45 protein-coding genes and 4 pseudogenes (1 of these 49 running past the window's edge) are annotated in these 57671 nt (G+C 59.8%); 32 read left to right on the forward strand and 17 right to left on the reverse strand.

The annotated features are described in order from the left end of the window. Positions 1 to 243: 243 nt before the first annotated feature. The 3 genes and pseudogenes from ASD31_RS06765 (at position 244) to ASD31_RS06775 (ending at position 1545) form a co-directional block, all read left to right on the forward strand. Positions 244 to 821, forward strand: a pseudogene (locus tag ASD31_RS06765) (cysteine hydrolase family protein). Positions 822 to 901: 80 nt separating this feature from the next. After that, a pseudogene (locus ASD31_RS06770) lies at positions 902 to 1108 on the forward strand (hypothetical protein); the annotation flags it as partial. 29 nt (positions 1109 to 1137) lie between these two features. After that, positions 1138 to 1545: a VOC family protein gene (locus tag ASD31_RS06775; protein WP_056331211.1), complete on the forward strand. Its 408-nt coding sequence runs from the start codon at positions 1138 to 1140 to the stop codon at positions 1543 to 1545. Positions 1546 to 1775: 230 nt separating this feature from the next. Here the strand turns inward: ASD31_RS06775 and rsgA are convergent, their stop codons facing one another. Beyond that, positions 1776 to 2798 (reverse strand): ribosome small subunit-dependent GTPase A, encoded by a 1023-nt coding sequence (rsgA, locus tag ASD31_RS06780; protein ID WP_082520453.1) that lies wholly within the window; start codon positions 2796 to 2798, stop codon positions 1776 to 1778. 860 nt (positions 2799 to 3658) lie between these two features. On the opposite strand from rsgA, the gene ASD31_RS06785 reads away from it, so the two are divergent. Then, positions 3659 to 4030 (forward strand): response regulator, encoded by a 372-nt coding sequence (locus ASD31_RS06785; RefSeq protein WP_056331218.1) that lies wholly within the window; start codon positions 3659 to 3661, stop codon positions 4028 to 4030. A gap of 12 nt (positions 4031 to 4042) precedes the next feature. Here ASD31_RS06785 and ASD31_RS26685 read toward each other — a convergent pair. Together ASD31_RS26685 and ASD31_RS06790 are read right to left on the reverse strand one after the other, a co-directional pair. Further along, positions 4043 to 4656 (reverse strand): annotated as a pseudogene (locus ASD31_RS26685) (IS5 family transposase); the annotation flags it as partial. Between the two features lie 8 nt (positions 4657 to 4664). Then, positions 4665 to 5513, reverse strand: a complete 849-nt coding sequence (locus ASD31_RS06790; RefSeq protein WP_056331221.1) for a ferritin-like domain-containing protein — start codon at positions 5511 to 5513, stop codon at positions 4665 to 4667. Positions 5514 to 5655: 142 nt separating this feature from the next. On the opposite strand from ASD31_RS06790, the gene ASD31_RS06795 reads away from it, so the two are divergent. The 7 genes from ASD31_RS06795 (at position 5656) to ASD31_RS06825 (ending at position 14557) form a co-directional block, all read left to right on the forward strand. Then, positions 5656 to 7917 (forward strand): NosR/NirI family protein, encoded by a 2262-nt coding sequence (locus ASD31_RS06795; RefSeq protein ID WP_056331224.1) that lies wholly within the window; start codon positions 5656 to 5658, stop codon positions 7915 to 7917. Positions 7918 to 7981: 64 nt separating this feature from the next. Then, positions 7982 to 9898 carry a TAT-dependent nitrous-oxide reductase gene (gene nosZ, locus ASD31_RS06800; protein WP_056331226.1) on the forward strand — a complete coding sequence of 639 codons (1917 nt, stop codon included), beginning with the start codon at positions 7982 to 7984 and terminating at the stop codon, positions 9896 to 9898. Continuing rightward, positions 9898 to 11268: a nitrous oxide reductase family maturation protein NosD gene (locus ASD31_RS06805; RefSeq protein WP_056331227.1), complete on the forward strand. Its 1371-nt coding sequence runs from the start codon at positions 9898 to 9900 to the stop codon at positions 11266 to 11268. Before nosZ ends, ASD31_RS06805 begins: the two co-directional genes overlap by 1 nt. Then, a complete protein-coding gene (locus tag ASD31_RS06810; RefSeq protein WP_056331230.1) occupies positions 11265 to 12185 on the forward strand; it encodes an ABC transporter ATP-binding protein in 921 nt (306 codons plus the stop codon). Before ASD31_RS06805 ends, ASD31_RS06810 begins: the two co-directional genes overlap by 4 nt. Beyond that, positions 12182 to 13009 carry an ABC transporter permease gene (locus tag ASD31_RS06815; RefSeq protein ID WP_056331233.1) on the forward strand — a complete coding sequence of 276 codons (828 nt, stop codon included), beginning with the start codon at positions 12182 to 12184 and terminating at the stop codon, positions 13007 to 13009. The genes ASD31_RS06810 and ASD31_RS06815 overlap by 4 nt, the downstream gene beginning before the upstream one ends. Continuing rightward, entirely contained in the window at positions 13006 to 13575 is a 570-nt protein-coding gene (locus ASD31_RS06820; RefSeq protein WP_056331236.1) for a nitrous oxide reductase accessory protein NosL, read from the forward strand. Before ASD31_RS06815 ends, ASD31_RS06820 begins: the two co-directional genes overlap by 4 nt. After that, positions 13568 to 14557 (forward strand): FAD:protein FMN transferase, encoded by a 990-nt coding sequence (locus ASD31_RS06825; protein WP_056331238.1) that lies wholly within the window; start codon positions 13568 to 13570, stop codon positions 14555 to 14557. The genes ASD31_RS06820 and ASD31_RS06825 overlap by 8 nt, the downstream gene beginning before the upstream one ends. Positions 14558 to 14597: 40 nt before the next feature. Here ASD31_RS06825 and ASD31_RS06830 read toward each other — a convergent pair whose 3' ends face one another. Continuing rightward, positions 14598 to 15074, reverse strand: coding sequence for an SPASM domain-containing protein (locus ASD31_RS06830; RefSeq protein WP_056331240.1), 477 nt, complete (start codon positions 15072 to 15074; stop codon positions 14598 to 14600). A gap of 1147 nt (positions 15075 to 16221) precedes the next feature. On the opposite strand from ASD31_RS06830, the gene ASD31_RS06835 reads away from it, so the two are divergent. Beyond that, positions 16222 to 16659, forward strand: coding sequence for a pseudoazurin (locus tag ASD31_RS06835; protein ID WP_056331243.1), 438 nt, complete (start codon positions 16222 to 16224; stop codon positions 16657 to 16659). 95 nt (positions 16660 to 16754) lie between these two features. Here the strand turns inward: ASD31_RS06835 and ASD31_RS06840 are convergent, their stop codons facing one another. Together ASD31_RS06840 and ASD31_RS25310 are read right to left on the reverse strand one after the other, a co-directional pair. Further along, entirely contained in the window at positions 16755 to 17006 is a 252-nt protein-coding gene (locus ASD31_RS06840; RefSeq protein ID WP_156392544.1) for a hypothetical protein, read from the reverse strand. A 461-nt stretch (positions 17007 to 17467) separates the two neighbouring features. Next, a pseudogene (locus ASD31_RS25310) lies at positions 17468 to 17566 on the reverse strand (hypothetical protein); the annotation flags it as partial. Between the two features lie 159 nt (positions 17567 to 17725). On the opposite strand from ASD31_RS25310, the gene ASD31_RS06845 reads away from it, so the two are divergent. Continuing rightward, the gene (locus ASD31_RS06845) at positions 17726 to 19594 is read left to right on the forward strand and encodes a heavy metal translocating P-type ATPase (RefSeq protein WP_056331249.1); all 1869 of its coding nucleotides are present in this window, start codon (positions 17726 to 17728) and stop codon (positions 19592 to 19594) included. Positions 19595 to 19719: 125 nt separating this feature from the next. Here ASD31_RS06845 and ASD31_RS06850 read toward each other — a convergent pair whose 3' ends face one another. Beyond that, a complete protein-coding gene (locus tag ASD31_RS06850; protein ID WP_056331252.1) occupies positions 19720 to 20235 on the reverse strand; it encodes a GNAT family N-acetyltransferase in 516 nt (171 codons plus the stop codon). A 323-nt stretch (positions 20236 to 20558) separates the two neighbouring features. Between ASD31_RS06850 and ASD31_RS06855 the strand changes: the two genes are divergently transcribed. From ASD31_RS06855 to ASD31_RS06865, 3 genes are all read left to right on the forward strand, one after another. Beyond that, positions 20559 to 21623, forward strand: a complete 1065-nt coding sequence (locus tag ASD31_RS06855) for an NAD(P)-dependent alcohol dehydrogenase (protein WP_082520457.1) — start codon at positions 20559 to 20561, stop codon at positions 21621 to 21623. A gap of 88 nt (positions 21624 to 21711) precedes the next feature. After that, a complete protein-coding gene (locus ASD31_RS06860) occupies positions 21712 to 23508 on the forward strand; it encodes an acetate/propionate family kinase (protein ID WP_056331256.1) in 1797 nt (598 codons plus the stop codon). 175 nt (positions 23509 to 23683) lie between these two features. Beyond that, positions 23684 to 25858: a putative bifunctional diguanylate cyclase/phosphodiesterase gene (locus tag ASD31_RS06865; RefSeq protein ID WP_056331259.1), complete on the forward strand. Its 2175-nt coding sequence runs from the start codon at positions 23684 to 23686 to the stop codon at positions 25856 to 25858. A 171-nt stretch (positions 25859 to 26029) separates the two neighbouring features. Here ASD31_RS06865 and ASD31_RS26690 read toward each other — a convergent pair whose 3' ends face one another. Then, positions 26030 to 26296: a hypothetical protein gene (locus ASD31_RS26690; RefSeq protein WP_056331262.1), complete on the reverse strand. Its 267-nt coding sequence runs from the start codon at positions 26294 to 26296 to the stop codon at positions 26030 to 26032. 229 nt (positions 26297 to 26525) lie between these two features. Further along, a complete protein-coding gene (locus tag ASD31_RS06875) occupies positions 26526 to 26984 on the reverse strand; it encodes a pyridoxamine 5'-phosphate oxidase family protein (protein ID WP_056331265.1) in 459 nt (152 codons plus the stop codon). Positions 26985 to 27121: 137 nt separating this feature from the next. Between ASD31_RS06875 and ASD31_RS06880 the strand changes: the two genes are divergently transcribed. The 3 genes from ASD31_RS06880 to ASD31_RS25320 all read left to right on the forward strand — a co-directional run bounded on the left by ASD31_RS06880 (position 27122) and on the right by ASD31_RS25320 (position 29524). Further along, the gene (locus ASD31_RS06880) at positions 27122 to 27526 is read left to right on the forward strand and encodes a BON domain-containing protein (RefSeq protein ID WP_056331268.1); all 405 of its coding nucleotides are present in this window, start codon (positions 27122 to 27124) and stop codon (positions 27524 to 27526) included. Between the two features lie 701 nt (positions 27527 to 28227). After that, positions 28228 to 29208: a 3'-5' exonuclease gene (locus ASD31_RS06885; protein WP_056331271.1), complete on the forward strand. Its 981-nt coding sequence runs from the start codon at positions 28228 to 28230 to the stop codon at positions 29206 to 29208. Positions 29209 to 29377: 169 nt separating this feature from the next. After that, complete coding sequence (locus tag ASD31_RS25320) at positions 29378 to 29524, forward strand: DUF1127 domain-containing protein (protein ID WP_082520459.1); 147 nt, start codon at positions 29378 to 29380, stop codon at positions 29522 to 29524. A 362-nt stretch (positions 29525 to 29886) separates the two neighbouring features. On the opposite strand, the gene dinB is transcribed toward ASD31_RS25320, so the two are convergent. From dinB to ASD31_RS06900, 3 genes are all read right to left on the reverse strand, one after another. Further along, the gene (gene dinB, locus ASD31_RS06890; RefSeq protein WP_056331273.1) at positions 29887 to 30969 is read right to left on the reverse strand and encodes a DNA polymerase IV; all 1083 of its coding nucleotides are present in this window, start codon (positions 30967 to 30969) and stop codon (positions 29887 to 29889) included. A 77-nt stretch (positions 30970 to 31046) separates the two neighbouring features. Continuing rightward, complete coding sequence (locus tag ASD31_RS06895) at positions 31047 to 31724, reverse strand: SOS response-associated peptidase (RefSeq protein ID WP_056331276.1); 678 nt, start codon at positions 31722 to 31724, stop codon at positions 31047 to 31049. 81 nt (positions 31725 to 31805) lie between these two features. Next, positions 31806 to 32066 (reverse strand): hypothetical protein, encoded by a 261-nt coding sequence (locus ASD31_RS06900; protein WP_056331342.1) that lies wholly within the window; start codon positions 32064 to 32066, stop codon positions 31806 to 31808. 204 nt (positions 32067 to 32270) lie between these two features. Here ASD31_RS06900 and ASD31_RS06905 point away from each other — a divergent pair, with 204 nt between their 5' ends. The 4 genes from ASD31_RS06905 (at position 32271) to ASD31_RS06925 (ending at position 38970) form a co-directional block, all read left to right on the forward strand. Beyond that, the gene (locus ASD31_RS06905; RefSeq protein WP_056331278.1) at positions 32271 to 33026 is read left to right on the forward strand and encodes an ImuA family protein; all 756 of its coding nucleotides are present in this window, start codon (positions 32271 to 32273) and stop codon (positions 33024 to 33026) included. Then, positions 32947 to 34458 (forward strand): Y-family DNA polymerase, encoded by a 1512-nt coding sequence (locus tag ASD31_RS06910; protein ID WP_082520460.1) that lies wholly within the window; start codon positions 32947 to 32949, stop codon positions 34456 to 34458. Before ASD31_RS06905 ends, ASD31_RS06910 begins: the two co-directional genes overlap by 80 nt. Next, positions 34458 to 37721 carry an error-prone DNA polymerase gene (locus ASD31_RS06915; protein WP_056331280.1) on the forward strand — a complete coding sequence of 1088 codons (3264 nt, stop codon included), beginning with the start codon at positions 34458 to 34460 and terminating at the stop codon, positions 37719 to 37721. The genes ASD31_RS06910 and ASD31_RS06915 overlap by 1 nt, the downstream gene beginning before the upstream one ends. 487 nt (positions 37722 to 38208) lie before the next feature. Beyond that, positions 38209 to 38970 carry a metallophosphoesterase gene (locus ASD31_RS06925; protein WP_056331284.1) on the forward strand — a complete coding sequence of 254 codons (762 nt, stop codon included), beginning with the start codon at positions 38209 to 38211 and terminating at the stop codon, positions 38968 to 38970. A 362-nt stretch (positions 38971 to 39332) separates the two neighbouring features. Here ASD31_RS06925 and ASD31_RS06930 read toward each other — a convergent pair whose 3' ends face one another. The 3 genes from ASD31_RS06930 to ASD31_RS06940 form a co-directional block, all read right to left on the reverse strand. Continuing rightward, positions 39333 to 40250 (reverse strand): nucleotidyl transferase AbiEii/AbiGii toxin family protein, encoded by a 918-nt coding sequence (locus ASD31_RS06930; RefSeq protein ID WP_056331286.1) that lies wholly within the window; start codon positions 40248 to 40250, stop codon positions 39333 to 39335. After that, a complete protein-coding gene (locus ASD31_RS06935; RefSeq protein ID WP_056331288.1) occupies positions 40240 to 41085 on the reverse strand; it encodes a type IV toxin-antitoxin system AbiEi family antitoxin domain-containing protein in 846 nt (281 codons plus the stop codon). Before ASD31_RS06935 ends, ASD31_RS06930 begins: the two co-directional genes overlap by 11 nt. Positions 41086 to 41777: 692 nt before the next feature. Further along, complete coding sequence (locus ASD31_RS06940) at positions 41778 to 42821, reverse strand: IS110 family transposase (protein WP_056331289.1); 1044 nt, start codon at positions 42819 to 42821, stop codon at positions 41778 to 41780. Between the two features lie 264 nt (positions 42822 to 43085). Between ASD31_RS06940 and ASD31_RS06945 the strand changes: the two genes are divergently transcribed. The 4 genes from ASD31_RS06945 to ASD31_RS06960 all read left to right on the forward strand — a co-directional run bounded on the left by ASD31_RS06945 (position 43086) and on the right by ASD31_RS06960 (position 50306). After that, positions 43086 to 43265 (forward strand): hypothetical protein, encoded by a 180-nt coding sequence (locus ASD31_RS06945; protein ID WP_056331291.1) that lies wholly within the window; start codon positions 43086 to 43088, stop codon positions 43263 to 43265. 176 nt (positions 43266 to 43441) lie between these two features. After that, on the forward strand, positions 43442 to 44377 hold the full coding sequence (locus tag ASD31_RS06950) for a DUF3991 and toprim domain-containing protein (RefSeq protein WP_056331293.1): 936 nt from the start codon (positions 43442 to 43444) through the stop codon (positions 44375 to 44377). Between the two features lie 131 nt (positions 44378 to 44508). Next, positions 44509 to 45126 carry a DUF1419 domain-containing protein gene (locus ASD31_RS06955; RefSeq protein WP_056331346.1) on the forward strand — a complete coding sequence of 206 codons (618 nt, stop codon included), beginning with the start codon at positions 44509 to 44511 and terminating at the stop codon, positions 45124 to 45126. A 98-nt stretch (positions 45127 to 45224) separates the two neighbouring features. Continuing rightward, complete coding sequence (locus tag ASD31_RS06960) at positions 45225 to 50306, forward strand: helicase-related protein (RefSeq protein ID WP_056331296.1); 5082 nt, start codon at positions 45225 to 45227, stop codon at positions 50304 to 50306. Positions 50307 to 50480: 174 nt separating this feature from the next. On the opposite strand, the gene ligD is transcribed toward ASD31_RS06960, so the two are convergent. Beyond that, a complete protein-coding gene (ligD, locus tag ASD31_RS06965; protein ID WP_056331298.1) occupies positions 50481 to 51527 on the reverse strand; it encodes a non-homologous end-joining DNA ligase in 1047 nt (348 codons plus the stop codon). 318 nt (positions 51528 to 51845) lie between these two features. Here ligD and ASD31_RS06970 point away from each other — a divergent pair, with 318 nt between their 5' ends. The 5 genes from ASD31_RS06970 (at position 51846) to ASD31_RS06990 (ending at position 57579) form a co-directional block, all read left to right on the forward strand. Continuing rightward, a complete protein-coding gene (locus tag ASD31_RS06970) occupies positions 51846 to 53561 on the forward strand; it encodes a ParB/RepB/Spo0J family partition protein (protein ID WP_056331300.1) in 1716 nt (571 codons plus the stop codon). Between the two features lie 82 nt (positions 53562 to 53643). Then, a complete protein-coding gene (locus ASD31_RS06975) occupies positions 53644 to 54348 on the forward strand; it encodes a DUF7007 domain-containing protein (protein ID WP_244483784.1) in 705 nt (234 codons plus the stop codon). A 631-nt stretch (positions 54349 to 54979) separates the two neighbouring features. Beyond that, positions 54980 to 55564, forward strand: a complete 585-nt coding sequence (locus ASD31_RS06980) for a hypothetical protein (protein WP_056331302.1) — start codon at positions 54980 to 54982, stop codon at positions 55562 to 55564. Between the two features lie 292 nt (positions 55565 to 55856). Continuing rightward, entirely contained in the window at positions 55857 to 56792 is a 936-nt protein-coding gene (locus ASD31_RS06985) for an ArdC family protein (RefSeq protein ID WP_056331351.1), read from the forward strand. A 475-nt stretch (positions 56793 to 57267) separates the two neighbouring features. Further along, a complete protein-coding gene (locus ASD31_RS06990) occupies positions 57268 to 57579 on the forward strand; it encodes a DUF736 domain-containing protein (RefSeq protein WP_056331304.1) in 312 nt (103 codons plus the stop codon). A gap of 41 nt (positions 57580 to 57620) precedes the next feature. Here the strand turns inward: ASD31_RS06990 and ASD31_RS06995 are convergent, their stop codons facing one another. Beyond that, on the reverse strand, positions 57621 to 57671 hold the 3' portion of the coding sequence (locus tag ASD31_RS06995) for an HU family DNA-binding protein (protein ID WP_056331306.1). 228 nt of this gene lie beyond the right edge of the window; 51 of the gene's 279 nt are visible here — the last part of the coding sequence; its start codon lies beyond the right edge, outside the window; the stop codon is at positions 57621 to 57623.

The following is a 57671-nucleotide window of genomic DNA, read 5'->3' on the forward strand; positions in this document are numbered from 1 at the left end:
CCCCTTAGCCCTTCCGATCAAAAAAGCCGACCTGGAGGACAATCTCTGGCAGGTCGAGCAGACGGGCGGGGCCGCAGAAAAGTATCAACGTGGCCTCGACATTTTGCACGAAGCAAAACTAGACGCTAAGGATCCTTAGCCACACCCCAAAAGTGAGCCCCCTCGATTCCGGTGCGAAGTTGCACCGAGCTCAACTGGGGGAATCCTGCCTGCGATCAAGGTTCGTGTCTGACGGAGGAGACCATGAACGACAAAAATTGGATACATCTGTGCATCGATATGCAGCGTATGTTCGCAGAAGACACGCCTTGGCATGTGCCATGGATGCGAGAGGTCTCGCCTCAGATCCGGGAAATCACACAGCGCCATCCGCAGCAGACGGTCTTTACGCGCTTCGTTCCGCCAAAGTGCGCGGCGGACATGCAAGGTATGTGGCGAACCTACTATGAGAAATGGGATACGATGACTCTCGAGCGGCTCGGACCGGAGATGGTCGATCTCGTCCCGTCCTTGAAGTCCTTGGTGCCGCCCCAAGGATCTTTGACAAAATGACCTATTCGCCATGGACCTCCGGTGAGCTTCATCGTGTACTGGCGGGGGAGGGGGTTGAGATGCTGGTGATGTCGGGCGGAGAGACGGACGTGTGCGTTCTGGCCGCAGCGCTCGGGGCCATTGACCTTGGCTACCGTGTGATCCTCCTGAAGGATGCGGTCTGTAGCGGCGCCGATGAAACGCACGACGCCTCACTCGAATTGTTAGGTGATCGTTTCTCGGTGCAGCTGGAGATTTCCTTGACGGAGGACTTTCTCCGATACCCTTGATCCACCGGTATCACCTTGCCGCCGGAACCTTCCCGCCTTGGTCGCTTGACCGAATCTTCAAAAGGAATTCTACCATGGAAGATACCCCTTCACTAAGGCTCGCCAAGGAATATCTCAGGCTTGGCGGCACCCGCAAATCGAAGATTGACGACAACATTATCAGTACGCGCAAATGGGAGGATGAGCCTCCGGCAGCCGCTGCCTTCTGGAAAGAGAAGGTAGAAGTCCTGAATGAGGACGAGAGAAAGCAGGTCGAGGACTTCTTGCCGTCAATCAACGACCAGTAGCCACACATTCCTTACACTGGAAAATCTCCATGTTCAGTCACATCATGATCGGCGCACGCGACTTGGAAGAGATGGTGGCGTTTTATGATGGTGTTTTGGCGCCACTCGGCATGCGGCGTGTCGTGGATTTGCAGGAAGTCGGGGAGGCAGGGATCATCTGGCAACAGGGGGACAGGCGTTGGCCGCAATTTGCCCTTCGCCGCCCATTTAACGGCCTGCCCGCGACATGGGGTAATGGCGTGCTGATCAGTTTCGCAACACCGTCGAGAGCAACCGTCGATCTCGTCTGGAGTACAGCGATCGGGAAGGGGGCGCACGATGAAGGTGCTCCCGGTCTACGGCTTCGGTATGCCGAAGATTTTTACGCCGCTTACTGTCGCGACCCCGAAGGAAACAAGCTTTGTTTTGTCCACGCACAGGGGCTTTCAGCGGAGTAGAGGTTAGATGAAAACGTCAAGAAGGTCGCACGGAGAACCGGGTGAGAAGCACGAGGAGGTTGAAGTCACCGCTTGGCTGGATAGCGCAGACTAGGCAGTGTGGACGGATTGCCGCAGGTTTAGTTTCTGCTAGTCCCGAATCAGGTTTTGAATGTGGGTTTTTACCATTTTGACTTTGCCCGGCTGCAGGTTCATTGAGACCCGCTGCAGCACGGCGTCAGACGGGGCCGTCAATATTTGTTCTTGCGGACGATCTTGTTGCCTCGCGGTCCGCTGGCCACCGGCGTTCTTTCGCGGTTTTCCGCAAGCAGGTTACGCCACCGTTCCAGACGATCGGCGGCCAGGGTGCCGCTGGCGACGGCCGACTGTACGGCGCAGCCCGGCTCATGAGCGTGGGTGCAATCGCGAAATCGGCAAAGCGGTGCCAGATCGGTGATCTCGGCAAACAGCATGTCGATTGCGCCGGTAACGTCGCTGACGTAGAGCGTTCTTGTTCCGGGCGTATCGATAACCCAACCGCCGCCTGAAATCGCATGCAGCGACCGGGCCGTGGTGGTATGCCGTCCCTTGGCATCATGTTCGCGGATGCTTCCGGTCTTCTGCATTGTGTCGGAGGCTGGCCCTGCCAGGGTGTTCACCAGCGTCGACTTTCCGACGCCGGAGGAGCCCACCAGTGCCACCGTCTTGCCAACGCCGCACCAGGGCATCAATTGGGAAACGGCATCGGCCGAACGCGCATTCAGGACGATGACGGGCAAGTCGCGTTGTAGTGCCTTGGCTTGCTGCTCAAATATGCCGGCATCCTCGATGGTGTCAGCCTTGGTCAGCACGATCGCCGGGTTGGTCCCGGCCTGGTTGGCCATGATCAGGTATCGTTCCAGCCTTTCAAGCTTGAAATCGGCATTGCACGATGTCACGATAAACAGAGTATCGACGTTTGATGCGGCAAGTTGCTGGCCGTGTCCACCTTCCGCACGCCGCTGAAACACGGTTCTTCGCTCAAGACTGCGGACAAAAATGCCCGTGAGGGGATCGGCAAGAACCCAATCACCCACCGCAAAGTCAGCGGTGCTGGTATTGGCGGGAAGTTCAAGCCTGCCCAGTCCGGCAATGTCGATGACCTCGATGCGTGCCCGGTGAACCGAAACGACGCGCCTGGGTAAGAGATCCGCTTCGCTTGGATCGACCTGGGTCGCGAAGAACTCGGACCAGCCAAGCCGTTCAAGCGACGGGGGCGGGTTGGGACTGGTCAAGTTTTGATCCGAATATTCGCGAATACCGTCATGAATAAGCTTCCCGCTGGTTTAGTTCACGTGCGTCCTCGGAAGAACCGCGTTGCCGCGCCCACTCGACGTGCCGCCGATGGTTGATTGATACTATCCAGGCGCCAACAGCATCGAGAGCTGGTAACGCAATACAGCAAATCCTGGACAGTAGAAATGGCCCCCGACGAAGAAGCATCTTGGGGATCGACAGCGAAACCGTTGATCGGCCTCGGTGATCCGGACGGCACTTATTTAAGGCTTTTGACCGGCCTCAAGGGACAAATGTAAGTCGCTCACGATTAAAAGGGGTGCTCTTATCGACGGCTGGGGAAGATGACAGAACCGTCGTTAGTTCGTATCCTTTCACATCAGGATTTTTGTCAATTGTTCATTCGAGTGGCATCGAATTTCTCCTTTGTAGGCGGATCCACGGTCTGAGCCCATAGCAATTACCGGCCCGGTTCTCGGGGCCTTCTGTGGTTGCCGCCCGTAATGCAAGAAGTTTATGGCCCATATGGGATGTGATCGAGTGCGGTCTTCTGTCAGGCCTTCAAATGCGGCACTTTGGAAGCCGCTGGCCGATATGGTGATCAGCGGATCAGGTCCAAATCCATTCAGCGAGCTGAATGGCTCCAAGCCCCGAACTGGTTTTCCCGATCCAGATCTGTTCGATCATTTTGCCCATTTGGGTCGTCGACGTTCTCACACCTCACCTCTGTCATGCAACAGTTTGTGTTTCAGGCGTTTTTCATGATTACCCTTGGATCGATGTGTATTTCTGCGCAGTCATCTGGTTCGGACATTAAAAAAAACATATCGATAGCGTCAACACCGGAAAGTGTCAGGGAATGGCGCAAGCTGGGATCACGGTCATTGTCGTGGAAGACGAGACGCTCGTCCGGCTGGACATCGTCATTTCGCTTGAGAATGAAGGCTTCCTCGTGCTTGAAGCTGCGAATGCCGACGACGCCATCGACATTCTGAATGCCCATCCAGAGATCCGGTTGATGTTCACCGATATCGACATGCCGGGCAGTATGGACGGCTTGAAGCTGGCCTTTGCTGTTCGCGACAGGTGGCCCCCGGTGAAGATCATCGTGGCTTCGGGTCACCGTCAATTGAGCGACGAGCTTTTACCCGTTGAGGGCAGGTTTTTCAGTAAGCCGTACGATCACGCCCGCGTCATTGCGACTATGAGGGAAATGCTGGCCGCAGCCTAGGCAGGTGGGCTCTTATTTTGAAGCGATCCATATTCTGATGGCTGACAGTTTGAGTGCGGCCAGATAGTTGTCTGCGCGCCTGTCGTACCGGGTTGCCAATCCCCGCATCTGTTTGATGCGATTGAACAACCGCTCGACGAGGTTGCGCTGGCGATAGACCCAGCGGCTGAAACTGAAGGTTCCTTTCGGTTGATCTGGCTGGTATGTTTGCCCAGGACTTGCGTTCTCTGGCGAAGTTTCTGATGGCGTCTGTGTCATATGCCCGGTCGGCGAGAAGCGTCGATCCGGGTTGTTGATCACAAAGCAGTTTCTCAGCCATTGGTGCATCGCCGGCTTGGCCTGCCGTCAACTCCAGGCGAACGGGCCTGCCTTCGGCATCAGCGAGCGCATGGATCTTGGTGGTCAAGCCACCGCGGGAACGTCCCATCCAAGGATCGGCAGCGCCCCTTTTTTAAGTTGGCACCATGCTGGTGAACGCGAACACAGGATGAATCAATCATCACGATGTCACCATCGTAACGTTTTGAAACGGCATCGAGAAGTCGATCCCAGACACGGGCTGCGCGCCAGCGCGAGAAGCGATTGTAAAGTGTCGTGCGTGGGCCATAGCGCTCCGGCACGCGGGCATGGTCTCTCAGCGCGCCAGCCAGATGCGGACGCCCCTGATACAATGGATCATTTCCGCGGCAGAGCGTTGGGCACGGTCTCGCTGCATTTCGTCCGGCGCGGTCTGGCCGAGATCGATATAGCAGTCGGTCAGCAGTTCGCAGAGCGGCAAGACCTGTTCGACGGCCGTATCCGGCACGGCCTCGAGAAGCGGCGTGGACGAGAATGGGGTCTGGACAAGCTTTTCGGCTCTGATCCGGGCCTGCCTCGCCAGCGCCTGCAATCTGCTTGAACCGGCCGTTTCGGCGGCGTCCGCCAGCGCTTGGAGGTGATTGGCAAGCCGTGTCTCGAGCAGTGCCAGGTCAGCTTTAGCGGCGTCCGTAGAAGTGCGCCGTTCGAAATGAAAGGCACGCCTGCGTTCGCTGCGCAGCTTTGCGACGTGGCCCAGTTCCTCATGCGCCATCCGCTCGGCGGCCTTGCCGATTTCCGCAGACTTTGCATGCGCGGCGACATAGGTCCAGAAGACGAAGGCGCGCTCCTCGTTGCGCACCGCCATCGAGAAGGCGCGGTACGCACTGAGCATCTCCGGCGCGATGATGCCTGCCCCCTCATCGTCGAACAGCACTTCCGGCGGATGCACGATTGCGGATTTCGGTTGTCCGGTCGCTGTCTGCCAGTCGTTCACCTTACCCAGATGGCCTTCTTCCTCTGCGATCAGGGTTTCGAAGACACCGGCGAGATCGGGCTGGCCCATCTCCCGCATGCGCTTAGCCAGCGCGATGTAACCATCAATCGCTTCCTGCTCCATCGACCGGGCAAGCGCCAGCAGTTCATTCATCGACGCGACCTCCCAGGGATCGCTCTCGGTCTCTGCCATGTCTTCTCCTCCAGGGGGCGATTTTAGGTGCCCCATCGCAATCTGCAATAGTTTGACCAGGGGTGTTTGATTTTGATCAAAGACTACCTAGACTAATCTCCTAGACTGAGCCCGCGATTTACCACAAGAGAGACGCTTCGCAATGGAATCTAACGGAAATCGCCCAGCCGCCTGGCTGCTGAGCATCTTTTGGCTAGTGGCCATCTGCCTCTCGGTGACAATCGCTTCCCCGGCCATGGCTGACGGTCAGCTGCCGGCTTTTCTCGAAAAGGTCCAGCCGGCCGAACTGTTCGAAGGTGCCGACCGCTTTGGCGAAATCGAGGGCGACCCGCCCATCGCGCCTGTCTACCGGGGAGACGAACTGCTCGGCTATGCCTATCTGAATTCCGATTTCACGAGCTCCATCGGCTATTCGGGCAAGCCTATTCACATCGTCGTTGGCATAGAACGATCGGGCATCATTCGCGGCATCAAGCTCGTCGATCACAAGGAGCCGATCGTGCTGATCGGCATTCCCGAGAAGGAAGTCGTCGCCGGCCTGAACTCGATCATCGGCAAGGATATGGGCCGCGTCGCCGCCGGCCAGGAGCGCCCACCGCAGGTGGACATCGTCAGCGGCGCCACCGTGACCGTTCTGGTGATGAGCGACAGCGTCGTGCGGTCTGCAGTGGCTTTGATCCGCAGCAACCGGTTAAGCGGCGAAGGCCTTGCGAACACACAGGCGGTAACCGAGAAGAGGACGCTCGATCTTTCGAAAACGGCGTCAAGCGACTGGGAGACGCTGCTCGGCGACGGGTCGATCCGCAGTCTGCGCATGACGGTCGGCGAAGTCTCGAAAGCCTTCGCGGATGCCGGCCACGCCGAGGCGGCGAAGAAGCCGGAAACACCGCAGCCCGAGGACCGGTTCATCGATCTCTACATCGCCCCTGTCAGCGTGCCGGTTATCGGCAAGACGCTGCTGGGCGAGGCGGGCTACCAGCGGCTCCAGTCCCGGCTGAAGCCGGACCAGTCGGCTCTCCTCGTCGCGGGTGACGGCGCCTATTCGTTCAAGGGCTCCGGCTATGTCCGGGGTGGCATTTTCGATCGCATCGAATTGCTGCAGGACGGTCAGGGCCTGCGGTTCAGGGACCGCAATCATACCAGGATTTCAGCTTTCGCAGCGGACGGCGCCCCTCGGCTGAAGGAGATCGCTCTTTTCGTCGTGCCCACAGATTTCCAGTTCGATGTCACCGAACCCTTCGAACTGCAATTGCTCGCGCAGCGCAGCACCGTGGCGCGCGACAAGGCCGCCATCGCCTTCAATCTCGGCTATACGCTGCCGTCTTCCTACTACACCGTCACCCGGGTTGAAGCGCCCGCTGCGGCGGCCAGGACGGACGCTTCTGCCGAAGAGCCCGCTGCGGCGACCCGCACCGAACCGCTGCCCGATGCGCCGCCGCTCTGGGTCAGCATCTGGGACATGAACCGCGTGACGATGGCCATCACCGTGGCCGCTCTTCTCGTGCTCACCGGGATATTCTTCTTTCAGGACTGGCTGGTGAAGCGTCCAAAACTGTTTGCTTGGGTCCGCACCAGCTATCTCGTCTTCACGCTGGTGTGGCTCGGCTGGTATGCCAATGCCCAGCTTTCCGTAGTCAATGTCCTGACGTTCATCAATTCGCTCGTCACTTCGTTCCGGTGGGAATTCTTCCTGGCGGCGCCGCTGATCTTCATTCTCTGGGCCGCGGTTGCCGCCGGACTGCTGTTCTGGGGACGTGGCCCCTTCTGCGGCTGGCTCTGCCCGTTCGGCGCGCTCCAGGAACTGCTCAACAAGATTGCCGTAAAGCTGAAGATCCCGCAGGTGAAGGTGCCGTGGGGCCTGCACGAGCGCCTCTGGCCGATCAAGTACATCATTTTCCTCGGCCTTTTCGGACTGTCCTTCTATTCGATGGCCTATGCCGAGATCCTCGCGGAAGTGGAGCCGTTCAAGACGGCAATCATTCTGAAGTTCGCCCGCGAGTGGCCCTTCGTCATCTTTGCTTTGACGCTTCTGGCCGCCGGCCTGTTCATCGAACGTTTCTACTGCCGCTATCTCTGCCCGCTTGGTGCGGCGCTGGCCATTCCCGGCCGGATCCGCATGTTCGAATGGCTGAAGCGCTGGCCCGAATGCGGCACGCCATGCCAGCGTTGTGCCAAGGAATGTCCTGTGCAGTCCATTCATCCGGAAGGCCAGATCAATGTCAATGAGTGCATCTACTGCATGCATTGCCAGGAACTCTATCACGATGATCATCGCTGCCCGCACATGATCCAGGTCCGCCTGAAACGCGAGAAGTTCATGGCTCTGTCGACCCCCGCCTCGCGCGGTGAAAGCCCGCCCAGAACTGTCGTCACCCACAATGGCGAGGCCATAAAGAAAACCTGAATTCGGCGCGAGGCAGCCTGCCCACGCCAGCAACCCAGCAATACAAACAACAAGGGAAGTCACCATGTCCACCGAAGATACGCAACCGCGCCTGAACAGACGCCAGCTTCTGGGATCAACCGCCGCCGTCGCGGCCGCAGGCGCCGCCACCGCCGGTGGCGCGCTGACCTTTGCCGGGGGCGCCACTCCGGCAAAGGCCGCCACTGAGGGAGGATTGTCCTACGAGGTCAAGCCGGGCGAACTGGACGAATATTACACGTTCTTCTCCAGCGGCCAGAGCGGCGAAATCCGCATCGTCGGCCTGCCGTCCATGCGCGAATTCATGCGCATTCCGGTGTTCAACCGGTGCAGCGCCACCGGCTGGGGCCAGACCAATGAAAGCCTGAAAGTGATGACCGAAGGGCTGCGCCCCGAAACGGTCGAGTACCTCAAGGACAAGGGCGGCGTCTACCACAACGGCGACCTGCACCATCCGCATCTGTCCTTCACCGACGGCACCTATGACGGCCGCTATCTCTATGCGAACGACAAGTCCAATACCCGCGTCTGCCGCATCCGCCTCGACGTCATGAAATGCGACAAGATCATCGAACTGCCGAACCAGCACACCGTGCATGGCCTGCGCGTGCAGAAATATCCCAAGACCGGCTATGTGTTCTGCAACGGCGAGGACGGCGTTCCGCTGCCGAACGACGGCAAGATCCTCGACAAACCCAGCGAATATTTCTCGATCTTCTCCGCGGTTGACGGCGAGACCATGACGGTTGCATGGCAGGTGATCGTCGATGGCAACCTCGACAATGTCGATGCCGACTACCAGGGAAAATACTGCTTTGCGACCTGCTACAATTCCGAAAAGGGCGTCACGCTCGAAGAGATGATGTCGAAGGAGCAGGACTGGGTCGTCATCTTCAATATCAAGCGCATCGAGGAAGCCGTCGCCAAGGGCGATTTCAAGGAAATGAACGGCGTGCCGGTGATCGACGGTCGGGCGGGATCCGCCTACACCCGCTATGTCCCGGTTTCCAACGGCCCGCACGGCATGAACACCGCCCCCGACGGTATCCACGTGGTCGCCGCCGGCAAGCTGTCCCCGACCGTCACGGTGTTCGACGTGCGCAAGTTCGATGATCTCTTCCACGACAAGATCAAGCCGCGCGACGTGGTGGTCGCCGAGCCGGAACTCGGCCTCGGTCCGTTGCACACGGCTTATGACGACAAGGGCAACGCCTATACGACGCTGTTCATCGACAGTCAGATCTGCAAGTGGAACATCGAGGATGCCAAGCGCGCCTTTGCCGGCGAGAAGGTCGATCCGATCCGCCAGAAGCTCGACGTCCACTACCAGCCGGGCCACAACCATACCTCCATGGGCCAGACCAAGGAAGCCGATGGCAAGTGGCTGATCTCGCTGAACAAGTTCTCGAAGGACCGGTTCCTCAATGTTGGTCCGCTGAAGCCAGAATGCGACCAGTTGATCGACATTTCCGGCGACCAGATGGTTCTTGTGCACGACAACCCGACCTTCGCGGAGCCGCATGACGCGACGATCGTCCATGCCTCGAAGATCAATCCGGTCAGCATCTGGAGCCGTGACGACGTCTTCTTCGCCGATGCCGTGGAACAGGCCAAGAAGGACAATATCGACCTGCTCATCGACTCGGAGATCATCCGCGACGGGAACAAGGTACGCGTCTACATGACCTCGGCGGCCCCGGCCTTCGGGCTCGAGTCCTTCACGGTCAAGCAGGGCGACGAAGTCACCGTCTATGTGACCAATATCGATGAGGTGGAAGATCTGACGCACGGCTTCTGCATCGTCAACTACGGCATCAACATGGAGATCGGGCCGCAGGCCACCGCCTCGGTGACGTTCAAGGCCGACCGGCCCGGCGTCTACTGGTACTATTGCTCCTGGTTCTGCCATGCCATGCACATGGAGATGAAGGGCCGGATGCTGGTGGAGCCTAAATCGGCCTGATGTGGAACAAACTGGCAAAAACCTGGATGGCGGCCCTTCTGGCCGCCATTCCTTCGGCTGCGTTGGCCGCGGAATGGATCGTCACACCCTCCGGCGGACCGACGCTGTCGGCCGTTCTCGAGGCGGCGGCTCCGGGTGACCGGATACACCTCAAGCCGGGCCGGTACAACGGGCCGCTGGTCATCGACAAGCCGGTGACGCTCGACGGCGAGGACGGAGCCAGCATCGTCGGCAACGGCGAGGGCAGCGTCGTCACCATCGAGGCGGAGAAGGTTGCCGTGCGCGGTATCGAGGTCACCGGCTCGGGCATGAACCTGTCGACGCTGGATTCCGGTATCTTCGCAGCCCGGACGGCGACCGGCGCGATCATCGAGAACAACACCCTTACCGGCAATCTGTTCGGCATCTATCTCCACGGCGCGAAGGACTCGCTGGCCCGGAAGAACGTGGTCGTCGGCCTCAAGGATGGCCGGATGAGCGAGTTCGGCAGCGGCATATCGGTATGGAACGCACCGGGCGGCAAGGTCATCGACAACGATATCAGTTTCGGTCGCGACGGTATCGCCACGATGGCCAGCAAGAAGAATGTCTTCAGTGGCAACCGCTTCCACGACCTGCGCTTCGCCATCCATTACATGTATACCAATGACAGCGTGATCAGCGGCAATGTCTCGACCGGCAATTCCGTCGGCTATGCCATCATGTTCTCCAACCGGCTGAAGATCATCGACAATATCTCCGACGGCGACCGCGACCACGGCCTGCTGTTGAATTCGGCCAACAGTTCGACGATTACCGGCAATATCGTCCGCGGACGGCTGCAGCCGGCGGACCGCTGGACGATGGCCGGGATCCAGGATTCCGGTCATGGCGTGAAGGATGATGCCGAGGCGACGGGCGCCGTCGAGGGCGGCATGCGGCTCGGCCCGGAGAAATGCGTCTTCATCTACAATGCCAACCGGAACAAGCTGCTCGGCAACGAATTCCAGGGCTGCGCCATCGGCATCCATTTCACCGCCGGGTCGGAAGGCAATACGATGACCGGCAATGCCTTCATCGACAATCGCAACCAGGTGAAATATGTCGGCACCCGCTATCTCGACTGGTCGGTGAACGGGCGCGGCAACTACTGGAGCGACAACCCGGCCTTCGATCTTGATGGCGATGGAATCGGCGATATTACCTATCGCCCGAATGACCTGATGGACAAGGTCCTGTGGACCTCGCCGCAGGCCAAGATTCTCACATCGAGCCCGGCCGTGCAGATCATCCGCTGGGCGCAGGTCCAGTTTCCGGCGCTGCTACCGGGCGGCGTGGTGGACAGCCATCCGTTGATGGCACCGACAAGACAGAAGGACGATTTGCAGTGACGGCACCCACGGTTACATTATCAGGCGTGGCGAAACGCTACGGCCGGATCGAGGCGGTCAAGGATGTCTCCTTCGAACTTGAACAGGGACAGACGGTGGCCCTTGTCGGCCATAACGGCGCAGGCAAGACGACGCTGATCAAGCTGATGCTCGGCCTCATCCGGCCGACGCAGGGCACAGTGCAGGTGCTGGGTGAAGACCCGGCCCGAGGCGATTTTGCCGTGCGCCAGCGGCTCGGTTACCTGCCGGAGAGCGTCTCCTTCCACATGGCGTTGACGGGACGGGAGACGCTTGCCTTCTATGCACGGCTGAAACGTGTGGATGTGTCGGACATAGCGGGCCTGTTCGAGCGCGTCGGACTTGCGCCTGCTGCGGCCGACCGCGCGGTCCGGACCTATTCCAAAGGCATGCGGCAGCGGCTCGGGCTGGCCCAGGCGCTACTCGGTTCGCCGCGCGTGCTGCTGCTCGACGAGCCCACCAGCGGGCTCGATCCGGCGTTGAGACGAAATTTTTATGAACTGGTATCCGGCCTGCGCTCGGCAGGTACGACGATCCTGCTGTCCTCGCATGCGCTGACCGAACTCGAAGATCGCACCGACCGGGTGATCATCGTCAACGAGGGCGTGGCGATCGCCGACGGCACGCTGGAGAAGCTGCGGGGCATCGCCCGCCTACCGACCCGGATCAGCGTCACGCTGGCGGACGGCGCGAGGATAGCCACCCCGAACGGTGGGCAGGTCGCCTGGAAGGCTGTCAGGAACCGCACCTTCGAGGCGGAGGTCGCGCCCGAAAACAAAATCTCGATCCTCAGGGACGTCACGGCCGATCCCGCCGCGGTTGCGGCGTTGCATGTGGTGGAGCCAACGCTGGATGAACTCTACGCCCATTTCCTCGGCGGGCGGGGGATGATGCGATGAACAATATAGTGATCGTGGCGCGCAAGGAGATCCAGGAAGGCCTGCGGAACCGCTGGGTGCTGGCCACGACGCTGCTGCTGGGGGCGCTTGCGCTCACTCTGTCCTTCCTCGGTAGTGCGCCGACCGGCAATGTCGGCGTCAATCAGCTCGACGTCGTCATCGTCAGCCTGTCGAGCCTGACCATATTCCTGGTGCCGCTGATTGCACTGTTGCTGGCGCATGATGCCATCGTCGGCGAAATTGAGCGCGGCACGATGCTGCTGCTGATCAGCTACCCGATCGGCCGGCGGCAGATCATCTTCGGCAAGTTTCTCGGCCATCTGGCGATCCTCGCCTTCGCCACCCTGTTCGGCTACGGCACGGCGGCTGCGGCACTGGCGATGACCGGAACCGAAATCGGCCTGGCCAGCTGGTGGGCCTTCCTCGCGATGATCACTTCATCGATCCTGCTGGGCATGGTATTCATCGCCATCGGTTATGTAACGAGCGCGCTTTCCAGCGAGCGGAGCACGGCCGGCGGCATCGCGATCGGCGTGTGGCTGTTCTTCGTGCTGATCTACGATATGGCCCTGCTCGGTGTGCTGGTAGCGGCCGAGGGCCGGCCACTGCCGACGGGGCTTCTCGACGGCCTGCTGGTCCTCAACCCCACCGATGCCTACCGGCTGCTCAATCTGGGCTCGGGGGAGGCGGGCGCGCTTTCGGGGCTCGGCGGCATCGCCGGACATACGGGGCTTAGCGGACCGATGCTCGTAGCCGCCCTCATCGCCTGGATCGTCGCCCCGCTGGCGCTGACGCTCAGGATATTCTCAAGGAGAGAACTATGAAGATCGCTCCCGTCATCGCACTCTTGTTCTGTGGCCTTCTCCTAACCGGCTGTAGTGAGGAGAAGGATGCCGCGCCGCCGGCGCCCTACGCGCTCACAGAGGAGGCGATGGGCCGCTATTGCGGCATGAATCTTCTCGAACATGCCGGTCCCAAGGGCCAGGTCATCATGTCCCAAATCCCCGAGCCCATCTGGTTCAGTTCGGCGCGAGATACGCTTGCCTTCACGATGCTGCCGGAGGAACCCAAGGACATCGCGGCCATCTATGTATCCGATATGGCCAAGGCAACCACATGGGAAGAGCCCGGAGCCGACAACTGGATCGATGCGCGCACGGCCCTCTTCGTGATCGGCAGCGGGCTGCGCGGCGGCATGGGCACGGACGAGGCGGTGCCATTCTCGACGCGCGAGGCCGCCGACAAATTCGCCGGCGAACATGGCGGCCGCGTTGTCGGCTTCAGCGAGGTTCCGCGCGATTATGTGCTAGGGTCATCGACGGACGATCCCGAGATACAGAGCACGCCGGAAAATGTGGAAGAACCCGGGAAAGGACAGGCAAATGGCTAGCATCGTCACCCGCCGCCGCGCCATTGCGATATTCGCCGCGGCCGCCGGCCTACCCCTGATACGGCCCGCGCGAGCGGCAACCCATGCCGTCACCTGGAAGGGGCAGGCGCTGGGTGCGCCCGCGACGCTGATCCTGCATCACGAGGACAGGAACAAGGCCCAACACCTGATTGACCGCGTCGTGACGGAAGTGTCGCGGCTGGAGGAGGTTTTCAGCCTCTACAGGAGCACCTCCGCGATCAGCGAACTGAACCGGGTCGGCGGCCTGGCCGCACCACCCGCCGACCTGGTGGCGCTGCTCGAAACCTGCCGCCATCATTGGCATGAGAGCGGCGGGGCTTTCGACCCGACCATACAGCCGCTCTGGGCGCTTTATCGCGATCATTTCTCGGCGCTAGGCGCCGATCCCGACGGCCCGCCGGCTGAAACAATCGCCCGGGCGGTCGGGCGGGTCGGCTTCGACGCCGTCCGCTTCAACCGCGACCGCATCGTGTTCACGCGGCCGGGCATGGCGCTGACGCTGAACGGCATCGGCCAGGGCTATGTCACTGACCGCGTGGTTTCCATACTGCGGGACGCGGGCATCACCAGCAGCATGGTGGACATGGGCGAAGGCCGGGCGATAGGCGGGCAGGCGGACGGCACCCCGTGGCGCGTCGGTCTTGCCGATCTCCAGGACGCCGAGCGGCCCGACAGCGTCCTCGATCTCGTCGACCGGGCGGTCGCGACATCCAGTCCGGCCGGGTTCCATTTCGATGCCGCCCGCCGGTTCGGTCATATCCTGGACCCGCGCAACGGCGGTGCCAGCGCAGCCTACCGGCGCCTGAGCGTCGTTGCGCCGGATGCCACGACGGCAGACGCGCTCTCGACCGTCTTCAGCCTGGCCGATCCCGAAAGCGTCCGCTCAAGCCTTGCCGGAAAGCCGGATATCATGGTGGACCTCGTCCTGACGTCAGGCGAGCACAGACGATACGGCAGCTGAACGTCCGGCACCGCTTCAACCGGGTGTGGTCGGCGCGCTGTTACGCTTTCTGAGCCATTCGGTCACGGCCGTTGCCGGCCGCCGTTGGCGAGGAGGGAGGCGAGCACACGCATCGACGGCAAGGCGTGCGAGTAGAATGCGTGCGGCTTCTCGCACAAATAGGTTTGGCCGTCCTGACCGTATGCGTCTTGGCGAAACGGTCCTTCGAGCAGCCGCCGTTGCAGAAGGCGCGCACCTCGGATTTGAGACATTGCGCCGTCAGCGTGTCGAACTTGTCGTTGCCGAATGCCGCGAGCCTGGCGCCGGTCAACAGGGTGTGCAGCGGCGTCATGTTGATGTCGCCGAGCCGGTAGCCAGGCTCGACATAATGATCGCAGCAATAGAGATCGCCATTGTGCTCAAGGGCCGGGTTGCGGCCGGGGGCATGGGTGAATGTCAGGTAATGGCCGAAGAACAGCATGGCCTCGAACATCTGGATATGGACGCGAGAGACATCGTTGGCGATCCCATTCGTCATAGTCCGCGATGAGGAATTTTCCATAAGCCTTGCCGTACACCGAACGGATTCCGGCGTGATCCCCGGATAGCATGTAGGGCGGCTTCCACCTTTTGCCCTGAACGTCGCACCAGCCCGCATTGGCAAAATCGAGGTCCTCCGGGCAGCTGCGCTCGACGATCGGGATGAACTGGATCCATTCGGCCTCTATCGTGTCGCGGAAGTACCGGTAGATCGTCCGGCCGTGATCCTGGTTGGCGGCATTGACGGTGCACAGGATGTTGAAATCCACCCCGTGCCTGCGAGGTTAGGCACGGCCTTGGAAACGAGGTCGAACGTCCCGCGGCCTCGCTTGTCCTTCGGGTAAAAAATCATGAAACGCCCGCGGACCGTCGAGGCTGAGGCCGACGAGGATGCCGCTTTTCCCGAGTAAGGCGCACCATTGGTCGTCGAGCAGCAGGCCGTTGTCTGTACGGAGTGGGATATCGCCTGTCCGGGCCGCTTGAACCGTATGATGAGGTCGATCGCCCGGGCGAAGAAGTCCAGGCCGAGAAGCGTCGGCTCCCCACCCTGCCAGGCGATGTTACCGCGCCGTTCGGGTGCGTTTCGAGCAATTGGCGGATATAGGATTCCAGCGTCGCCTCGGACATGCGCGTCCGGCCGTCGGGATAGAGCCTCTTCTTCGACAGAAGGAAGCAATAATCACAGTGTATATGCAGGTCGCGCCGCCCGGCTTTGTCATGAGGTGGAATGCGGCGATCCGCGGCCTTCTTCCGAGGGGACCCGGGCCCTGATTGTTCGGCGGCGTCAGGTCTATCATGAAACGAAAATCCTCCTCCGCTGGTGCGAGGGTCTGCGGCCTATCGCCGCGAAGGTTTCCTGTGACCGGCGCTCGTCTAGGGGATGCACCCCATTTCAAGTTTGTGCCGGCGCAAAAACCTCGATTTCTTGCGTGTTGGACTGTGCCGGGGTGCACAATTGCCGTGATGTTTTTCCTGATCGGGCACGGGGACGGGGCCGATAAAGCCTTTAAGTGGAACTTGTGATTGATTCTTGAGTTCAATCGGTAGACATGATTGTTCAGGCATACACTAGGCCCGACACCCTGGCTTAGCCTGCCGGCCCGCGTCGCCGTCATGGGCGCACTAGGAAGATCAAGGAGACTATGATGAATATCATTGCAACGACTCTTGTCGGCATCGCCGTCTCGGCCATGATAGGCGGCAGCACACTTGCTGCGGACTTCGAAGTTGATATGCTCAACAAAGGCCCCGACGGCGTTATGGTGTTCGAGCCGGTCCTGACAAAAATCGCTGTCGGCGACACCATCACCTTCGTTCCAAAAGACAAGGGCCACAATGCGGAAACCGTAAAGAACATGATTCCGGAAGGTGCCGAGGCGTTCAAGGGCAAGATCAACGAGACGTTGAAGCAGACCTTCACCACCCCCGGCGTCTATCTCGTCAAGTGCACGCCGCATTACAGCATGGGGATGGTCGCGGTGGTCGTGGTGGGGGACAACCCCGCCAATGTCCAGGCGATCAAGGACGGGAAATTGCCGAAGAAGGCACGCGAGCGGGCCGACAAGGCACTGTCGCAGCTGTAAGGGGCAGTGAAAACTGCCACCGAACCATGCCACGGCCGGTCAAGCGATCGGCCGGGCAATCCCGGTCTATGTAAAACCAGTGTTCCCCGACGACCCTAGAGGATATCGATCGCATCTTCGAGCGAGCCGATTACCGCACTGCCGCCGGTTTGGATGACGAAATCACGCGCGGCTTCGATCTTGGGTCCCATGGAGCCGGCCGGGAATTCCTCTGGACGAAGCTCACCTGCGGTTATCTTGTCGATCGGTTCCTGGGACAATCCCGCCCAATCGCGATAGGCGGCATCCACATCGGTGAGCATCAGCAGGATGTCCGCGCCGTGCTCCATTGCAAGCAGGCTCGCCACCCGATCATTGTCGATGACCGCCTCGATGACCGATAAGGCTGCTATCCGTCCGGCGGATGACCTAGATGCCGCCGCCGCCGCAGATGACGGCGACGTCCTGTCGACAAGAAGCCGGATGACCGATATGTCGGGAACGCGCCGGGGCAGGAGAGACGCGACGACGTGACTGTAGCCGGTAGCGTCCGGCGCCGTGGTCCAGCCGCGCCGCTGTTAAGGTTCTGCTTCCGAGGCAGTACAGACCGGGCGGATCGGCCTGGTGGGCGTCTGGAATGCGAGATCGTCCGCATCGACCTCGACCTGAGGGAGCAGCGTCGTGACACGTCGGTGTCCGGCCAGGGCGCTTCGAGTTCCTGCTCGATTATATAGCCGATCATGCCTTCGTTCTGGGCGCCGAGCACGTCGACTGGATGAGCCTCCTCCGGAGCAGTACATTCCCGCCACTGCGATGACGATAAGCATTGCTAGCCTCCGATCGTCGCGACGAGGACCGCCTTGATCGTGTGCATCCGGTTCTCCGCCTGATCGAACACGATGGAAGCCGGCGATTCGAACTCCTCTTCCCTTACCGAAATTGTGGTGCCAAGGAACTTGACAACCACGAACTCCAGCAAGTTTCTCTGTACAGCGTACTTTCGGCATTTATGCGCAGCTGATATCCAACGCGCGATGAGACGTCAGGTGGAATATCGAAAAGCCGCATGCGGCGATGAAAGAAAACAATGGTCTTCGCGAACTCTGATCGCCTGAAGTCCGCTTTACTCCTGGTCGCCGTGCTCGGTCTGGCTAGCGGGCTAGTATTATTCGCAGTCGACAAGCCCCACGCGGCCACTTTTGCGTGGCGAAGCGGCGTGGTGCCGGTCCTTGTTGCGTTAATCGTCGAAATTCTGCGACGTCTGTGGCGAGGCGAAGTCGGACTGGACATCGTGGCGGCACTTTCGATGTCGGCGGCTTTGTTTTTTGGAGAAACACTCGCCGCATCGGTCGTTGCCGTGATGTACTCGGGCGGGGTATTTCTGGAGAGTTTTGCCGAGGGGCGTGCGAGGCGCGAAATGAGCGCACTTCTGTCGCGGGTTCCCAGAACCGCTACAAGGCATGCGAATGGAACGCTCGTAGATGTCGAGCTCGATAATGTTGTACCTGACGACCTTCTCTTGATCCATCAGGGCGCAGTTGTGCCGGCAGACGGCGAGATCGCAAGCGAGCAGGCAATTCTCGATAAATCGGCTCTTACGGGTGAATCGATGCCGGTGCGCCTAGGTCGTGGTGACGAGGCCTTCAGCGGATCGATAAATGCGGGTGAAGCCTTTGACCTACGCGTTCGGCATCGTGCAGCTGAGAGCACCTATGCCGGGATTGTCAGGCTGGTGGAGGCTGCACAGGCGTCCAAGGCGCCAATGGCACGGCTGGCCGAACGCTATTCCATATTGTTCCTGGCTGTGACGCTGGCGCTGGCAACCGCTGCATGGTGGTTCACTGGTGACCCGGTCCGGGCTGTGGCGGTGCTTGTCGTCGCAACACCGTGCCCGTTGATTCTTGCCGTTCCGGTTGCCTTAGTAGCAGGTCTTTCGCGTGCAGCGCACTTTGGTGTTCTCATCAAGGGAGCAAAGCCACTGGAGACCTTAGCAGGGATAAAGACGTTGGTTCTCGACAAAACTGGGACGTTGACGGACGGACGACCGCAGATCATTTCGGTCGAGATATTCAACGGAATGTCGCATGACGAAGTTCTGCACTTCTTGGCGGCTCTTGAACAGGCGTCGAAGCACCCGATGGCGCGGGCAATTGTAGCGGCTGCACGTCAGAGGGGCCTTATGCTTCCGGCGCCGGAACATGTGGTCGAGCATCCTGGTGAAGGAATCTCCGGAACAGTCTCCGGCCGCCAGGTCTCTGTGGGAGGGGTCTCCTTCATCAACAAACGGCTCGCCGCGACGGCCGCGGCAAGCCCGATGATGAATGTCGGCACTGTGGTCGTCGCGCTTGCCATCGACAACAAGATCGCTGCCCACATTACGATGGCGGATGCTCTGCGGACAGGTACTACGGAGCTGCTTGCAGCCCTAAGGAAACTAGGGATAGGCCGAATCGTACTGGCCACTGGAGACAGGCGAGCGGTCGCAGACAATGTCACCAAGGGTCTGGGACTGGATGCGGTCAACTCAGAGCTTACACCCGAGCAGAAAGTTCATCTCGTGCTGGCAGAGCGCAAACATGGGCCGGTGATGATGGTCGGGGATGGTGTCAATGACGCACCGGCTCTTGCAGCCGCCGATATAGGGGTCGCTATGGGAGCTCGCGGAGCTGCTGCCTCGGCTGAGGCAGCAGACATTGTTCTTCTCCTCGATCATCTCGACTGTTTGTTGCCGGGTATAGAGATTGCCAAGCGTTCGCAGCGCGTTGCGATGGAAAGTGTCGTCGCCGGCATCGGGATGTCGGTAGTTGGCATGGTAGCAGCGGCCTTGGGCTATTTAACACCTGTGGAGGGAGCCGTTGTCCAGGAATTAATCGATGTTGCCGTGATCATGAATGCACTGCGCGTCCTAGCGATCAAACCCCGAATTGGGAAAGAAGAATACAGGCCAAAGGCCTAAGGTAGGGGATTACGAGCATCAATTTGTCGATTGCGCGATGACCAAAAAAGGGGGTCTAGTTCCATAGGTAACGACATCGTATTCCAATTTTGGCTGCCGTTGAGTTGGGCTGCGTCGAATGGGGGCTATGGTTTAAATTCTCGGCGTAACACAACGACGGTCGGGTCATCTTTAGCGTCGAAGACCTGGAAATCCATATCACGTTCCAACTCGATCGCGGCGTGGTTTTCACGGCTCTCCAGCGACTCAATGCTCTTGAAGTTGTGTCGCTCCGCATATCTACAGATATGCGCGAGCATTTCCCAGCTTATCCCCTGCCGCTTGAAGTCCTTGCGGATCGAAAGCGCCACTTCTGCGCGCTGCGCATCTTCGCTCGCCGCCAGCATTGCCACCGCCAGAAGAGTTTGATCTCGAGCGAACGCCAAGAAGTTCACTATACCAGGATCATCGACACGCGTCATTGTGAGAAGCCGTTCGTGAGATACGGCCTTCATTCCCGAGAGAAATCGAAATCGGATGTCCTCTGGCGTCACGTGCCTAAAAAACTCCGCAACGATCGCTTCGTCTTTCGGCGTCGCTTGCCGGACATGAAAGCGGAACCCGGTGCGTGTGGTCAGGTCACTCTCGGCGTGGTCGAGCATCTCGTGTCTCCTTCGAGCTGGCGTTCAGTCGCTTGCGCTGCGATCCATTGCATTGCGATTTGATAGCTAGTGTAACACCGTTGTCAACGGAAGCCCGTTCGTCCTCGAAGATCCCGCGTTCCCAATGTCGACTAAGCACGGCAGTTTCTGTACAGTGTGCTACGGAAGACATTCAAGCTCGCCATAAGCTTTCCTGGGAACCGCAACTCTTCTCTTTCAGGCTGAGCCGATCAATGAGGCGGACCACCGGCATTCTCATTTTCCTGTCCCGGAAAATGGGGGCCAGTGCAACAATCAGAGGAGCTCCGATGTCTGGAATTAGAATGAAGGCAGCCATCTTCGTCGAGCCGGGACGGATCGTTTTGGACGAGAAGCCAATACCGGATGTCGGACCGCTCGATGCGCTCATCAGGATTACGACAACCACGATCTGCGGCACGGACGTGCATATCCTGAAGGGCGAGTATCCGGTTCGAAAAGGTTTGACAATCGGTCACGAGCCGGTGGGCGTAATCGAAAAGCTCGGGTCAGCTGTCAAGGGATTTACAGAGGGTCAGCGGGTCATAGCAGGCGCCATTACGCCAAGCGGACACAGCAACGCGTGTCAATGCGGCCGCTCTTCCCAAGATGGGGCGGGCAATCGACATGGTTGGAAGGCAACCGGTGGTTGGAAGTTCGGCAATACGATTGACGGCTGCCAGGCCGAGTTCGTGCTGGTCCCCGACGCCATGGCGAACCTGGCAGAAGTGCCGGATGGCCTTAGCGATGAACAGGTGCTGATGTGTCCCGACATCATGTCGACCGGCTTCAGCGGGGCTGAACAGGGCGACATCAAGATAGGGGATGTCGTGGCGATATTTGCCCAAGGGCCCATTGGTTTGTGTGCCACGGTTGGTGCAAAGCTGCTCGGCGCTTCGAATATCATTGCCGTCGACAAGCTGCCCCAACGGCTCGACATGGCCCGGCGCCTCGGCGCGAACCACGTCGTCGATTTTAGCCGGGTGAATCCTGTTGAAGAAATCATGCGCGTCACCGAAGGGAGGGGCGTCGACGTTGCCATCGAGGCGCTTGGCACGCAAGCGACGTTTGAAGCGTGTCTGCGCGTTCTGAGACCCGGAGGAACGTTGTCCAGCCTTGGCGTTTACTCCTCCGACCTGACCATTCCGCTCGATGCCTTTGCTGCCGGTCTTGGTGACAACCGGATCGTGACAGGCCTATGCCCAGGTGGGAAGGAAAGGATGCGGCGGCTCATGGCCATGATTGAATCAGGACGTGTGGATCTTGGAGCAATGGTCACTCATCGCTTCAAGCTCGACGATATCGAAGCGGCATATGACCTCTTTGCCAACCAAAGGGATGGCGTGTTCAAGGTTGCGATCACACCCTGAGACGATGGCTATTACCGTCGTGTCGTTTCAACTGAGGAAACGGACTAGCCCTCACACTGCATAGGCGAAATAGCCTGAAAGGCGCTCTGTGAAAATACTTGTGTTGAACTGCGGCAGTTCCAGCCTGAAAGTCGGCGTGTTCGAAATTGCAGAAAACGCGACCGAAATATTCAAAGCAACCTATGAGAAATTCGAGGCCGGGTGCTGTTCCTACAAGATCACAAATAACGGTGCGACGGAGACAGGGCAAGAGCCATTTGACAACATTGCCGCTGCCCTGGTCGCCCTCCCGCAGATTCTTGATCGCTACGGAGTTGCCCAACTGCAAGCGGTAGGTCACCGGATCGTCCATGGGGGCGAAAAATTCCGGAGCACTGCGGTCCTTGACGAAGCGACGATTGCGGCAATCGAGGCGCTGACGGCTTTGGCGCCGCTCCACAATCCCGCAAATCTACTGGCCGTACGCATTGCAAAGGAGGTGTGGTCCAGCCTTCCTCAGGTCGGGGTTTTCGACACCGCGTTCCATAGCACCAACCCTGCGCGCGCAACGACTTATGCCGTTCCGAAAGCTTGGCGTGATGCTGGTCTGCGGCGGTTCGGGTTTCATGGCACCTCGCACAAATATGTGGCTGTCCGGGCCGCAGAAGAGATCGGTGCCCCGATTCGTGATCTCCAAATCATCAGCGTGCACCTTGGGAACGGTGCGAGCGTTTGCGCAATCAACCGTGGAGAGAGCATAGATACCTCGATGGGCATGACACCGCTTGAGGGATTGGTGATGGGGACACGCTCAGGTGACGTTGATCCCGGCCTGTTTGGGTTTGTGTCACGGCAACTTGGTCTGTCGATAGCGGAGGTAGAGGCGGCTCTATATTCGCAGAGCGGGCTTTTGGGACTGACAGACTCATCCGACATGCGCGATGTGGAAGCCCGGGCCAGTAAAGGTGACATCGAAGCCCAACTTGCCATTGAATTGTTCGCCTATCGTGCCCGGAAATATATTGGCGCATATGCGGCGGCGATGGGTGGGCTTGATGCGGTCGTTTTTACCGGAGGCATCGGTGAAAACTCCCCATCCATGCGTCGGCGCATATGCGATGGCTTGGAGTTCATGGGTTTGCGGCTCGATCACGACCGCAACCAGTGCGTTGAACTGGCCGACCACGCAGCACCGCAGATCCAGGCCTATGGCGCCAGAGTGCGGGTCATCGTCACCGAGACTGCCGAGCAATTGATGATTGCCCGGGAGACCGCCGCGGAATTGACGCCGAAGGTAACAGTGCCTGGATCGATCCCCGTCGCGGTATCGGCACGTCATGTTCATCTGTCGCGGACAGCGGTTGAGACCTTGTTCGGAGCCGGCTACCAATTAATGCCTGCGGTTCCTCTTCGCCAGCCTGGACAGTGGGCCGCGAGCGAGCGGGTCACATTGCAGGGACCAAAAGGTCGCCTGGAGCGCGTGGCCATCCTCGGCCCCGAGCGGCTGAAAACGCAGGTCGAAATCTCAAGAACAGATGGCTTTGCGCTTGGAATTGATGCGCCCGTTCGTGACAGTGGCAAGCTTGATGGCACCCCATCGGTTCAGCTCATCGGACCTGTCGGTATCCTCAACACCGATGGACTGATCGTGGCCGCCCGGCACATTCATACCAATCCGGACGATGCCAGCCGCCTGGGCCTTTCCGACGGCATGCTCGTCGATGTCCATATCGGCGATGAGGAGCGCGGACTGATATTTGGCAAGACAATAATCCGGGTGAGCGCCAACGCCGTAACCGAAATGCATATCGATACTGATGAGGCGAACGCCGCCGATATCCGGGTCAGTGGTGAGGGTTCTCTTGTTCGGGATCTTCGCGTGGTTGCTGTGACGACCAACGGGTAGTGGGCGTACTGATTCGACCGGTTGCGCATCCTAATTATACGGAAAGGGAGTATGCCGCTCTCCATGGGCCATCACTTATTGAGGTGCCCGCAAAGACAGGTTGTTAACCCTGTCCCTTCGCTCCAGCTTAACTCAGGGGTTCTAGGCTTCTGCTTAATCAACAGGCAGACAAGGCATGATCAGACAGTCGCAGTGGTTCGTGAAATGGGTTCTTCCGGCAAGCTTGTCCGCTTTGGTCGGAGGCATGCTTTTTGCAACCCTTTATTGGGCCGCAAGCGAAACCAACGACGTCGCTGCGGAGCGACAGAAGGACCTTGTCACCCTCATCGTCTCGAAAATTCAGACGTCCGTTGCCCATGACCAGGAGAGCGCTACGGTATGGGACGACGCCGTCATCAAAACGAAGGACCGTGATCTCGACTGGATCGACGTAAACCTTGGCCAATGGATGAACACGTACTTTAGCCATGACGCGGCCGTCGTGCTTTCCGCAGACGGCCAGCCGATCTTCCGGTTTGTCGCAAAGTCGGCCGCGATGCCGTCCTCAGGGGATCTACGTCAGGCATATGCTCCCTTAGTGACCCGGCTCCAAGAACGGCTTCTCGTCGGTGATCAACAGGGCGTGACGGACAAAACACTTTCGATCGGCGAGAGTGATCTGGCCTATGTGGGAAGCCGACCTGCAGTGGTGAGTGTCAAACCTATCATTTCCGATACAGGCGAGATCGGAGAGCGGGCGGGCGAGGAGAACCTGCATGTCGCGGTACGGTTCCTGGACGATGCATTGCCTAAAGAGATCGGTAGCGAATACCGGTTCGCTGAGATGCAGTTCACGACAACAGCACCTGACGACAAACGCCATTCGCAAATCGCTCTTACCTCGAGGTCCGGACAGGTGATCGGGTATTTCAACTGGCATCCGTTCGAGCCCGGAACGAACGTGTTGCGTGCGACCCTCCCGGTTTTAGGTCTTGCGGTCTTTGGCGTATTCGTTGCCGCCAGTCTGGCGGGGCACGCAATCTGGAGACGCTCGGTCAAACTCCACTCCAATCGCCGCGAGCTTCAGCACCTGGCGCTGCATGACACACTGACCGGCCTGGCCAATAGAGCTCACTTTAAAAGGGAGCTTGCCTTGCGTGTGCAGCAAACACAGCCTGACGAAACCTGCAGCGTGCTCTTCATCGATCTCGATCGGTTCAAGGCAGTCAATGACACCTATGGTCACCCGACAGGCGACAGGCTTATTTCTCTTGTTGCAAAGCGAATGAGTGAAATCCTACCCGGTGCTTTGATTGGACGGATCGGAGGGGACGAGTTCACGGTCTTCCTGCAGAGGATCCAAGCCGCGGAAGTCGCCGTCATTGCCGACAGGATTGTTGCGTGTCTCCGCGAGCCATTCGATATAGACGGAGTGCATGTCTCCATCGGTGCGAGTGTTGGCGCGGCGATTGGGCCGGGTGCGAGTGCCGATGCCGCCGAACTGACCAGGCAAGCTGATATCGCACTCTACCATGCAAAAGCCGCGGGACGGAATACATATGCCTTGTTTGGTGAGCATATGGACGACCTTCTTCGCAGCCGCCGAAAACTTGAGCAGGATCTTCGCGAAGCATTGGAAACCGGAACCCAAATCGAAGTTGTCTACCAACCGGTCTATTTAGCCGACAGCTCGGGACCATGCTCAGTGGAGGCTCTGGCACGTTGGAAGCACCCAGAGTTGGGCTCCATCGCTCCAGACGTGTTCATTCCGCTGGCCGAGGAAATCGGCGTCGTTCACACGATTGGCGCTCTCGTACTCGACGACGCATGCAGCCTCATTGCCAGTTTGCCCGAAACGCGAATTGCCGTGAATGCTTCGGCCGTGGAGCTGGGCTCTCCCGGCTATTCCCTTCGCGTCCTTTCCGCTCTGGCTAAGTGGGGGATTGAGCCGGCTCGACTGGAAATTGAAATCACCGAAAGCCTTGTTATCAGCAGGGAAGGTGAAACCGACCAGAACATTATGATGCTCAGGGCCGCGGGCGTGAAATTCGCGATTGACGACTTTGGTACCGGTTATTCGTCATTCTCGAGGGTGCAGAACGTCACTGTGGACCGGATCAAGATCGACAAATCGTTTATTGGAGCGATCGGCGAGGGCAAAAACACCGCGATTGTCGAGGCGATCATCAACATGGCGCGGGCGCAAGGACTGCAAACAACGGCCGAAGGGGTCGAAACGGACCAACAAAGGGAGGTCCTGAAATCGCTTGGATGCAACAACATTCAAGGCTTCCTGATGTCACGACCGATCGCACGCGGCGAAATTATCGCGCTTTTGGGCCCAAGAGAGGCCAGGATCGTGCGGGTTTGAGATGTAGCGAACACCGAACCTGTCTCGGCTCCCATTCGGCAGTGCAATCCTGAGTTGTCATTCACGGATTAAAAGTGGTCCGCGAAAATCGTCGATATCTGCGCGCAAGCGGTCTGGCACGAAGATAAGCGCTGTTGTCGGCCGATGACGGCGATGAAGTCGACTTCTGGGCTACACGTACGCGTTGAACGTTCCGCATCGCCTCGACAACCGAGAAGGCTTAACTTCAGCCGTCGCCTCCATGATCGCGACCGTTCCCAGTCCCCCGTCGCTCATCAAAACGATTTTTGCCCGCCACAAATGCTCTTGCGGCGAGCTGCCTGCGGTGAAGAACCGGGAGCAGACATCGCGCGCTACCTTGTGCGGCACGGCGTCAAAGCTGAGGTTGACCGTATCTCCGTCGGCGGGCGCCCGATCGACGATACGTTGCGGCGACATGCATGATTGTCATGGGTGCCTATAACCATTCGCGTTTGGCCCAACTTTGTTCGGCGGCGTGACCCACTCAATGTTAAAAGATGCCACTGTTCCTCTGTTCCTAGCGCACCAGGCCAGATTTTGACGATGTAAAAACGCATCGCCAGATGTAGCGCGCCGTGCATTCGTTCGACGCATGCCCTGGCCGCCCAGATGAAAATCTGGGTGGCCCATTGATTCTAAGTCGTCTTTAACCCACCAGATTGGCTCTGCGTCCATGGATCTCGCCCACGACAATTCCGTAGAAGATGTGCGGCGAGGATGACGATATGGGCAGTTCATATGGCTTCAGAGCGCCGATTTCCCACCAGTCCGGATATTGCTGCAAAACAGACCAGGCGTGCAGTCTCTGATTATGCCACGCTTCTGTATCCGGATATTCTTCAAATCTCCCTCCGACGATAACGCTGCCCCATCCCTTGCCCTCTCCTTCCACATCGATTTGGAGGCAGACATTGTTGTTAACCCGCATCCACTCAACCTTCTTGCCGGGCATCGAGAAGCTGTAGATTTTGCCTTGCTCGGCAACAAAATAAATCGGGACAATATAGGGAACGCTGTCTTTGCAGCAAGCAAGGTGACCGAACCGAGCTTTTTCGAGCACCGCACGGCATTCTCCCCCGGTCAATTCTTTCAGGATGTACGTCATTAGAGCTTCCTCATTCCAGGACATATCAGTTTAACGCAGGGCGACCGGCCACAACCTTGATCGAGCGCAAAGTATAATACCGCTGATCGTTCCAAACTTAAAACGAGGTACATCCTGCCTCTTGGAAGGAGTGAGACATGGACGATCGAAGAATCCGAAGGGATATCCTTGACGAACTGGAGTTCGATCCGAGCCTCGATGCCGCCAGGATTGGTGTGGCCGTCGAACAGGGAATCGCGACGCTTTCTGGACATGTAGGATCCTACGCGCAAAAACTGATGGCGGAGTCGATTGCCCAACGCATCAGGGTTGTGCGAGCCGTCGCAAGCGAGATCGAAATACGTTGGTCAGAGCACAAGCGCCATGCAGATGACGAAATTGCTGGAAGAGCACTTGACATCATATGCTGGGATACCGCGCATCCCGATGCCGCGATAGATATCAAGGTTCACAAAGGGTGGGTTACACTATCCGGAGAAGTGCCGTGGCATTTCCAGCGGCAAGGCGCTGAAGACGCGGTCAAAAGCTCGGCGGGGTCTTAGGCGTCGTAAACTTTTGAGGGGCAGGCCGCAGACGAGTGCTGGAGATGTCAAACGTTGCACCGAAGACGCATTGCAGCGACTCGCTCTGACTAGGCGGTCATCTTCCACTGATGAGCCAAGGGATGGGGTCGCTGAGGCTATCGCGTAGCTGGCACTCTGACGCACACAACAGCGCATTTATCGTCGCACGCTGATGCTAAGCCAACAGTACATTCTGCGGTTTGTGGATCGCCGCGCCGGACGTTGCAGCACCCGGCATTGACGGCGCCAACCAACGACCCTTTGCGCGATCGATGCGGCAAATCTGGTTCATCGCTGCGTGCATCGGGATCGCTTTGCCTGCAATTCTGATCATGGAGGCAAGGTGGGAGCTCTGGAGTGTGAGAAGCGCACCCGCGCGCCGGGGGCTGTCGGTCCCGGATCCCGGCGTTGCCGTCGCTATGCTGACCCTCCTGCGGCAACCCTTTTAACCGATCTTGCGGGAGGCGAACGGCTTTCGCGGTACCCGCTCCAGCTGGTATGCCCTTTCCTGTGTTGAACGCTACGGCGCAACGACCCAGGAGTTGTCGCTGCTTGAAACTGCGCGGTTGTGGACCTTGCTCGCCAGGTTGGCCAAAATCGCACTTCACCAACACGGTTGATCTGCCGATCGTGCCGTGTTTTGAAGTAAGCAAATTGGCGGCGAGGCTTTGACAACGGGAATGGCAGAACAGTTCGACATGTTTTCGGAGCAGGCTCCGCGCGACCATGTGGTCACGCGTAGAACCTCTAAATCCGCCGAACCGGACAAGCATGCCATCCCGATGAGTGAAGAGGACATGGTCCGTCATCTGTCGGAGACAGGCCGCTATCGGATCCTGCAGAAACTCGTGCCGCGCGCAATCTCACCATTCTCACGCCCGGAGTACCCCCTCAAGGGCATCATTCTCGACACCGAGACCACGGGGCTCAATGCTCGCAAGGATGAGATCATCGAGATTGGCGTGATCGCTTTCACCTTCGATGCGACCGGAAACATCGGTGACGTGACCGGCATCTACGGTGGGCTTCAACAGCCGAGCGTTTCCATTCCCACTGAGATCACCAGGCTCACCGGGATCACAGATAATATGGTGGCCGGTCAGTCAATCGATATTGCTGCGTTGCAGGCGCTGATTGAACCGGCTGATCTGCTGATCGCCCACAATGCCGGCTTCGATAGGCCATTCTGCGAGGCATTTTCTCACCTGTTTTCTGGCAAGGCCTGGGCTTGCTCCAACTCCGAGATCGACTGGTCGTTGCGGGGATATGAAGGCACCAAGCTCGGATACCTGATCGGGCAAGCGGGATATTTTCATGACGGTCACCGGGCTGTCGATGATTGCTTCGCACTCCTGGAGGTCCTCGCCCGGGAAGTCGATGGAACAGCATCCACCGCCTTCGCCGAACTCTATGAAGCAAGCCAGCGGTCGCGTGTCCGTGTTTTCGCGGAGAACAGTCCCTTCGACATGAAGGATCACCTAAAGGCGCGAGGCTATCGCTGGTCCGACGGAAGCGACGGTCGTCCCAAATCCTGGTGGATCGAGGTTGGCGAAGAAGCGTTCGATGATGAGCTCCGCTATCTCAGGGCCGATATCTACCGCTATCCAGACGCCGATCCTCCAATCAAACGCCTCACTGCCTTCGACCGGTTCCGGGCCTGATAGCCCCTTCAGCTCATCTCTGATTGGACCCATGCTTTGAGCGCATGGCCGACCTGAGACCTTGTGTCTTATCGACGGGCGTCCAAGGGCCTATATTTCAATCATCGAAACGACGTTGGAACCGAAGCAAGGTTGCTGGCGTCAAGAGACCTCACGAAAGGGGATCATCATGAACGTAGCACGCTCTTTCAACAACTGGCGCAAGTATCGTCAGACCGTTACCGAACTTGGCCGCATGAGCTCCCGCGAACTTCAGGACCTCGGTATCAATCGCGCCGATATCCAGAGCGTTGCTCGCCAGTCGGTCGCTCGCTAAGCGGCTTTCCCTGCCTATCCTGAATGACACTACGCCCGCTGATGACGCGGGCGTTTCTGGATCTGGCCTGCCACGAAGCCCTAAGTTGGAGATTTCCTTCGTCAGGAGAGGCCGTGCATTTCTCGCATAGCTGCACTGCAGCAAAGTCTATTTAATGTGCGGAGAGAATGGGTATCTTGGTTTTCATCGAAGCGATGCACCTCCTCCCGCAGAGCTTCGATTTCAGACGGCCCACTCCTCCTCCCAAGGGACGTCTGTCGGAACAGCGGCACTCCTCCTCTTGAGCTGTCTGATCGGTTCTTTTCGGAAAGCCTGCCGCACCTCCTCCCGCGGCGGGTTTTTCGTTTTGAGGCCCGGCCGCTTCAAAGTCCGAGAGCGAGCTGCGGGTCTTGCCCGCTCTCTTCGGTGTTGAGCGATGACAGAGTGATCCCCAATAGCCGCACAGACCGTTTGAACGGGAACACCGAGGCGAGCAGGGTTTCAGCATTCTCCAAGACCATGTCGACGTCGGACACGGGTCCCGAAACGGTCCTGCTGCGTGTCGCCTGACTGAAATCCGAGTATTTGATTTTTACGGTGATCGTCTTTCCCGTGATGTCGTGCGCTTCGCAATAGCGCCAGACCTTGTCGGCCAATGGCCGCAACTCGGCTTTGGCAAGATCGAGATCGCCGATGTCCTCAACGAACGTGTCCTCGGCGCCAACAGACTTTCGAATGCGATCGGGTCTCACACGGCGTTCATCGATCCCACGGGCAATGCCGTAGAAATACGGGCCGGACTTCCCGAAATGCTGCTGGAGGAAGGCGAGGGACTTGGACTTCAGATCAAGCCCGGTTTCTATGCCATGCTGTTTCATCCGCTCGGCGGTGGCCGGCCCCACGCCGTGGAATTTCTTGACGGGGAGGGCTTCGACAAAGCCCGGACCATTCTTCGGCGTGATGACAGCCTGGCCGTTCGGCTTGTTGAGATCGCTCGCCATCTTGGCCAGGAACTTGTTGTAGGAGATGCCGGCCGAGGCGTTGAGGCCGGTTACATCCTTGATCTTCACACGGATCTCCAGCGCAATCTCGGTGGCAATCTTCATGCCCTTCAAATTCTCGGTGACATCGAGATAGGCCTCGTCGAGCGACAGTGGTTCCATCAGGGGCGTATATTCGGCAAAGATCTCGCGGATTTGCTGGGAAACCGCTTTGTAGACGTCAAAGCGCGGCGGCACAAAGATCAGCTCCGGGCATTTGCGCTTGGCGGTGACCGACGGCATGGCCGAATGCACGCCGAAGACACGCGCCTCGTAACTCGCGGCCGCCACCACACCGCGGGCCGCCGATCCGCCAACGGCCAATGGTAGTCCGCGCAACGCCGGATTGTCGCGTTGCTCGACCGAGGCATAAAAGGCATCCATATCGACGTGGATGATTTTGCGCACGGGTTGCACGCTCCCCATGACGTCAGTTCCCAGACGGTAAGCCGGCATGTCGTGAACGGGCATCTGACTGCCCTGGTTGTGCTGCGTGCTGGTGATCAAAGCAACAGACCTTCCTCGTCCGGCTTCGGTTTGGCCTGTGGCGGCACGATTACCAGCATGTTGCCTGGGAGCGGGCGCTGTAGGTGGCGGGCTTCCTCCCACGGTGCTGTCAACCAGGTCTCGACGTCTTCAGGCGTGGTCAAGATAGCGGGCATGGCCTTTTGATGGATAGGCGAGACAATTTCGTTGGGCGAGGTCGTCAGAAATCCGAAGAGTTCATATTCCTGCTCGCCATCCCTGACTTTGCGCACCCCCTTCCAAGGCGTCCAGAAGCCGGCGAAAAACATCAGCGGCCGGTCTTCGTTGCCGGCGAACCAGGCGTTCGGCACGCGCCTGCCTTCAATCTTGCTGGCCGGATCCGGTTCGGCAAAGGAGGTGAACGGCACGACACAGCGGCTGGTGGCCCCAAGCCAGCGCCGCCAGTGCGGCGAGCTTACATTGCGAATATTGGTGACGCCGGGATCGTAGTTTTTCACATAGGCAGGCGGCGACGGCATGCCCCAGGTCGCCCGGGCAATTTCGCGCTGTCCGTCCTCGGCGATGCGGACAATCGGCGCCTGATAGCCCGGATAGACATCGAAGGAGGCCTCGTTCCAGCCTGCCCGGTCCCGGAATGCTTTGGTAAACTGCAGGACCGCATCGCGGGTGGTCGTCACATTGTAGAGATTACACATTGCCGTCCTCCTATCCAATGTCGGTCAAGGCGAAGTTTCCGACCCTTTCGCAACGCAATCGAGCTTTGAAAGCTCCAGCGTTCACGTCGGCTTTCGCGGCTCAAAAACCAAGGCCGCCTCCAGCAAACAGGGAAATCCCGTCCCGCATCTATCCTGCCCGTCAGAACAGTGCATCTTGTCGCAACCCATCGCCATGCGACGGCGAAGATCCGCAAAACGCATGCCGGCGCCAAACTCTCTCACCAGCGCCTTGCGATCAAGCTCTCCCAGCTGGCCGCACGGCTTGCATTGGACGGTGATCACCGGTCCCTTGAAATCCCTAAGCGTCAGCAGGCCGGGCATATCTCTATTTCTCATCCACGATATTTTCATCACATTCAGCAACAAATTGAATCTGCTTGATGAATCGTTTGAGCAACTGCCGTCTCGTCATGTTGGCCACAGTCCACCCGATTCTTGCCCGTTGACTCATCGCTGTTTAAGGAACAAAAACGGAACATATCAGCTTTTTTTGGCTATGCAAATGCACTCTCGACGTCGGAAACCATGCCAATCACTGCAGCCAACCCCGTTATTTCCGAGCTTCAGGACCGCATCCGGCGGATGGAAGGCGGAGCTGCCCGCAAGGGCGACGTGCTGTCGTTCGGAATCGCCGAGATAGACGCAAAGCTGCCCGGTGGTGGGCTTGCCTGCGGTGCTTTGCACGAGGTCGCCGGTGGTGGTGGCGATGCGGTGCATGGTGCCGCGGCCGCTCTGTTTGTCGCCGGCATCGTTGCGCGCACCAAAGGCGATGTCCTCTGGTGCCTGACACGGCCGGATCTGTTTGCGCCGGCATTGGCACAGGCAGGCCTGCATCATGATCGGGTGATCTATGTCGAGGCCGACCGGGAAGAGGATGTGCTGACGAATTTCGAAGAGGGTCTGCGTTTTGGCGGGCTTGGCGCCGTCGTTGCCGAACTCGTCCGCCTGCCGATGACCGCCTCGCGGCGCCTGCAGCTGGCGGCCGAAGCTTCAGGTACAATCGGCATCGCGCTGCGCAGATGGCGTCGCCCAACGGAGGCAGCAGACTTCGGTCAACCTACGGCCGCCACGACACGGTGGCGCATCAGCGTCCTGCCCTCCGAGCCGCTTCCCGTGCCGGGCATCGGTCGAGCGAGATGGCTGGCGGAATTGATCAGAGCAAGAGCGGGAGAAGCCGCCGAGTTTGAAATAGGTGCCTGCGATGCCACGGGTCGTATCAGTCTTTCTCCCCACGCTATCAACGGACAGGATCAGGCGCGCCGATCCCGGAATTTCGGCTGAAACACCTGTCGTGGTCGTTTCCCGCAGTGGATCGAAACGCACCGTCGCGGCAATCGACGCTGCGGCCTTCAAGGCCGGCGTCCGCATCGGCATGCCCGCCGCCAAAGCCCAGGCAATGATATCCGGCCTGCATCTGGTCGATGCCGATCGGCAAGGTGATGCCGAGGCGGTCGAGCGTCTGGCGCTGTGGATGCTGCGCCAATATACGCCGGTCGTGGCAACTGACAGTCCCGACGGCATTGTCATGGATACGGAAGGCGCCGACCACCTGCGCGGCGGCGAGGTGCCGATGCTGACCGGCCTGGTCAACGCTTTGAGAGGTCGCGGTCTTCAAGCCCGCGGGGCTATCGCCGATACCTGGGGCAGTGCTCATGCGATTGCCCGCGCTATGCCGCGGGAGGTGACAATCGTCCCGGTTGGCGACACAGCCAAAGCCATCGTCAATCTGCCGATTTCCAGCCTTCGCCTGCCGCCCGACATCGTCAGCGGGCTGACAGTGCTTGGGTTTCGGACCGTCGGAGAGCTTTCTGCAACGCCGCGAGCGCCTTTGGCACTGCGCTTCGGACCGGAAGTTGGTCGCAGGCTCGATCAGATGTTCGGGCGCCTTGCCGAACCCATTGACCCCATTCGTACCGCGGACCTGATCGAAGTGGCGCGTTCGTTTTCCGAACCGATCGGGGCTGCCGAGACCATCGCCAAATATATCGGCAAGCTGGTCGTTGAACTCTGCGCCGGATTGGAGACGCGCGGGCAGGGTGTTCGCCGCGCGGACCTGATTATCTATCGCGTCGACAACACCCTGCAGTCGCTGCGTGCCGGCACGGCAAAGCCGGTGCGCGACATTTCCCATCTGACAAAGCTTCTCTGTTCCAGCATCGAGAAGATCGATCCCGGTTTCGGTATCGAGAAACTATCTCTTGCCGCGACGATGATTGAGCCTTTCGAAGAAAAGCAGTCAATCTCCTCCCTTATCGAAGAAACCGTCGTCGACGTCACGCCACTGCTCGACAGTCTTGGAAATCGCGGTCAGCGCATGTACCGGCTGGCGCCTGTCGAAAGCGACGTTCCCGAGCGCAATGTCGGGCGTGTCTCCCCCATTGCTGAAAAGCTGGGGCAAGACTGGCCGACCCGCTGGCCGCGGCCAAGCCGGATACTGGCGCACCCGGAACGGATCGAGGTGATCGCGCTCACACCCGACCATCCGCCCGCATCCATGACCTGGCGCGGCAAGCGCCGGCGCATCAAGCGTGGTGACGGGCCGGAACGGATATTCGGCGAGTGGTGGGTGCGCTCTTCCGAGATGGAGGCGGTCAGGGATTATTATTCCGTCGAGGACGAGGACGGTAATCGCTTCTGGGTCTATCGTTCCGGTGACGGCGTGGATCCCGCAACCGGAACGACCGAATGGTTCCTGCACGGGATTTATGGCTGATGCGCTACGCCGAGCTCCAGGTCACCAGCCATTTTTCCTTCCTTCGCGGTGCATCGGGCTGCGATGAACTGTTTGCCACCGCCAAGGAAATTGGCATAGAGGCGCTCGGGATTGTCGATCGCAACAGCCTTGCCGGGGTCGTGCGCGCCTGGGAGGCGGCCAAGGAAACCGGCATCGGACTGGTCGTTGGCTGCAGGCTCGATCTGGCGGACGGCATGTCGATGCTGGTCTATCCGACGGACCGGGCTGCCTATTCGAGGCTGTGCCGGCTTCTGTCCCTCGGCAAGGAGCGGGGCGGCAAGGGTCACTGCATCCTCGATCTGTCGGATGTCTCCCTCTATGCAGAGGGCCTGCTCGCCGTCCTGATTCCCGGCGAAGCCGACGATAAGTGCGCGATCCGGCTGCGCAAGGTGAAGGAGATATTTGGCGACCGCGCCTATATGGCGCTGACGCTGCGCCGGCGGCCGAACGATCAGCTACGCCTTCACGACCTCAACTTGCTGGCAATCCGGCACAAGGTTCGGCCTGTCGTCACCAACGACGTGCTGTTTCACGAGCCGGGCAGGCGGCAATTGCAGGATATCGTCACCTGCATTCGCCATCGCACCACCATCGACCGGGCCGGCTTCCTGCGCGAACGGCATGCCGATCGTTTTCTCAAGCCGCCGGATGAAATGCACCGGCTGTTCGGCCGCTATCCAGAAGCTCTCGCCCGCACCCGCGAGATTGTCGACCGCTGTCGTTTCGACATGAGCGAACTGACCTATCAATATCCGGAGGAAGCAATCATCCCCGGGCTGACGGCGCAGCAGACGTTGGAAAAATTCACCTGGGAGGGCGTTCGCGACCGCTACCCCGAGGGGGTGCCTGACGACGTGGTGAAGACCCTCAATCACGAACTCGATCTGATCCGCAAACTCGACTACGCGCCCTACTTCCTGACGGTCTACAGCATCGTCCGCTTTGCGCGATCTCAGGATATTCTCTGTCAGGGTCGCGGGAGTGCTGCCAATTCCGCCGTTTGCTATGTGCTTGGGATCACGGCGATCGATCCGGCCGCAAACGATCTCTTGTTCGAGCGCTTTATCTCAGCCGAGCGCAACGAACCACCGGATATTGATGTCGATTTCGAGCATGCCCGGCGCGAAGAAGTGATCCAGTGGATCTACAAGACCTACGGCCGGCAAAAGGCTGCCCTTTGCGCGACCGTCACCCGCTACCGCGCCAAGGGTGCGCTTCGCGATGTCGGAAAGGCGCTCGGACTGCCCGAAGACATGATCACGGCGTTGTCGGCCGGTGTCTGGGGCTGGAGCAAGGAGGGCGTCGGCGAAAAGCAGGTCAACGAGCTCAACATGAACATGTCCGACCGCCGCCTGCGTCTGACATTGGAGCTGGCGCAGCAGCTGATGGGCGCACCCCGCCATCTCGGCCAGCATCCGGGCGGCTTTGTCCTGACCAATGACCGGCTTGATGAACTGGTGCCGATCGAACAGGCCCGCATGGAAGATCGGCAAACGATCGAATGGGACAAGGACGATATCGAGGCGCTCAAGTTCATGAAAGTTGATGTGCTTGCCTTGGGAATGCTGACTTGCATGGCCAAGGGCTTTGCCCTTTTGCAGGAGCACAAGGGGATAACGCTCGATCTCGCCACCATCGAGCCGGAAGATCCGCCGACCTACGCGATGATCCGCAAGGCCGATACGCTCGGCACGTTCCAGATCGAATCGCGTGCGCAGATGTCGATGCTGCCGCGGCTTAAACCCCAGACCTATTACGACCTGGTCATCCAGGTGGCGATCGTTCGCCCCGGGCCGATCCAAGGCGACATGGTGCATCCGTATCTTCGACGGCGCGAAGGCAAGGAAGCGGTCGTCTATCCGAAGCCGGAATTGGAGGCCGTGCTCGGCAAGACGCTGGGCGTGCCGTTGTTTCAGGAGAGCGCCATGAAGGTGGCGATCGTCTGCGCAGGCTTTACCGCCGGCGAGGCCGATGCGCTGAGGCGCTCGATGGCGACATTCAAATTCACCGGCGGGGTCAGCAAGTTCAAGGACAAGCTGGTCCAGGGGATGGTGAAGAATGGGTACACCGAGGAATTTGCCGAAAAGACCTTCTCGCAGCTCGAAGGTTTTGGCTCCTATGGCTTTCCGGAAAGCCACGCCGCTTCCTTTGCCCTCATCGCCTACGCCTCCTCCTATCTGAAATGCCATTATCCGGACGTGTTCTGTGCCGCGCTCATCAACGCGCAACCGATGGGATTCTATGCGCCGGCGCAGATCGTCACCGATGCCCGCGCCCACGGTGTTGTGATCCTGCCGGTCTGCATCAATCACTCGCGGTGGGATTGCACGCTGGAAGAGATCGAGGGAACGGACGGCCATGCCGTGCGCCTTGGAATGCGTCTGGTAAAGGGGCTGCCCGAACAGGATGCCGCCCGGATCGCGGTGGCGCGCGGCGACGATCCCTTCGTTTCCGTCGATGACATGTGGCGGCGCGCCGGTGTGTCGTCGGCTTCGCTCGTCAAGCTGGCCGAGGCCGACGCGTTTCGACCTTCGTTGAAACTGGAAAGGCGTGATGCGCTGTGGGCAATCAAGGCCTTGCGCGACGAGCCCCTCCCGCTGTTTGCTGCGGCCGCCGATCGCGAGCGGGCGGTCATTGCCGAACAGCAGGAACCGGATGTGGCGTTACGGCAGATGACCGAAGGCGCCAATGTCGTCGAGGACTACGGCCATACGGGCGTGACGTTGCGCGCCCATCCGGTCAGCTTCCTGCGCGAGGATCTCACTCGCAAAAACATCGTCACCTGCGCCGAGGCAACATCGGCGCGCGACGGACGATGGTTGATGACCGCTGGCCTTGTCCTCGTCCGCCAGAAGCCCGGCAGTGCCAAGGGCGTCATGTTCATGACTATCGAGGATGAGACAGGCGTTGCCAATATCGTCGTCTGGCCAAGCCTGTTCGAAAAGCAGCGTCGTGTCGTGCTCGGATCGGCCATGATGGCGATCAACGGCAAGATCCAGCGCGAAGGGGGCGTCGTGCATCTGGTGGCGCAACGGATGTTCGATCTGAGCGGCGATCTGGCAAGCCTTGGCGAGCGAGACACTTTCAGGGTGCCGACAGGACGGGGCGACGAGTTCGCGCATGGTTCGCCGGGTAGCCCCGACAGCCGCGAACGGCCGCCGATGGGCGTCAAGGCGCGCGAAATTTACATACCTGACCTTCATATCGATACGCTGAAGGTCAAGAGCCGGAATTTTCAGTGATTACGGTGGGCGGCTACAGAGGGGACGCGCTCAAAAGCAAGGCGATAGGGACACTCAGCGCTGACGCGGTCAATGCCCACGGAGATGCCAACTTGATCAGGCGCATTTTTTGTGCGCGTCCTTCGTCCCACTCGGATGCCATGCTCAGTCATCCGCGTCGTGATGCCGACATGGTGCAAGCGATGGTCGAAACTGGTTTGCAATAACGGTAGACGTGGCTGTGCCGGCCACATTTGCTTTGATCTCTTTTGAGGAGACGTTGTGATGTCCCATGGGGGTCGCACTATTCCGTTCATGGCAGGAACGCGCGATAGGCAGGATGGAAAATCTCGCGCCACACTCACTTTTGGTAGCGTGCCACCGCCGGCATGGCCTATAGGAATGCCACCGCCGAGGTTTGGCCCTGGTCCCGTCCCCGCCCAAGCTCCGACATGTTGCAAGCACAAGGGCGATCGCCACGCGTTGGCTTCCCCTGCAGGAAAAAGTAGTGATACCGACCGAGAGCTTACCATCCACCGTCTATGCCATTGCCGACGTCCATGGACGCGCCGATCTTCTCGAAGCCATGCTTGGGTACATCGCCGCCCATGCGAATAATCATCAATCTAAGCCTGTCGTGATCTTTCTGGGCGATCTGATCGATCGCGGCCCTCACAGTCCGAAGGTACTCGATCAGGTCTGCTCGACACTCGATCTCTATCCGGGCTCCCGGCTCATTCTCGGCAATCATGATTTTTACCTGCGTGAGCTCCTTCGCGGTGCTCTCACCTATGAGGACGCTGTCAATTGGATGGACTGGGGAGGCGTCGCGACAGTGAGTGCATATTCCAGTCGTCCGGTGCCAGATTTTGAGAACATCGCGGCCGATATCCGCCGCGTCTTCCCACATCATGTGGACTTGCTCGAAAACGCGCATACGTTCATGGAAATGGGCCGCTTCTGTTTTGTTCACGCTGGAATACGTCCCGGCATTCTGCTCGCAAAACAGGACGAATACGACTTGCGCTGGATCAGGGCCGGTTTTCTCGACCACATGGACGTTCTTGACCACGTCGTTTTACACGGTCACACGATCACAAAGTCGCAGCGGCCCGAAGTTTACTCAAATCGCATAGCACTGGATACCGGAGCGTACCGGACTGGCCGGCTGAGCGCCGCCGTCATCACGCACGATGAGCTTTTACACTTCGTATGTACCGAACTGACCGAGAGCGGTTCCATCGAGGTCGGCGAGTGGCGGCCCGACTAATCGATAGGGAAGAGTAGATCGTTGTCACGGACTGTGTCGTGAAACTCGGACGTTGGCTCCGCCTTCGCGACAGACTGAAATGGAACGGTTCTCCCGTGGGCAGTCGGTCCCGCTTCCGCTTTGCGGCGCGATGCTAAGGCTCCTGCGGCTCCCCTTTTCCGGGCGAACCGTGTCGAGAATTCCCGCTTTCCCGCCCTGTTCGGCCGGCGCGATGCTGAAAGCTCCGATGCTCTTCTATGTTTCCTCCGGGCTTTGCGCGCGCCTGCAGGTGGCGCGATGTGGCATGACGGTAGTGTCCGCTGCGTTGGTTCGACCCCTGAGTAAGAAGCCTGCGGCCTGACGAGCTCGAGAATTCAGTGGGCTCAAGCAAACATATTCTCAATCTCCCCACGCTGCATAGCGTGCTTTTCGGGGTTCTGCTGCTTCAGCTTTGTTAGATTGAGCAATTTCCACCGTACTGCCGGTAGTGCCGCTGCCTGTGGCAACCCGATGGCGTCGAAATCCGGTTCCGTATCATGGAGAGTAAGCAGGAATCGCATCGCTTTATCATCGAGGCGGGCTCGAAGGTCATCTGTCAGCCGGGTCCGCGCGTCTTTCAGTTCGATCAGGCTGACAGGCTCGATGGTCATGCCTTCGAATTCTTTCACGAAGGCGTCATCGATTTCGGACAATGACGGCCTGATCAGCTCATGCGGGGGGCGGCCGGAGCTTGCGACGTAGATGAGAAAGGTCCGAAACAACGCATCGGTCAGGCCTTCATTATCATAGAGCAGCTTCACGTCGAAGAGATCGCGCGGGTGCTGGCGGTCCACGGCGGCATGAAGCTTGCCACCAAACAGATCCTCGAAGGACACCACCTGCATTTCGACAAAGCCGAACGCCTCGGCCACGCCATCCGTGACCGTCCGCAGTTCTGGAGGATGCACCGTTCCACGCGCGACCGGCGAGGTCTCGATCTTGATTTCAGTGGTGCCCTGCCGGACGAGCACCCGCGTGTCATTGTTGCCGCCACCGGCGATACGCTGGACGTCGACGCCGCGCAGATTTTTCAGCAGGTCTTCGCGAATGCGGTCAAGCGCGGCGTCGATACCGCTGAGCGTGGTGTCCCGATCCTCGATTGGAAGGTAGGTGAGGTCGATATCGACCGATAAGCGAGGCATATCCCTGTAGAACAGGTTGATGGCCGTTCCCCCCTTGAGGGCGAAGACGTCCTGCCGAGCGATGTAGGGCAACGTCCGGACCAGCAGTTCGACCTGCCGCATATAGCGATCACGCGCCATTCATATTCTCCTTTGGCAGCAGGTCGGCAGGGACCGTTACGCGATAAATCGGGTGGAGCCTTCCGCCTGGGACAAGTGCCCGATCGCCGCGTCCCATATCGATTTGCGATTTGTCGATATGCTTGAGCCACGCATGCGCGTGCTTGTCGGCATAGACGAAGAAAAGGCGTTTCACCTTTACACTGCGGCACTGGGTCAACAGCGTCGTCAACATTTTCGGGCGCAGATTGACCATTCCCTCAAACACCATGTCGATGTTGTGAAAGCTTTCGTTCTTCGGAAGTTCATCGAGAATCTCCAGTATCGCCCGCTCTGCAGACGACATTTTGATAGGCCAGCGCCACGGGCTCATGGCCAGTTCCTCATCTGGATTATCGGAGAGGCTGAATTCGCTGTCCTCGACGCCGTTGTTCTCGTCGGAGAACAGTCCATGACCTCGCCGGACGAACCTGGCATCGGTTGTCAATGTCATAAGCCAGTCAGGTATATCGGAGCCATAGAGGTAGACGCGCGTATCGCCGCTAAGCTGCAGGTAGTGGGAATGGCCGCGCAATCCAAGTGCGGTCCAACCTCCTACGTGGAAAACATGTCCGATGATCCACTGCGCGGATAACAAGGGAATTTTCCAGCCCGTGACGGCTTGCGCCGTTTCTCTTGCCGAAAATGGTCGTCGGTAGACGCCTGTCGCGATCCGCTCAAGCCAACCCTGCTTGATATACGCCGATACGGATTGCCGTGAGATCGCATGGCGTGCCGTCCAAGCCGAATCGACGAGGAAGCCCGGCGGAACCGATTGGATGAGGTGCTTTAGCTTTGGCGTTGGATGTTCATTCATAATAGACATTATGACACGAGTTCAAAGTGAATATCAAGTTTACTTTAAAACCTTTATCGCTTGTCAATTCAGAATTGACACGAATAGGAAATCTCGAAGCTGCGTACCGGGCCAGTTGGCAGCGCTTCCTTCGTTGCGTCTTAAACGCAATGCCAAAGTCTCACCCTGTGTGCCGTCGCACATGATGCGATCGATGAACACCTGTCCGACAAATCGAACGCTATGGGCCTAAGTCTCACATTGGAAGACAAAGCCGTTCCCTATTTTCACTTCATTCCGGTTGATGGCAGTCCGGATGATCCGGACGAAGGTCAGTGCGGCGAGATCGAATACCAATCCGCTCCAGCCAATGGCGTTGCCAAACCCAGCTCTCTTGTTTGGTATCCCTAATCCAGTCCCGTCCTTGGACGGTCAACCCGCATATGTGGAACGGCCCGCGGTGCAAGATGCATTTTTCCGATTTCATCAAACGGGAACGGTGCGGTCATATGTCCGGCCTTCTTGTGCGGCCTATGACCGCTGGCCTCGATGAGGTTCGCGAAGCAAGTGGCTTTATCAGGGGTTCGTGCTGTGATGCACGTCGCGGGTTTCGGCCTGGCCTGCTTCGGGATGTTGTCCCGTTAGTTCATCGGCTTTTATGCACCTCGACCTGCCGGCCTCTGCCGGTCAGCTCGTCTGCGCGGTTTTGCTCCTCACGTGGGAACGCTCTCCGCTGCTAATCTTGTAGGACCCCGGTATGTTCCTCCTCGGACCAAGAGAGCCCAGATCATCCTCGCCGTCTTGTTGGCCAGTGCAACGGAAACGACTTTGTATGGCCGTCGTGCCATCAATTCCCGCAACCAGGGCCGCGTTCTGTCATCACTGCGTACATGGCGAAGGATGGATGCTGCTCCAACCACCAATAGAGATCTTAATTGCGAGTTTCCCATTTTTGAGATGCGGCCAAGACGTTGCTTTCCGCCACTCGAATGTGACTTCGGTGTCAATCCAATCCAGGCTGCGAAATGACGTGCAGACTTAAATCCAGCCGGATCCGGGATGAAGGCTTTTATCGCCATCGCGGTAATGGCGCCGACACCAGGAATTGTCGCGAGGCGCCGCATATCCTCATCCTGCTTGGCGACAACTATGATCTCGCGCTCAAGCTTCTCAATCCTTGCTGCCAGACGGTCGATTTGATCAACGATCTCTTCAAGAGCAAAACGGGCGGCAGGAGGCAGGCGGGCGTCACTTTCATCCCGAACGATCGCCGCCAGCGGCTTTATGTTAGCGATCCCCGTTGTCGCAATGATGCCAAGCTCGCCCATGTGAGCGCGCAAGGCATTAATCGCCTGTGTTCTTTGGCGCACGAGCAGAGCACGGGTGCGGAAAACCATGACAGAGGCTTGCTGCTCTGCCGACTTTATCGGCACGAACCGCATGGTTTTGCGGGTCACGGCTTCGCTGATTGCTTCAGCATCGGCCGCATCGGTCTTGCCGCGTTTGACGAATGGCTTCACATATTGTGCGGGGATCAAGCGAACGTCGTGGCCGAAAGCGGCGATCTCGCGCGCCCAATGGTGCGCACTCCCGCAAGCCTCCATTCCGACAAGGCATGGCGGAAGTTTCGAGAAAAAGCGCAAAACCTCGTTGCGCCGTAGCTTTCGATTGAACAGCGGTGTGCCCTCGACGTCAGCGCCATGCACCTGAAAAACCTGCTTCGCCAAGTCCAACCCAATAGTAGCAACATTGTTCACTTCATGTCCCTCCTTGTAGAGTTTGCGATACGACCACGATCCTAGCACGTAGGCGCTGAAGGAGCGGGCCGTTCCACCACATCAGGGGTTCGCAGTTCCTGCTACCTCTCTGGCTGCGCCGCCGAGTGACCGCGGCCGGGTCCGGATCAGGGGTTCGCAGTTCCTGCTACCTCTCTGGCTGCGCCGCCGAGTGACCGCGGCCGGGTCCGGATCAAACGGGCGCCATCGAGCGGGGATTGGCCCCGCCACCGGATGGAGCCTCACATGTCGGAACTCAGCCTCGCACAGAACCACGCACTCGATCTTGCCCGGACCCTGATGGTCCCGGTCACCCTCTTCGAGGTGGATGGAGAAATCGGCGTCATGCCTTCCGCCGAGTATGACGGCGACGAGGACGCCATCATCAACGAGTATGACCCCTTTGCCTATGGATCGGCTCATTGAGCCGATCACCCCTTCGGGGGGAAGGCGTGCCGCTTGCGCTGATGCGCGCGCAAGGGAGGCTTCGCCGCGACCTTTCCCGGCAAATCTGCACGTTGCGAACCGCGCCCTTGCGCGCTTCCATCTTCGCGGCCTGGGCGCTGCCAGTCCGAACAGTCAGGAAAACCAAAGGAAGTGAAATGGAGAAGAATGACATAGAGGAGCTGCGCGCCCGGGTGGGCTGCGCAGCCGTGCTTGAGCATGAGGGCTTCGCGATAGACCGGAAAGAGAGTACGCGCCGGGCGGTCAAATTCCGGCGCGACGACGACATCATCATCGTCATCCACGGCGACAGGGGATGGTTCGACGCGCGTTCGGATGCCAAGGGCGATGTGTTCGCGCTCGCAAGCTATCTCCATGGGATCGGCTTTGCCGAGACCCTGGCGGTGGTCGGCGATCTCGTCGCGTTTCAGCCCACCGCGCCGGCCTGGGAGAAGCCTCTCCGTCAAATGCAAACGGTGGCTTCGAGCGCCGACCGCTGGATCCACCGAAAACGGCCGTGGCGCGCTTCGGCGACCTGGAGGTATCTGCATCAATGCCGCGCCCTGCCATGGCAAGTCATCTCCGCAGCGATTGAGGCCGACGTTCTGCGCGAAGGACCATATGGCTCGATGTGGGCGAAGCACGTCGATGAGGCTGGCGCCGTCATCGGTTGGGAGGAGCGCGGTCCGGACTGGCGAGGATTTTCGACCGGCGGCGCCAAGGCGCTCTTCCGGTTTGGAAAGGTGGATGCCCGTCGGATCTGTGTGACGGAGGCGGCAATCGATGCACTCAGCCTGGCCGCGATCGAGCAGACACGATCCGACACGCTCTATGTCAGCACCGGTGGCGGCTGGTCGCCGTTGACCGCTCAGGCGTTGGAGACCTTGGTTTCCGGGGAAGGCGTGTGGCTGGTGGCCGCGACCGACAACAATGTCCAAGGTGAAGTATTTGCCGATCGCCTGCGCCAGATGGCGGACTGCGCCGGTTGCGATTTCTCGCGGCTATGGCCGGAAGCTGAGGATTGGAATGAGGAATTGAAACAGAGGAGGGAGAGAGGAGAGCTGCCGCATACGCGGACAGCGCATCAAGGGTGAAGCTGCCGCCCGCCTGACGGCGGCCCTTGACCCGCTGCCCGTGAGGCGCCGGCTGAGGAGGGGTGATCAAAGGACTGAAAGAAGAGGTCGATCAGGCTTCCGCTTCAGCCGCAACCCCGAAGGAGCCGCAGATGTCCGTTTCTCCAGCAATCCGTCCAGCACATCGTAAAGTCTATGAAGGCGTCGCCAGTCGCCACGAAATGTACGCCCTGTTCAACCGCCACGCCCAGGCGCCATTCGACGATAAAAGGATGAATGGCACCCACTATGTTGGCGAGTGGTTTGAGATATCCGAAGCCGATCACGACCACATGTTCGAGATCCTCCCTCCGCTGTTTTACCGCGGTGACATGTTCGCCATGCGCGAGTTTCTGGCCGCCAGCGTCACCAGCGTGTTCTTCGCCCTGACGATCGATGACCGGTCCCGATGGTTTCACGGCTATTGCGACCTGGGCGATCGCCAGTCGCCCGACAGGCTGCGCGCCGAAATCATCGCCCGCGAATCCCGCCCGGTGCGCGCGATGAACCGACAGGAAAAGCTCGATCATATCTGGAGCGCGACGGGTCCGGATTTCCGCGGCTATGCCGACGAACGCTTTCCAGCCGATCTGCGCAATCGCCAGATCGTTCTCGTTTACCCTTCTGCTCAAGGCAAGATCTGGAAGCTGCTCGACGATCTGACCGACGAGGAGATCGCTGCCAAGCTGCCTGTACAATTCCGTCTTTTGCCGGAAACCGTCGCTGCCTGACGGCGGCCTTCATTTCCAACCTTCCACCATCCGCAGCCTAGCAACACCGCTCCTTCCGGCGAGTGTGCCTCGGCGCGCCCACTTACAGGAGTTTTCCAGTGGCGCATGACGATCCTTTCGCTGTCGACCTGTTCGGCAATACAGCTCTCGCATCCGGTCTCGATCTCGGTTTGACGGGTTTCGCAGCAGACCTCGGGACCGATATTGACCCCCGGCCCTTGACACCGGCGCCAGCCGCTCCGGTCCGCAAAGAACCGAAGCCCACAACGCAGATACGGGAGAAGGTCGATTTTCGGCTGGAGGGTTCTCGCGGTCTCGCAAAATCTTGGCGCGACCGTGCGCGTGACAATATCGCCGCCATCCTGCTAGCGAACGATATCGAGCGCCAGGGCCTGCCGGCTCGTCCTGACCAGCAGGCCAGATTGATCAAGTTCACCGGCTTCGGCGCCTCTGATCTGGCCAACGGCATATTCCGGCGTCCCGGCGACGAGGCATTTTGCAAAGGTTGGGAGGAGCTCGGCGGCAATCTCGAAAGTGCCGTTGCGCCGGGTGAATACGCATCGCTTGCGCGCTGCACCCAATATGCCCACTTCACGCCGGAGTTTATCGTTTGTGCCATGTGGTCAGGCTTGATCCGCATGGGGTTCGATGGTGGACGGATCCTGGAGCCGGGTATCGGCACGGGGATGTTTCCGGCGCTGATGCCGGATGCTCTGTCCAAGGTGAGCCATGTCACCGGCATCGAGCTTGATCCCGTCACCGCCCGTATCGTCCGGCTGCTCCAGCCACGCGCGAAAATCATCATAGGTGATTTCTCGCGCTCGAACCTGCCCGATCATTTCGACCTGGCGATCGGCAACCCGCCGTTTTCTGACAGGACGGTGAAGAGTGATCCGGCCTTCCGGTCTCTCGGCTTGCGGCTGCATGACTATTTCATCACCAAGTCCATCGACCGGCTGAAGCCTGGCGGTCTTGCAGCCTTCGTGACCTCGTCCGGCACGATGGACAAGGCCGACGCCCGCGCCCGCGAATACATCGCCGGCATGGCCGATCTCAGCGGCGCCGTCCGCCTGCCAGAGGGAAGTTTTCGCGCCGACGCCGGCACGGATGTGGTCGTCGATATTCTCTTTTTCCGGAAGCGACGAGCCGACGACCAGGCTGGAAGCTGCAACTGGCTTGATCTCGCGGATGTCCAGTCCGAAGGCGAGGGCGGTAGCGTCCGTATCAACAGGTGGTTCGCCGATCATCCCGACATGGTGCTGGGCCGCCATGCGATCACCTCAGGTCCATTCGGCGAGACCTACACCTGCCTCCCGATCGGTGATGATCTCGAAACGAGCCTGAACGCCGCGATCAGTCAGCTACCGGCCGACCTCTACGACGGCGAGGCCAGCACGATCGATTTTGCGATCGAGGACGAGGTCGCCGACGCCATGGCAGAGCGCCCGGACGACCCAAAAGTTCGCGAGGGCAGCTATTTCATCGGCAAGGCCACGGCGCTTATGCAGGTGGTGGACGGGGTTGCTGTCCCGGTCGAGGTCAGGAAGGGCCGCAGCACCGACGGCATCTTCGCCAAGCACGCCCTGATCATCCGAAAGCTGATCCCGATCCGTGACGCGGTCCGGCTTATCCTCAAGCTTCAGGAACGCGATCAGCCCTGGACTCAGGCGCAGGTCTCATTGCGCATCGCCTGGTCCAGTTTCGTGCGCGAGTTCGGTCAGATCAACTTCACCTCCGTCTCGACATCGGAGGATCCGGAAACCGGTGAAGTCAGGGAGATCCATCGCCGGCCGAATCTTACGCCTTTCCTCGATGATCCCGATTGCTGGCTGGTCGCCTCGATCGAGGACTACGATCTGGAGACAAACACCGCCAAACCCGGGCCGATCTTTACCGAGCGGGTGATCGCGCCGCCTCCGGCACCTAGCATTACATCGGCGCTCGATGCGCTCGCTGTCGTTTTGAACGAACGCGGACATGTCGCTCCCGATCACATCGCCGAGCTGTTGCATCGCGACGTTGAGGACGTTCTCGGCGAGCTGGGCGAGGCGGTCTTCCGCGATCCGTCCAACGGCTCCTGGCAGACGTCAGATGCCTATCTGTCCGGGGCAGTTCGCTCGAAGCTCACTGTTGCCCGAGCAGCCGCCGAGCTCGACCCAGTTTTCGCGCGAAACGTGACAGCGCTGGAGCGCGTCCAGCCCGCCGATCTCAGGCCCTCGGATATCACCGCACGCCTTGGCGCCCCGTGGATCCCGGCCGATGATGTCGTCGCCTTCGTCAAGGAGACCATGGAGGCTGACATCTCCATCCACCATCTGCCGGAACTGGCGACCTGGACGGTCAATGCCCGTCAACTCGAATGGTCGGCCGCCGGCACAACGGAATGGGGCACCCACCGCCGCCATGCCGGCCAGCTTCTCTCCGACGCCCTCAACTCCTCCGTGCCGCAGATCTTCGATACGGTTCGCGACGGCGAGACCGAGCGTCGGGTGCTGAACACGGTGGAGACGGAGGCTGCAAAGGAAAAGCTCGCCAAGATCAAGACCGCCTTCCAGTTGTGGATCTGGTCTGATCCAGATCGCACCGACCGGCTGGCGCGCGTCTATAACGACACGTTCAATAACATCGCGCCGCGCGCTTTCAACGGCGATCATCTCCAACTACCGGGCGCCTCAGGCGCCTTTTCTCTTTATGAGCATCAGAAACGCGGGACCTGGCGGGTTATTTCGGCAGGTAGCACCTATCTCGCTCATGCCGTTGGCGCCGGCAAGACGTTGACCATGGCTGCCGCAATCATGGAACAGCGCCGGCTCGGCCTGATCAACAAGGTGATGCTGGTCGTGCCAGGCCACTGCCTAGCGCAGGCTGCCCGTGAGTTCCTGGCGCTCTACCCCAACGCCCGCATTCTGGTCGCTGACGAAACCAACTTTGTCAGGGAGAAGCGCCATCGCTTCGTGTCACGGGCAGCGACCTCCAACTGGGATGCCATCATCATCACCCATTCGGCATTCCGGTTCATATCCGTGCCATCGGCGTTCGAAGCGCAGATGATCCAGGACGAGCTCGAGCTTTACGAGGAGCTGCTGACCAAGGTCGAACGCGACGACCGGCTATCGCGCAAGCGCATCGAACGCATGAAGGAAGGTCACAAGGAACGGCTGGAAGCACTGGCAACGCGCAAGGACGACCTGCTCACCATCTCGGAGCTCGGGATCGACCAGATCATCGTCGACGAGGCGCAGGAGTTCCGCAAGCTGTCCTTCGCTACCAACATGTCGACCCTGCGCGGTGTCGATCCGAACGGCTCGCAGCGCGCCTGGGACCTGTTTGTCAAATCCCGCTTTATCGAAACCAAAAACCCGGGCAGGGCGCTGGTGCTGGCCTCGGGCACGCCGATCACCAACACGCTCGGCGAGATGTTCTCCGTACAGCGGATGATGGATCCGGCAGCATTGTCGGAACGTGGACTGCACGAGTTTGACGCCTGGGCCTCGACCTTCGGCGACACCTCGACCGAACTCGAACTACAACCATCGGGCAAATACAAGCCGGTCACGCGTTTCAGCCAGTTCGTCAACGTGCCGGAACTGATTGCCATGTTCCGGTCGTTCGCCGACGTTGTGCTGCCCGCCGATCTCAGGACGTATGTGAAGGTTCCCGACGTCTCCGGCGGCAAGCGCCAGATCGTCACCGCCGAGCCGACGCCGGCGTTCAAAGCCTATCAGAAGCTGCTCGATGCCCGGATCAAGGCGATCGAGATGCGCGATGGTCCGGCCAAGCCCGGCGATGACATCCTGCTCTCGGTCATCACCGACGGGCGGCATGCCGCGATTGATCTTCGGCTGGTCGATCAGGCCATGGGCAATGAGACCAACAACAAGCTGAATGCGCTGGTCACTAACACCCATCGGATCTGGCAAGAAACGGGAGAGGCGGAATATCGTCGCAAAGACGGCAAGCCGTTTGACCGGCCGGGCGCTGGCCAGCTGATATTTTCCGATCTCGGCACGATCAATGTCGAGGTTACGCGCGGCTTTTCCGCCTATCGCTGGATCCGCGATGAGCTCGTCCGCTTGGGCGTTCCTGCCTCGGAAATTGCCTTCATGCAGGATTATAAGAAGTCGGACGCCAAGCAGCGCCTGTTCAACGACTTCAATGCCGGCAAGGTTCGCGTCCTGATCGGCTCGTCGGAAACCATGGGCACCGGCGTCAATGTCCAGGCACGGCTGAAGGCGCTCCATCACCTCGACGTACCGTGGTTGCCATCGCAGATCGAGCAGCGCGAGGGCCGTATCATTCGCCAGGGCAACCAGCATGACGAGGTCAATGTCTTTGCCTATGCAACACTGGGCTCGCTCGACGCCACCATGTGGCAGAACAACGAGCGCAAGGCCCGCTTTATCGCCGCTGCCCTGTCCGGCGACACCAGCGTTCGGCGTCTTGAGGACATGGGAGAGGGGCAGGCGAACCAGTTCGCCATGGCCAAGGCGATCGCGTCGGGCGACGAGCGGCTGATGCAGAAGGCCGGGCTGGAGGCTGAAATCGCCCGTCTCGATCGGCTGCGGGCCGCCCATATCGACGATCAGCATGCGATCCGCCGGCAGATCCGTGACGCTGAACGCGATTTCGAGTTTTCCAACCGCCGGATCCAGGATGTAGGCAAGGATATCGAGCGGTTGGTCCCGACATCCAGCGACGCCTTTGTCATGCAGGTTGGTGAAGGCACATTCGACGAGCGCAAACTCGCCGGCCGCGCGTTGATGAAGGAGATCCTGAGGCTGGTTCAGCTTCAGCAGGAGAAAGAGGTGATCATTGCAATGATCGGCGGCTTCGATCTCGCCTATCATGGCGAACGGTTCGGCAAGGACGGTTATCGCTACGACACGCTGCTTCAGCGCACGGGTGGCGACTACGAGATCGACCTGGCCGTCACAACGACGCCAATCGGTGCCATCTCCCGGCTCGAGCATGCGCTTGGCGGGTTTGAACAGGAACGCAAGAACTATCGCAATCGGCTCGTCGATGCCGAACGTCGTCTTGCCTCCTACACGCCGCGTCTTGGAGAACGCTTCTCGTTCGAAGCCGAGCTTGAACTCAAGCTGAGCCAACTGGACGAGATCGAGAGGGATCTGGCGGCAACCGCCAACGAACCAGAGGAGGATCGCCAGCAGGCCGCGTGATCGATGACATACCGCGGTTACTTGAAACGGGGTCGGGCGATACACATCTATCGCTCATCACCCGTTTCGATGTGTTTCCTGCAGTGGCGATAGCCGCGCGTTGGAAACTGTCCGGGTCGGAAAGGGCGCTCCCCGAAAGGGTCGAGCGCCCTTTCATTTTGAGACCTTCGGACGCTACTCGCTGAGTTTGTAGATCGCCGCATTGTCCTGCAGCTCCCGCAGGCCCTTATACGAGGCATGCCGCAATTTGCCATCGTCGGTCCAGGCGCGGTACTCGATCTCGGCAATCAATGTCGGTTGAACGAACACGACTCCCTTCTTATCAACCGCAACTGGAGCACGCTTGGTCTTTAGCGTGTCCAGCATCCGGCGCAGTTCGATAGCATCTTTCTCTTTGAAGCCAGTCCCGACTGAACCGATATAGACGAACGTGTCGCCCTGGTAGGCCGCCAGCAGCAGACTGCCGATCCCGCCGCGTGCCGCGGTGGATGGCTCGTACCCGACAATCACAAAGCTTTCGCTCTGGATGCATTCGATCTTCAGCCAGTCGCCAAGCCGGCCCGAGCGGTAGGCACTGTCACGGTGCTTGGCAATGATGCCTTCCAGGCCGTGTTCGCAGGCGGCCGCCAGAAGTGTCGCGCCGTCGGCTTCGAGCACCTCGGAAGCACGGATCGTTCCTTCGCTCTCGCCGATGAGGTCTTCCAGCAGGTGACGACGACCGGAAAGCTCCATCTTCGTCAGGTCATGGCCATCGAAATACAACAGGTCGAATGCGTAGAGGATCGCATCGCCCGACGCCTTCTTTCCTCCGCGTCCGCCGAGCGACCGTTGCAGCGCCCCGAAGTCCGAGCGGCCCTCTGCATCCAGCACGACAGCTTCACCATCGAGAATGGCGGTCCCGACGCCGAGCTTGCGCGCAGCGGCGGCGATTGCCGGAAACCTTTGCGTCCAGTCATGTCCGCCGCGGGTGACGATCCGCACCGAGTTCGGTTCGATATGCACCGCCACACGATAGCCGTCCCACTTGATCTCGTAACTCCAGTCCGGTCCCGATGGCGGCTTTGCCTTCAACAGCGCCAGGCACGGTTCGATGCGGTCTGGCATCGAGTCGAAGGGAAGCTGCGGCTGCGCGGGATCGCGTGGTTTGCGCGATCGCGAACGGATCGGGAGATCGGTTTCCCGCAGCAACGGCTGGAATTTCTTGCGCGGCGGCTTTGTCATGGCAAGAGTTCAGCAGCAATTGCTTAAAATCGTGTGACATCGCCGAGATATGTAAAAGGGGAGGAAAAGGAGGGGTGGATGAGGGAAGGAACCCGGTTCGCAAGAACGGTCCGACGGCTGCCGGTTCCCTCAATCGCGTCGGTCGCCGAGACCGGGCCAGCTTGCCTCGCAAGGCAGGTGTGCCTCGCTTGCGCGCAAGCCAGGTCTGCTCCGGCGCAATTGCAGCCGCAGGCCCGTCCTGCAGTTCGGGAGATGTCTTCAACAAGACGATGAGGAGGCGAGGACAGTCCGTCCGCCCGAAACCGAAAGGTCGTTCCCATGCAGTTGATTACAGCCGATCCGCGCAGTCTGAAAGACAATCCCGACCGGTCCCGCCAGTCGAAATCCTCGCCCCAGTCCGACGCGCTGCTCTGCGCATCGATCCGTGCCATCGGTGTCGTACAGCCGCCGATCGTCAAACTCGATCCGGAAGGCGGCAACAGCTACATCATCGTCTTCGGTCACCGCCGCGCCGCCCAGGCGATCGCCGCGGATCTCTCGGAGATCCCGTTGCTACTGGCAGATCCCTCCGATGATCTCGGCGCCATGCAGTCGTTTGCGGAGAACATCGCCCGCGAACCGCTGAACCCCGTCGACCAGTGGCGCGCCATTGAGCGGCTGGTGGCTCTCGGCTGGACCGAGGACTCGATTGCCATGGCGCTGGCGCTTCCGAGCCGCCAGATCCGCAAGCTACGGCTGCTCGCCAATATCCTGCCCGCGATGCTCGACCAGATGGCGCGTGGTGATATGCCGAACGAGCAGCAGCTGCGCACGATCGCGGCCGCCGGGCAGGACGGGCAGGCCGAGGTCTGGAAGAAGTACAAGCCGAGGAAGCAGGATCCGCAGGTGTCGTGGTGGGAGGTCGCCCGGGCGCTGACCACGACCCGGATGCTCGCCAAACATGCAAGCTTCGGTGACGATCTGGCACAGGCTTACGGCATCACCTGGGTCGAGGACCTGTTTGCACCCGCTGACGAGGACAGCCGCTACACCACGGATGTCGAGGCGTTTCTCGGGGCGCAGCAGGAGTGGCTCGCCAACAACCTGCCCAAGCGTGGTTCGGTCATCGAGGCCAACGAATACGGCCAGGCGAAGCTGCCAGCCAAGGCGCAACAGGTCTACGGAAAACCTGGCAAGGGCGATCTGACCGGCTGGTACATCAATGCCCGCGACGGGTCGGTGCAGTCGGTTGCCTACCGCATGCCCGAAGCGAAGAAGCCCAAGCTGGTCAAGGATTCCGATGGTGTCGAAACCGTCGTCGAGGAGGTTGAGACGCCGAAAGTGCGGCCCGACGTAACCCAGAAGGGTCTCGACATGATCGGTGACTTGCGCACCGATGCTCTCCACGAGGCGCTCGCCCGTGCGCCGATCGAGGACGATACGCTGATGGCTCTGCTCATCCTCGCCTTCACCGGCACCAACGTGACGGTCGCCAGCGGCGCATCGGACAATCCCCATGGTCACGCAAAATGCGGCCCGCATGCTGCCAGGCTGATTGGCGAGGACGGCAAGCTGTCCTTCGATCGAGAGACACTGGTGCAGGCTGCGCGCTCGGTGTTGATCGAAGTCCTGTCGCTTCGGCGCAATCGCTCCGATAGCGGCCTGATTGCCCGCATTGCCGGCGGCGCCATCGCGGCTGATGAATTTCTGACGAATATGGGCACGGAGGATTTCCTCTCATGCCTGTCGCGCTCTGCGCTGGAGGCCACAGCGGAAACAGCTGGGGTCCCCGGCCGGATCAAGGTGAAGGACACCCGTGCGGCTCTGGTCGAGCATTTCGCCGAGGGAAAGCTCGTGCATCGGACGGCATTGCTCGCGCCATCCACTGATGACGTCCGGTCGTGGGTCGGACGATACACCAGCGTCGACAGCGGATCGGAGGAGGCCCAAGGCGGTCCCGATGCGCTCGAAGAGCAGCATTCCGCTGGTGACGTCGTGGGTGATTCCGGCTCCGAGGAAGAGACGGACGAGGGTTTCCGCGCGGCCGCCGAATAACAACAGGCGTCAGGATCCGAATAGACGCCGCAGGCTCATACCGGCGGCGTCATCGTTTCCGAGCGGTCAGAAGGAGTTTGTCATGGCAGAGCTAGATGATGACAGCGCCACCGAAAAAGCGGCACATGAGGTTGAACTACGCAGATTGGATCGGCCGACGATAGATGCCGGAACATCAACGCCGTGGGGCGCGGCGCAGGACTCACGGCAATTCGCCGATGGTGTCGTTCGACATTCCACCGCCAGCCACGGCGGTTTCCATCTCGACGACGTTGCAAACAACACCGTCCATGCTCTCTACCGGAATGACAACGGGTTCTACGAGGAGGACTGCGAATGGGCGAAGGTTGCCCATGCCTTTCCGCAGCTGTTCAGCGCCCATGAGCGGCGTTTGGCGGATTGCACACTTCGCGACACTTATCCCGATGCCCACGAGCGCGTCATGGGCGTTGCTTTGTTGGAAGGGCAGTCCCACGCCCGTGACCGTCGCGAATTCGAGAAGCGACATCACAATGACTGGGTCGTCATCGCGGCTCTCAATTCCGATCACCAACTAGGTTTCGTCGAATGCATCGCGACGCTGGGTGGGATCCGGGGCGAGGCCGGCGAACGGCGATTTCTCGTTCCATGTTCCGACTACACGATCGCTCCGCATGGCTTCGTCATCGATCCAGCCAAGCACAAGCCATATGATGGGCCATCAAGCTTCGTGACCTGGCGGCGCGGCGATGACTGTCGTGTCATGCATAGCGGCGCTCCCAGAAATCAGGTGATCGATTTTCATTGAGCTCTATCGCAGGATCTGGCCACGGCTGCAGGATTGTCTCCCTGCGGCCGAGCCGACACGACGAATGAAGGCGCGGTGGAAATGCAAAGCACGGCATGGCCCAGCTTGCAATCACAGCGTGCAACCTACGGCCAAGTGAGAGCCGAAAGCCCGGCGGAGGCGAGCGCGCGGCAAAGCGTTGATCGGAGTGCTGAGCCAGCAAATGCGGGCAACCGGCTTGCACTGGAGTGTGCTGGGATCGAGATCTGCAAGGACCTCTTGTAGGTGGCGCGGCGTTGCCAAGGTCGGATCGGGATGGCGATTGCATCATGCTGCTTTGAACCAGATCGTCGGCCGGCACAGCACCTCGTTTTTGTTGCGGTCTGACATGGGCGCGTCCCGGTCAAAGGCCGCTTTCGCGCCGCGTTGCGGCAGGACCATCGCCGCGTCGCAAGGCAGGCTCGCGTCTGTCGCAGCCCGCTTTCAGGCGGGCAGCACCATCCGCAAGCCTTCCTCGCTCCGCTTAGCAATGCCCTGACCTTGGGCCGGGCCGCTTGCGCCGCATGTCCTTTCGCCCGCACCCGAGGGGCTGAGCCGGACGACAACCGGTACCCCGGGCTTCGCTGAAACATCGCTCATAAAGGATCCGATCATGGCACCGCTCAACCACTCCACCCATAAGAACCGTCCCGCAAAATCCCAGCGCGCCACCACCCTCGAAATGGTCAGGCACGCCTGCCCGGATACGGCGCAGGGCCAACGCATCTCCGAAAGCTTCGGCCTTGCCCTCATCGACAGCGACGGAATCCGCGATCTCCACCGCAGCCAGCTGATCAAAAGCGCCGAGGCGCTGAAGGATGGTCTTACCGAAAAGGCCATGCAGATCCACATGCAGCGCATCGTCGGATCCTTTGTCGGCTCCGCCTACGGCGCCGGGCAATTCTACAGCCGCGCGGTCACCGAGGCTCGCGATCTCACAATGAAACTCTCCAACGATACCCGGGACGAGGACCTCGACGGTCCTGTGGGTTTTGACAGCCGCGCCCAGCGCAAGCGCGAGTTTGCAGCCGACATGGGCCTTCAAGCGCACGTGCTCCGCATGGCAGCCGAAGGCGCCGTCTCCGCCTACGAGGACATTACCGGTGAGACATGGAAGCCCTACGAGCGCACGATCGAACAGCCCGCCAACTCCGTCGACCAAAAGGCCGCAACGGCCCAGATGGCAGCGTTCGAATAGCCGGAATGCGGGGCTTCGGCCCCGCGCTCCATCCGGGATGAAGCGGCCGGCGCAGTTGCGCTGGCCGTTTTGTGTGTTTCGAGCCAAGCCCATGCGGTCCGTCCCGGATCGCGGTCTAGCTTCGGCCGGCAGGGTGCCGGCGCAACGGCAAGCCGTCCTCCACTGCGTTGCGGCCCGTATGCATATTCTAAAATCTTCGACGCTCGTCAGCAGGTGCGCCGTCGCCGGCCTGCGCTCTTCGCCCGCCGTGACGGACCGCGATGGGCGCGGTCTGCCAATCGAGGAGAAGACCATGGGACAAGATAACAAAAGAGTCGCACAGGAAGGCCGGGCCGACATCCATGCAAAAATTACCGACCGTATTATCGCGGCGCTTGAGGCCGGGGTTCGCCCCTGGGTTCAGCCATGGAATTGCGGCCATCTAAAGGGCCCTATCACCCGGCCACTGCGGCACAACGGCGAGTCGTATTCCGGCATCAACGTGCTGCTACTCTGGTCGGAAACGGTCTCGCGCGGGTTCCGTTCTCCGATGTGGATGACATTTCGACAGGCGCTAGAACTCGGCGCCCATGTCCGCAAGGGCGAGACGGGATCGACGGTCGTCTACGCCAATCGGGTCACAAAGTCTGAGACAGCTGACAATGGCGACGAGATCGAGCGGGAATTCCCGTTCCTCAGGACATATACGGTTTTTAATGTCGAGCAGATCGATGATCTGCCGGAAGGCCATTCCTCGATAGTGCCCGATGTTGGCAAGCCGGCTGTAAACCGTATCGCGGCCGTTGATGCCTTCTTTGCGGCGACGGGAGCGTTCATTCGTCACGGTGGCAGCAAGGCCTACTACGCGCCGGGTTCAGATATGATTCAGATGCCACCAATCGAGGCGTTTCGCGATCTCGAAAGCTATTATGCGACGCTTGCGCATGAGGAGGTGCATTGGGCCGGCGCTTCCCATCGGCTGAACCGCGACCTCTCGCGCTACGCCAAGGATCGATCAGAGCGGGCACGCGAGGAATTGATCGCGGAACTCGGCGCCAGTTTTCTTTGCGCCGATCTCGGTATTGTGCCTGAGTTGGAGCCTCGTCTCGACCATGCGAGTTATCTAGGATCCTGGTTATCGGTTTTGCAGAACGACAAGCGCTACATTTTCCAGGCCGCTGCCCAGGCACAGCGAGCTGTTTCCTATCTCCATGACTTTCAAATATCGGCTTGCCGAGTGGTTGCTTGATCTCGGGGCAATGACACCGCACGGCCGTCTCGACAGGCGGTCGTGCACATAGCGGCACGGGTCGGAGAATAGCGATCACGCAATTGGCTCTGGCTTACTTGGAGCGCTTGCGAGTTGGTCGAAACGCATCGCGCAGAGCTGCCCGCCGATAGCGCCATTGCAGCCCACCCCTTCGCATGGGTCGCCCAACGCGGTCTCGATGCGGCTTGTCTGACCGAAGTCCGCCTCGCAAACTCGGCTCGTTCGGCTTGACGCAACGGCCGGCTCGTTTTCTTCCCCTGACGACCACCACCCCACATGACAGGTCATGTAGGGACCCCGGTCAGTCGCCATCCTCGCGAGACAAGAAAGCCTCGGCCAATGGCCGTCCTCCACTTCGTTTCGGCCCTGTGGGTGCGCGCCCCCCGCCTCCGGTCTTATCGACAGCCATCGAGGCCGCGATGGGCGCGGCCCGAACAACAGAAGGACTATATCAATGGCTACCATCGGCTCATTTACCGCTTCCGAAAACGGCTTCTCCGGTACCATCAAAACCCTCAACCTCAACGTAAAGGCCAAGATCGTACGCGTCGAACGCTCGTCAGAGGACGCCCCCGACTTCCGGGTGCTGGCCGGCAATGTTGAGTTCGGGGCAGGGTGGCAAAAACAGGCCCGCGAAACCGAACGCGACTACATCTCGGTCAAGCTGGACGATCCGAGCTTCCCGGCTCCGATCTACGCAACGCTGACCGAAGTGCAAGGCCAGGAAGGCCTGCAGCTCATCTGGTCTCGCAGCACCCGCCGCTGAGCGGCGACGGCCCCGCCCGATAATGGCGGGGCTTTCTCACATCACTTGTTGAGCGCATCCTTGAGCGCCTTGGCCGGCGTGAAGGTCAGCTT

Origin of the sequence: Rhizobium sp. Root482, assembly GCF_001426565.1 — a bacterium.
In the GTDB taxonomy this organism is placed as follows: Bacteria; Pseudomonadota; Alphaproteobacteria; order Rhizobiales; family Rhizobiaceae; genus Pararhizobium.

Coding starts and splice junctions, on each gene's coding strand:
- ASD31_RS06775 (WP_056331211.1), top strand. CDS start 1,138: ATGTTCAGTCACATCATGATCGGCGCACGCGACTTGGAAGAGATGGTG.
- ASD31_RS06915 (WP_056331280.1), top strand. CDS start 34,458: ATGCGCTACGCCGAGCTCCAGGTCACCAGCCATTTTTCCTTCCTTCGC.
- ASD31_RS06825 (WP_056331238.1), top strand. CDS start 13,568: ATGGCTAGCATCGTCACCCGCCGCCGCGCCATTGCGATATTCGCCGCG.
- ASD31_RS06895 (WP_056331276.1), bottom strand. CDS start 31,724: ATGTGTAATCTCTACAATGTGACGACCACCCGCGATGCGGTCCTGCAG.
- ASD31_RS06835 (WP_056331243.1), top strand. CDS start 16,222: ATGAATATCATTGCAACGACTCTTGTCGGCATCGCCGTCTCGGCCATG.
- ASD31_RS06980 (WP_056331302.1), top strand. CDS start 54,980: ATGGCACCGCTCAACCACTCCACCCATAAGAACCGTCCCGCAAAATCC.
- ASD31_RS06875 (WP_056331265.1), bottom strand. CDS start 26,984: ATGACGTACATCCTGAAAGAATTGACCGGGGGAGAATGCCGTGCGGTG.
- ASD31_RS06985 (WP_056331351.1), top strand. CDS start 55,857: ATGGGACAAGATAACAAAAGAGTCGCACAGGAAGGCCGGGCCGACATC.
- ASD31_RS06845 (WP_056331249.1), top strand. CDS start 17,726: ATGGTCTTCGCGAACTCTGATCGCCTGAAGTCCGCTTTACTCCTGGTC.
- ASD31_RS06930 (WP_056331286.1), bottom strand. CDS start 40,250: ATGGCGCGTGATCGCTATATGCGGCAGGTCGAACTGCTGGTCCGGACG.
- ASD31_RS06805 (WP_056331227.1), top strand. CDS start 9,898: ATGTGGAACAAACTGGCAAAAACCTGGATGGCGGCCCTTCTGGCCGCC.
- ASD31_RS06990 (WP_056331304.1), top strand. CDS start 57,268: ATGGCTACCATCGGCTCATTTACCGCTTCCGAAAACGGCTTCTCCGGT.
- ASD31_RS06885 (WP_056331271.1), top strand. CDS start 28,228: ATGGCAGAACAGTTCGACATGTTTTCGGAGCAGGCTCCGCGCGACCAT.
- ASD31_RS06795 (WP_056331224.1), top strand. CDS start 5,656: ATGGAATCTAACGGAAATCGCCCAGCCGCCTGGCTGCTGAGCATCTTT.
- ASD31_RS06850 (WP_056331252.1), bottom strand. CDS start 20,235: ATGCTCGACCACGCCGAGAGTGACCTGACCACACGCACCGGGTTCCGC.
- ASD31_RS06950 (WP_056331293.1), top strand. CDS start 43,442: ATGGAGAAGAATGACATAGAGGAGCTGCGCGCCCGGGTGGGCTGCGCA.
- ASD31_RS06820 (WP_056331236.1), top strand. CDS start 13,006: ATGAAGATCGCTCCCGTCATCGCACTCTTGTTCTGTGGCCTTCTCCTA.
- ASD31_RS06900 (WP_056331342.1), bottom strand. CDS start 32,066: ATGCCCGGCCTGCTGACGCTTAGGGATTTCAAGGGACCGGTGATCACC.
- ASD31_RS06910 (WP_082520460.1), top strand. CDS start 32,947: ATGCCACGGGTCGTATCAGTCTTTCTCCCCACGCTATCAACGGACAGG.
- ASD31_RS06880 (WP_056331268.1), top strand. CDS start 27,122: ATGGACGATCGAAGAATCCGAAGGGATATCCTTGACGAACTGGAGTTC.
- dinB (WP_056331273.1), bottom strand. CDS start 30,969: ATGGGGAGCGTGCAACCCGTGCGCAAAATCATCCACGTCGATATGGAT.
- ligD (WP_056331298.1), bottom strand. CDS start 51,527: ATGACAAAGCCGCCGCGCAAGAAATTCCAGCCGTTGCTGCGGGAAACC.
- ASD31_RS06855 (WP_082520457.1), top strand. CDS start 20,559: ATGAAGGCAGCCATCTTCGTCGAGCCGGGACGGATCGTTTTGGACGAG.
- ASD31_RS06935 (WP_056331288.1), bottom strand. CDS start 41,085: ATGAATGAACATCCAACGCCAAAGCTAAAGCACCTCATCCAATCGGTT.
- ASD31_RS06905 (WP_056331278.1), top strand. CDS start 32,271: ATGCCAATCACTGCAGCCAACCCCGTTATTTCCGAGCTTCAGGACCGC.
- ASD31_RS06975 (WP_244483784.1), top strand. CDS start 53,644: ATGGCAGAGCTAGATGATGACAGCGCCACCGAAAAAGCGGCACATGAG.
- ASD31_RS06945 (WP_056331291.1), top strand. CDS start 43,086: ATGTCGGAACTCAGCCTCGCACAGAACCACGCACTCGATCTTGCCCGG.
- ASD31_RS06970 (WP_056331300.1), top strand. CDS start 51,846: ATGCAGTTGATTACAGCCGATCCGCGCAGTCTGAAAGACAATCCCGAC.
- ASD31_RS06790 (WP_056331221.1), bottom strand. CDS start 5,513: ATGGCAGAGACCGAGAGCGATCCCTGGGAGGTCGCGTCGATGAATGAA.
- ASD31_RS26690 (WP_056331262.1), bottom strand. CDS start 26,296: ATGTCGCCGCAACGTATCGTCGATCGGGCGCCCGCCGACGGAGATACG.
- ASD31_RS06815 (WP_056331233.1), top strand. CDS start 12,182: ATGAACAATATAGTGATCGTGGCGCGCAAGGAGATCCAGGAAGGCCTG.
- ASD31_RS25320 (WP_082520459.1), top strand. CDS start 29,378: ATGAACGTAGCACGCTCTTTCAACAACTGGCGCAAGTATCGTCAGACC.
- ASD31_RS06830 (WP_056331240.1), bottom strand. CDS start 15,074: ATGACGAATGGGATCGCCAACGATGTCTCTCGCGTCCATATCCAGATG.
- ASD31_RS06865 (WP_056331259.1), top strand. CDS start 23,684: ATGATCAGACAGTCGCAGTGGTTCGTGAAATGGGTTCTTCCGGCAAGC.
- ASD31_RS06785 (WP_056331218.1), top strand. CDS start 3,659: ATGGCGCAAGCTGGGATCACGGTCATTGTCGTGGAAGACGAGACGCTC.
- nosZ (WP_056331226.1), top strand. CDS start 7,982: ATGTCCACCGAAGATACGCAACCGCGCCTGAACAGACGCCAGCTTCTG.
- ASD31_RS06955 (WP_056331346.1), top strand. CDS start 44,509: ATGTCCGTTTCTCCAGCAATCCGTCCAGCACATCGTAAAGTCTATGAA.